Raw genomic sequence first — 57,671 nt, 5'->3', positions numbered from 1 at the left:
TATGCGCTGCTTCCTGTACTCCGCAATACGTACACGGGCATATCCGAAGTTGATCCTTCCATGGTCGAAGCGGCGAATGCAATGGGCATGAATAGTCGGCAACGTCTAATCAAAGTGGAACTGCCACTGGCGATGCCTGTCATTATGGCCGGAATTCGGACGGCTATGGTCCTGATTGTAGGAACGGCGACACTTGCAGCCCTGATCGGCGCAGGAGGCTTGGGTGCATTAATCTTGCTGGGTATTGATCGGAATGATACCGCACTGATCATCCTTGGAGCCATTCCGGCAGCATTGTTGGCTATTTTGTTTGATGTACTATTACGTCAGTTCCAGCGGTTATCCTTCAAGAAAACGCTGGTTACCCTTGGTTCACTGGCAATAATTGCGATACTTGTCATCACCATTCCCTTCTTGGCACGTGGAGGGCAGAAGGATCTCGTGATTGCTGGCAAACTGGGAGCTGAACCGGAGATTTTGATTAACATGTATAAATTGCTGATTGAAAAAGAGACGGACCTGACCGTTGAACTAAAACCCGGATTAGGCAAAACACCATTCCTTTTCAATGCACTCAACTCAGGTGATATTGACATCTATCCCGAATTCACCGGTACAGCGATCTCCGAATTCATGAAGGAAACGGCAGTCAGTACCGATCGGACAGAGGTGTACGAACAGGCCAGAGATGGAATGCTGAGCCAGTTCAACATGGTACTTCTGAAACCTATGGATTACAACAATACGTACACGTTGGCCGTTCCACAGAGCATTGCAGACCAATACAATCTTAAGACCATTTCGGATCTCAAACCGGTTGAACAGCAGATGAAGGCAGGTTTCACGCTGGAATTCTCGGATCGGGAAGACGGTTACCTTGGTATTCAGAAGAAATATGGAATTGAATTCCCGAACGTTGCAACCATGGAACCGAAGCTTCGCTATGGAGCTGTTCAACGAGGCGATATCAATCTCGTAGATGCTTACTCCACCGATAGTGAGTTGAGACAATATGAACTCGTCGTGCTGGAAGATGATCAGGAATTGTTCCCGCCGTATCAAGGTGCACCGATGCTTCGTCAAGAAACGGCAGATCAATATCCACAACTGGTTGAGGTGCTGAATCACCTTGCTGGAAAGATTACGGATGACGAGATGCGTCAGATGAACTATGACGTGAACGTGGATGGAGCGAATCCCGAGCAGGTGGCAACGGAGTACCTGAAACAGGCTGGATTGCTCTAACGTTGTGTATCCCAACAATAGACGTAACAAAAGGATGAGGAGGAACCATAATGACTCAAGAAACGTATGACTTGATTGCGATTGGCACAGGAAGTGCGGCAAGTTCTGTCATTACCCGTTGCGCTGAAGCTGGCTGGAAAATCGCTGTAATTGATGAACGTGAGTTCGGCGGAACCTGTGCACTGCGCGGCTGTGATCCCAAGAAAGTGCTGGCTGGAGCGGCTGAGCTGATCGACTGGAATGAGCGGATGCAAGGGAAAGGAATTCAGGGACGGGCGACTATCAACTGGTCTGAACTTATGGCCTTTAAACGTACCTTTATCGAGAGCATACCTAGAGCAAGTGAGGATAAATTCAAACAAGAAGGAATGGATACGTTCCATGGTAAAGCTTCATTTGTCGATGAAGACCATATTCAAGTTGGAGAAGAAGTGCTCCATGGCAAACACATCCTGATTGCTACTGGTGCAAGACCTGCGCCACTTGAGATTGAGGGCTCAGAGCATCTTATATATAGTGATGACTTTCTGGATCTGGAACAGCTGCCGGATCGTTTAGTTCTGGTAGGCGGTGGATACATTGCATTTGAGTTTGCGCATATTGCGGCCAGAGCCGGGACGGAAGTCCACATACTGCATCGGAGTGAACAGCCTCTGAAGTCGTTTGATGCGGAGCTGGTAGAATCTTTGTTGCAAAAATCAAAAGAGATCGGCATTCATGTTCACTTGAACGCGGAGGTGAAGTCCGTACGGCAAGAGGGGAACGCCTATATCGTTCATGGCACACGCAATGGTGCAGATCACAAGTGGCAGTGCGGACTTGTCGTTCATGGAGCCGGGCGTATTCCAAATGTGGATGGGCTGGAATTGGAGAAAGGCAACGTCAGCTACAGCAAAAAGGGTATTACGGTGAACGAGTATTTGCAAAGCGAAAGTAATCCGAGAGTGTATGCTGCTGGCGATGTAACCGATACGAAAGGGTTGCCTTTGACCCCGTTAGCAGGTCAGGAATCCCGGGCAGTATCGTTCAATTTGTTGGAGAGAAATCAACATAAACCTAATTATAAAGTGATGCCTTCCATTGTGTTTACTGTCCCTGCCCTTGGAGCTGTAGGTATGAGCACGGAGCAAGCCAAGAAAGAGGGCTATGAGGTGCAGGTAAATGATATGTCGAAATGGTATACTTACAAGCGAACTCATGAAAAATTTGCCATGGCCAAAGTAGTGATCGATAAATCAACTGGGCGTATTCTGGGCGCGCATGTGCTCGGGAGCAAAACAGAAGAATTGATCAACCTTTTTGCAATGGCTATTCAGTTCAATCTGACTATCGATCAGTTAAACACCATGAATTTTGCATATCCTACTGCTGCATCGGACCTGGGTTCTCTAATTTAGAAGTGATGATGAACTCCCCTTTGGGACGGAAGGAAGGATGAAAACAACGATGTCATCGGATTTTATTGGGCTTTATGAAGGCAAGTGGACTAAGGAACCCGTTGCTGCACGGATGGATGGGGATCGTTTCGTTGTGGAAGCTCGGGAAGGCAGTGACTTCTGGGAGAACACATTCTACGGGTTCTGTCATCGGGATGGACATGCCATGCTTGCTCCATGGGACGGAACGGAAGCGATTGAGGTATCGTTTGATCTAAGCTCATTCACCGAATTATATGATCAGGCGGGACTAATGTTATGGTATGGAGAAGACCAATGGATCAAGGCCGGAGTTGAGGTCAATGATGGTGTGGCACATGTTGGAGCCGTCGTGACGGATACGTATTCGGATTGGTCACTCTCTCCTGTGCCAGAGTGGGGTGGACGAATCGTAACAATCAGAGCCTCCTACAGTAACGAGGCCGTTGTCATTCGTGCTCGCACAGATGAGCATCCTTGGCGTACGATTCGGGTTGCACGGTTTGCCTATCCGACGAACAAACACGCAGGCCCATTTCTGTGTGCACCGAAGCGTGCAGGATTCGAGGTAGCCTTTACCAAGTGGAGATCCACGCCACCTGATGCTGACTTACACACAGATCCTCCGATTACGGATTAAAATAAGTTAAGATGCATGCTAAACAATGAAATTTGAGCAAGTATATCTCGCTTACCAAGAAAGACAACACAAATAAGCAAGTCTTCCGTTAACGGAGGGCTTGCTTATTTTCGTGCTTAAACTTTGCACCCTGAAGAGTATTCCAGGTGCTCATTTTACAATTCACCGGGGGGCGCTAGTTTTTTCGCATTTACAACGACAGTCCTTGCGAACTTTTAAGTTTAACGTTTATTTACTCGTGTCCGTATTCAGCGACTGGGTTTCAGTCTCTTTTTCACTCTCATCATCATTGGACTTATTGAACTCCAGCATACGCTCCTCGTAATCGTCCAGGAACCATAACGGGTCCATGCTGTCTTCCTCACCGTTGTAATTGATGACGATTTCTTCGCCAGCCTTGATGTCTGTATACGCGTAGAAGTCAAAGGTGTGGTTATCAAAATTGATATCATAGGTAGCGTTAGGTTCGTAAGAGTGGTTGATCAGACTGCCGTAGCCGAGCAGAATCGCAGTATGATTCGCCCCGTATTCGAACACGTAATCTTCCAAAATCGTTTTTTCGACATGCTCATGATCTTCATTCGGGTAAGGCACGACGGGTGCCTGATGGATAAGTGTTCCTTTCGCAATATCAACGGTAGCAAAGACCCCGCGGTTAAACTCACTACCATCACCCAACTTGGATTGTTTCACTTCAATCATATTTTTCACCTGATGCTCTTTGAAGAGCTCCGTTCTATATAGTAATAATTCGTTAAGGCAAAATTTTAACCCATCCTTTCATATAAGGCAAATTTCAGACAAAAAGGTGCAATATTTTTGAATATGGCGTTGAGTTGTGCAGGATATAACGCTTATAATATACAAAGAATTAAGTCTATATAGAAAAGGTGTCATGAATGAGCATATTAAATGTAGAAAAATTAAGTCACGGTTTTGGTGACCGTGCTATCTTTAACGACGTTTCATTCCGCCTGTTGAAGGGCGAACATATTGGTCTGATCGGGGCTAATGGTGAAGGTAAATCCACCTTCATGAACATTATTACAGGGAAACTTCAGCCGGATGAAGGCAAAGTGGAGTGGTCCAAACGGATGCGTGTTGGTTACCTGGACCAGCATGCTGTATTGAACAAAGGCCAATCCATCCGTGACGTGCTTCGCGGCGCGTTCCAGTATTTGTTCGACATGGAACAGGAAATGAATGATATGTATGGCAAAATGGGCGATGTAACTCCAGAGGAGCTTGAACAACTTCTTGAAGACGTGGGCACGATCCAGGATACACTGACTAACCAGGATTTCTACATGATCGATGCCAAGGTGGATGAAACCGCACGTGGTCTGGGTCTGACAGATATCGGTCTGGATAAAGACGTCAATGACCTGAGTGGTGGACAGCGTACCAAAGTACTGCTTGCCAAGCTGCTGCTGGAAAAACCGGATATTCTGCTCCTTGATGAGCCTACGAACTATCTGGATGAATTGCATATTGAATGGCTGAAACGTTATTTGCAGGAATATGAGAATGCTTTTATTCTGATCTCACACGATATTCCGTTCCTGAACAGTGTTATCAACTTGATCTACCACATGGAGAATCAGGATCTGACCCGTTATGTGGGCGACTATGATCATTTCCAGGAAGTGTATGAGATGAGAAAACAGCAATTGGAGTCGGCGTACAAACGCCAACAACAAGAGATTGCTGACCTCAAGGACTTTGTAGCCCGGAACAAAGCAAGTGTGGCAACTCGTAACATGGCAATGTCCAGACAGAAGAAACTCGACAAGATGGAAGTCATTGAGATTGCCAAGGAAAAACCGAAACCACAGTTCAATTTCCGTGATGCAAGAACGTCGGGCAAGCTCATTTTCGAAACCAAAGGTCTTGTGATTGGTTATAACGAACCGTTGTCCAGACCACTGGATCTGCGTATGGAACGGGGACAGAAGATTGCCCTCGTTGGTGCAAACGGAATCGGTAAAACAACCTTGATGCGCAGTATTCTGGGTGAAATTCAGGCGCTGGAAGGAACCGTTCAACGCGGTGAACATCTGGAGATTGGTTACTTCCAACAAGAGATGAAGGATGCCAACTACAATACGTGTATTGAAGAGATCTGGCAGGAGTTCCCTTCATATACCCAATTCGAAGTGCGTGCTGCACTTGCAAAATGTGGTTTGACAACAAAACACATTGAGAGCAAGGTAGCTGTACTCAGTGGTGGCGAGAAAGCCAAAGTGCGTCTCTGTAAGTTGATCAATAACGAAACCAACCTGCTTGTACTCGATGAGCCGACGAACCATCTGGATGTAGATGCCAAGGAAGAGTTGAAACGTGCGCTCAAGGCTTACAAAGGCAGTATTCTTCTGATTTCCCACGAACCGGAATTCTACCGTGATGTAGTTACAGAGACGTGGAACTGTGAGTCATGGACAACGAAAGTTTTCTAAATAAAGGTTGTTCAAAAGTCACGCACTAATAATACGAGAGAGCTTGCGAACAAGCTCGAACGGTGAGAAAAGGCGCGAATTTTGCTTGCAAAACAGGCAGAACTCGGGCCTTTTTTTGCTTAATTTAACGAAAAATGTTGGTGCCCAATTCACAGTTGACAGCTTGAATAAGGCAATAATATAATTCAAGAAAGCGATTACATTTATATATTAGAAACCTGTTTCACTGCATAGGGGCGAAGAAGACACGGTATTCCGTATGGGTACCATTTTGCACTTAGAAGGGAAGACGGGTCTTTTTTTACTCTTTAATGAAACCGGTTTCATTAAAATAAGGAGGTGGACCCCGCTTTTGTACTGACCGCCGGCTGCTGAGGATAGGCTGAGCAACAACATCGCGTCTTTAAGAACCATGCTTTCATCTTTCACGCCAAAGGAGAGAATGGACATTGGATAAACTCAGGAAACCCATGATATTCATGTTATCTGCAACACTTGCGCTGTCTTCCGGACCGTTGATGCTACCAAGTAAAGCTTATGCCGATCTGGGGAGTATACCCGCCACGTTGCTGCAGGACGATTTTTCGGATGGGGATTACACGGAATCACCTGCTTGGAACGTAAGTTCAGGCAACTGGGAAGTGATCACGGACCCGACAGATGCGTCGAACTTCACACTTTTCCAGAGCGATACCAATGAAGGCATCATCTCTACTGGAGAATCCATGTCGGACATGACCGTGTCCATGCGCTTTTACACGGGGAACGGTCAAGGATATCCGGGAATATTGCCGCGGTTTCAGGATAAGAGCAACTTTTACTATTTTCAAATGCAGGTTCCCAATAATAAGCTCGTTTTCTCAAAAAGGGTGAATGGATCAGATACCACGTTGAAAACGGTGGACTATGCATTTGCTAAAAATACATGGTATACCCTCAAAGTGGTGTTATCAGGCACAACCATTCGAGGGTATATCGCCGAAAACGGCTCCGATCGGTTGATATTCGATCTGGTCGATCCTACATACGGTTCAGGTACCGTGGGCATTCGGAATAAGTGGCAATCGGTACATGCAGATGACGTGATCATTGCCGATCGACCGCCGGAGAACGATATTCAGCTTGCTATTTCCGAGCAGACGGCGTCTTCGGTTTCCCTGCAATGGTCTGAACTCGTGGGTGCATCAGGCTATCGCCTGTACCGTTCCAACATGCCTGAAGGGGGCTATTCCCTAGTAACCAACACCGGAACTTTGGGACACACGGATGAAGGATTAAGCGGGGATACAGTCTACTATTACAAACTCGCCTATGAATACGGAGGTCTGACTGAGTCCTTGTGGTCCTCGCCGTTGGAAGTACGAACTTCAGCGACCGCCCCTCAGGCTCCGAGCGAATTGAAGGCCGAAGCACTCAACGCAACGAGCGTGAAGTTATCATGGTCGGCCGTGGACAAGTCAACGGGTTACCGCGTGGTTCGGGCCGAAGCTGGCAGTGAGCAATACGAGCAGATCTATGAAGGGAAGGGGCTCACTTATACAGATCAGGAACTTGAGCCGGGCACCAGCTACAGCTATCGTGTTACGGCCTTCAATGCAGCTGGAGAGTCAGCCTCCACTGTTGAAGAAGCCACGACGTACTCCATTGACTCTCCTACAGAGTTTGCTGCAACAGCTGTGACGGATACATCCATCTCTCTGGGGTGGAATGCTCTTACTGGATCAGATGTAACGTATACGCTCTCCAGGTCTACCAGTGCTGCGGGTACGTATCAGCAGGTCTATAGTGGGAATGAAAGTACGTTTAACGATAGTGGTCTGACGATGGGCACAGGATATTTTTACATCATCCAGGCGACCGTAGACGGCGTAACTTCTCCAGCATCCGCACCGTTGGGTGTTGCCACAGTTCGCACAAGCATTACACCAGGCCAATTGTGGCCAGGTCTGGACGGTCAACCGATTGATGCGCATGGGGCTGGCTTTTTCTACGATGAACAGACGGAGACCTATTACTGGTATGGTGAATATCATAAGGGCGGCTGGCCAGCTGTTGGGGTGCGTGTGTATTCTTCCAAGGATCTGATGAACTGGACAGATGAGGGCATGGCTCTATCGACACTTCAATCCATGGATGATTTTGACCATGACCCGTTGATCTCCAAATTGTATGCGGGGCGTGAGGACCGCGTGGATATCTGGGCAGATATTCGCAAAGGACGGATCATTGAACGACCGAAGGTCATCTACAACGACAAAACAAAGAAATACGTGATGTGGGCCCACATGGACGGTGATAAGGACCCTTATAACGATAATGCGAACTATGGTAAGGCGCGGGCCGGTTACGCGATCAGTGACTCTCCAACTGGACCTTTTGTGTATCAGAAGAGTTACCGGATGGACAGAGCCCCGGAAGGGGAGAAAGATTACTTTCCAAGTGATAAGGGTATGGCACGTGACATGACGTTGTTCAAGGATGATGATGGCACCGGTTATCTGATCTACTCCAGCGAAGAAAACCTGACGCTTTATATCTCCAAACTGAATGAAGACTACAGTGACGTAACAGGGTGGCATAAGGAAGGACGAACGGATGACAAAGGCAATCCGGTACGTGATTCCACCTATCAGGCTGAGTATGGCGTAGATTACGTGCGTGTGTTCCCTGGAGGGCAACGCGAAGCACCGGCGATGTTTAAGTATCAGGGAAAATATTATATTTTGACTTCCGGAGCTTCCGGCTGGGCCCCTAACGAAAACAAAGTGACGGTGGCGGATAACATTTTTGGCCCGTGGTCAACACAGACCAATCCGTTTGTGCGCACGTTGCCGAGTGATCCCGATCCAGGCAAGGCATTCGGCACACAGACGACATCCGTCATTCCGGTCGATCCGGAAAAAGGCAAGTTCATATACGTGGGGGATACGTGGAATGGTGGCAATTTCTCAAATGATGCTGCAAAATACGTGTTCTTGCCCATTGAGTTTGGAATAGGCTCGGATATCGGGATCAAGTGGTATAACAGTTGGACACCGGATCTGCTGAATTCGATGGGCAAGGTGGATATCGCTGATCCGTTGCCGGAAGCCGTGGCGCTTGGCAAAGTACCATCTCTTCCAACGACATTGAACGTTCGCGACGGTGGTGAACTGGTGTCAACGCCAGCAGTGTGGACGATTGATAACCGGGCTATGACGGCAGAAGATTTTGCTAAGCCAGGACCCCTCACGTTACAGGTAACGACACCGGAATATAACAACAAAAAGCAGGCGGTTCGTGTAAACGTCATTCCAGAGAATGCCCTATATTTTGTGAACAGCGGAGGGTATGAAACGGCTGATTACAATCTTATTGGTGCGTATATGAAAGGAACACTGGCCAACCCGGGAACGGCAGACCAGATGTACGCTCCGGCAGAGGGTCGCAATTGGGGATACACCAGCGCAGACGCACTGTCATCCGGCTCGAATGGCGGAGATATTTTCTCGACCGTACGTTATCTAAACGGGGGCAATGTCAGCAATTCTCCAAAAGGCACAGACTTAACCTACAGATTTGATGTACCGAATGGAACATATGATGTGTACGCGGGATTCAACGATCCGTGGACGAATGCATCGCGCAGAGCCAATTTCATCATCAATGGCACGAATACCGGGGCTGTTACGTTTACGCCTGCCAGTGTTAGAGCACACAAAGGCATCATTGTGTCGGACAACAAACTGGAGTTAACCGTGCGCAATACGGCATCACAGGACCCGATGATTAGTTGGATAATGATCGTTCAGCCAGATGCTATGCCACCTATTAATGACAGTGCTGGTCTCAATGCGGATGCGGTGGATTCAACGAGTGCAACGCTTCATTGGGATGCTCATCTTGGAGCAGCAAGCTACAAGCTCTACCGCTCAGATCGTGAGCAAGGTGAGTACAAGGTGGTCTATAGCGGCAATGGACGGGAGTACACGGACAGTGAACTGAACCCCGGCACGGAATATTATTACAAAGTGGAAGCTTTGGATGCGACAGGGCAATCGGTGAGAGGTGTATCTTCCGCATACCAGGTGCATACGGCTCAGCAGACTGCTGCCGATGTAGCTACAGGCATTACGGCACTGGAACAACCTTCAGTAGGTGCGAAAAAAATAAAGTTGCCATCCATGCCACAAGGTTTCACGGTGAAGATCGCTTCCAGTTCGGTACCGTCCGTCATTCAGACGGATGGAACGATTGTCCCACCTTCAAAGGAAACAACAGTACTACTTGCGTTTGAAATTACTCGAATTTCTGACGACACAAGAGCCTTGACTGTACCTTTGACGGTGAAGGTGCCTACGTCTGTTTCTTCTCCTGGAGGATCGGACCCTGGTTCGGGTAGCAACCCAGGCGGCAATTCCGGTGGAGATTCAGGGAATAGTTCTGGTTCAAGCAACAATGGCGGACAATCAGGAAGTGGGAGCCCAAGTGCAGAGAATGCTGTACCACAACCTAAACCGGAGAAAGACCGTTCAGTTCTGGAATTGCAAGGACAGTCTGACCAGAAGGGTGTAGTGCAGTCCAACGTGGATGCTTCAACGATTAAAGAGGCTTTTCAAGTTGCCCCCTCAACAGATACGGGTCAGCGCTTGGTCGAACTCCGGCTGAAGCCGGTTTCGGGAGCAACTGCATATGAAGTATCTCTGCCTGCCTCTGTGTTAATAGATCAGGGTGAGTCACATGTGTTCAACATGGTTACAGAGCTGGGGATGTTGGAGCTTCCTGCGACACTATTAACGAAGGATGTCGTTGGTGATGGGGTTGCATCCATCCGATTGGTCAGAACGGAGTTACCAAAAACAGTCGCAGATCAGCTTGGCACGCAATATGGAGTCCAGCTTGAACTTCAACTGGATGGTCAACCATGGCCATCGGAAAGCGAGTTAATACTTCGTCTGCCTTACCAATCATCACAAAATGCTCAGCAGGATCGGATTGTAGCATTTGCCATTGGTGCGAACGGTGTCGCAAGTCCATTGCCGCAAAGTTACTATGATCCAACTAGCGGGCAGCTTGTATTTTCCGTAACGTCACTCACAGGAAATTATGCTGTTGTGTCTGCGGAGCAGGCATTCGCAGATCTTGCAGAAGTGCAGTGGGCCAAGAAAGCGATGGAGGCATTGGCAGTCCGAGGTGTGATTGATGCCGAAGCAAGTGGGGATTCCACCCGGTTGCATCCAAAACAGGAGATGACTCGCGGTCAATACATGCAATGGTTGATGACTGCGCTGGGCTTGAATGCTTCTTCCGGGAATGCTTTTACGGATGTAAACGAAAAGGCTCCGTATTACGAAGCAATTACAGCTGCGCGTTCACTAGGTATAACAAGTGGTACTGGTGACGGGCGTTTCCTGCCAGAGTCCACGATCACTCGTCAAGAGATGATGACGTTGACAGTGAGGGCACTTGCGGCGGCAGGACGGATTGACTCCGAGAAGGCTGCAACAGATAACCTTACTCGTTTCCGTGATGCTTCCGAAATTCGCTCCTATGCCAGGGATAGTGTGGCATTGCTTGTCGATCTGGGTATCACACAAGGGTACAACGGTGAGGTGAAACCACTTGCCGAAGCGACCCGAGCCGAATCGGCTGCGTTGCTATATGCGATGATGAGCAAACTGGTATGGAAGAAATGATGATACATTCGAATCGTAAGGTGTGAAAAAGAAGGCTTACTTTGACCTGGAATCCAGGTTGGAGTAAGCCTTCTTGATTATGCGCCAGCCATGGGCGAAAAGTCGGTTACTCAACGAACGAGTAACTCCCTATCGTTTTACAGTTGTTATCTGTGATTTGGATGAATGTTATCTGTAATGTCTGCGAATTGTTAATTGTAGTGTTTACCGATTTGATAGGCTTGTTCCAGCAAACCTTCGATATGTTCTTTGGATTCTGAAATCGTTTCATAGAGAAATTCGACTCGGGATTCCTGCATTCTTGCATAACCCGCGATCCCGTTATTCAGATAATTGGAAATCATGTTGTAATAGTCGTATTTATGGAATGAAGCCTCCGTTCCCCCGGCTAGTGCAATCCACAGTGCTTTTTTGGAGTTTGCCTTGTTGAGCAGCCCCATATTCCATACCTTGTCCAGATAAGCTTTGAGCATGGAGGGAACGTTATACCACCAGATCGGGAAAACAAATACAATGGCATCAGCCGCAAGCACTCGATCCAGCTCTTTGCGAATTACAGGGGCATGCTGTTTATCGGGATTTTGCCAATCTCGCTCATCTTCTACACCATATAATGGATCGAATCCGTCTTGATAGAGATCGAGGATATCAATTTCATGGGAATTCTCCTGCATACCTTCTATAAAACGATTCATTACGGCAAATGTTAGGGAATCCTGTCTTGGGTGAGTAACGACCAGTTTAACTTTCATGTAGGAGTAACCATCCTTTTTCTTTTTTTTGGTTAAACATTCTGACCAATGTTATTATAAGTTGCATGACATCTTATTGAGAAGTACGCACCTTCGAGTGCTGTAGATACCTTGAGGTTCTTCGGTTACTTTTAATAATAGGTATACATATATGTGATTTAAGGGGGATAACGAGTGGAACAGGAAATGAAAAGGTATGAGAGTGGCGTGCAGGCGATGCTGGAACTGGTCGGTGGAAAATGGAGGATTCTTATCCTGCATCAACTGATATCAGGTAAAAAACGAACAAGTGAACTTCGCAGGGCTATTCCTGGCATTACCCAGAAGGTCTTAACCCAGCAACTTCGTGATTTGGAAAAGAATGAAATCATCCATCGAATTAGTCATCCTGAGATTCCGCCCAAGGTAGAGTATGAGCTGACCGAATATGGCCTGACACTACAGGACATCATTGACCGCATATGTATGTGGGGAGAAAATCATTTGGACAGAGTATACGGAGATAAAAGCAGTGTGCTGGGAGATCATTTTAGGGACTATATTCCACTTTCAACTTCAACTTGAGCTGGCCGTGGAAATAAAAAATAAATCAAAACCTTCCTTGATCTCAAAAGGAAAGTTTTTGTTGTTTTTTGTCCTTTATCAGTGAAACTGATAAATGCTATAAAATCATTGAAATTGACCCTCAACACCCGGTGTGTTAGGTTTTAGAGAGTAGAAATTAAATTAATATGATAATTTTAGTCGGAATTAAAATCGAAGCAATGCGCGAGGTGGCAAACAGTGGAACTTCAAGTGACAAACAGCCCTTTTAATCAAGAACAAGTTGAACTGCTTAATCGTCTTATTCCTACATTGACCGATGGACAACGTACTTGGTTGAGCGGATATATTGCAGCAATTCAGGCAAGCGCAACAATAGCGGCTCCAGCTAACTTGGTACAGGTTGCACCAACTACAGGTGCTGCACCTGTCAGTGCTCCGCCCGTATCCCGTGAAGTTACCGTGCTCTTCGGTTCACAAACCGGGAATTCAAGTGGCCTATCGAAGAAGCTGGCTAAGAAACTTGAAGAGCAGGGTCTTCAGGTAACGTTGTCATCGATGGGAGATTTCAAACCGAACGGACTCAAGAAAATTGAAAATCTCCTCATCATCGTCAGTACGCATGGCGAGGGCGAACCACCGGATAATGCGATTCCATTGCATGAATTCCTGAACAGCAAACGGGCTCCGAAGCTTGAGGGACTTCGTTACTCGGTGTTGGCTCTTGGAGATACCTCTTATGAGTTCTTTTGTCAGACAGGTAAGGACTTCGATACACGTTTGCAGGAGTTGGGTGGTACAGCACTTGTACCGCGTGTAGACTGTGATGTTGATTTTGATGAACCGGCTGCAGAGTGGATGAATGAAGTGCTGGCATCTTTAAGTAGCACATCTGCCGCTGCGAGCACGGTAACTACTGAGGCTGTTACAGCTGCGGTGAGCGGCGGGCAATCCGAATATGATCGCACGAATCCGTTCAAGGCTGAAGTATTGGAGAATCTCAATCTGAATGGCAGAGGATCGGACCGTGAAACACGCCATATTGAATTGTCCTTGGAAGGCTCTAGCCTGGATTACGAGCCGGGTGACAGCCTTGGGGTATTCCCTGAGAATCACCCGCGCCTTGTCGATGAATTGATTGCAGCCATGGGATGGAATGCAGATGAGCGCGTGACCGTGAATAAAAACGGGGATCAGGCATCTGTGCATGAAGCGTTGCTGCGTTATTTTGAAATTACAGCGGTGACGAAACCGGTCGTGGAACAACTTGCGAAACTGAATCCTGAGAGTGGCCTGACAGCGTTACTCGCAGATGATTCCGAATTCCGCACAGTCATGAATAGCTGTGATCTGCTGGATCTGGTTCAGGATTATAATCTGAAAGGTATTCCTGCTGCAAAATTCGTAGCTGTTCTTCGCAAAATTCCGGCACGTCTGTATTCGATAGCGAGTAGTTCGAAGTCTTTCCCGGATGAAGTTCATCTTACCGTTCGTACGGTACGTTATGAAGCGCGTGGCAGAGAACGTTACGGTGTATGCTCCGTACATCTGGCTGAACGAATCGAAGCTGGCGACACCCTGCCCGTATATATACAGCATAACCCGAATTTCAAGCTTCCTGAGAACCCGGATACGCCGATTATTATGGTTGGCCCAGGTACAGGTGTAGCGCCGTTCAGATCTTTCCTTGGTGAGCGTGAAGAAACAGGCGCAGAAGGCAAGACATGGCTGTTCTACGGAGATCAACATTTCTCCACCGACTTCTTGTACCAGACGGAATGGCAGCGTTGGCTCAAAGATGGTGTGCTCACGAAGATGGATGTAGCCTTCTCCCGTGATACGGAACAGAAGGTATATGTACAACATCGTATGTTGGAACACAGCAAAGAATTGTACCAGTGGCTTCAGGAAGGTGCGAGCGTATATATCTGTGGTGATGAGAAAAAAATGGCACATGATGTGCATGCTGCGCTCACCACGATTCTTGAACAAGAAGGTGGATTATCACCTGAGCAGGCATCGGAATATCTGACACGGTTGCAGCAGGAGAAACGTTATCAGCGGGACGTCTATTAATTATTACCGGCTTAGCCGGATTGCACCATCCCGCAGAGACGAGAGGAGAAAGCAGCATGGTTTATAATAACTTACTTAACCCACAGCGCACGAATAGCGATGTGGAAGATATAAAAATCAAAAGTGATTACTTGCGTGGAAGTCTGACCGAAACGTTGGCTGATCGCATCACGGGTGCAATTCCAGAGGACGACAATCGTCTGATGAAACACCACGGCAGTTATATGCAGGATGATCGTGACCTGCGTAACGAGCGTCACAAATCCAAGCTGGAGCCAGCATATCAATTCATGCTGCGTGTACGTGCTTCCGGTGGAATTGTAACCCCGGAGCAGTGGTTGATGATGGACAGAGTGGCACATAAATATGCGAATCAGACCATTCGTCTGACCACACGTCAGTCTTTCCAACTGCATGGTGTACTGAAGTGGGATCTTAAGAACACCATTCGCGAAGTAAACGATTCTTTGCTAAGCACACTGGCTGCATGTGGGGACGTAAACCGTAACGTGATGTGTAACCCGAATCCGAATCAATCCGATGTGCATGCTGAAGTGTATGAGTGGGCATGTCAAGTAAGTAATCATTTGGACCCTCGCACCCGGGCTTATCATGAGCTGTGGCTGGACGGCGAGAAAGTGATTGATTCCCAGGACTCCGACGAAGAAGTTGAACCAATCTATGGCAAAGTGTATTTGCCACGGAAGTTCAAGATCGGTATTGCTGTACCGCCTTCCAATGATGTGGATGTTTATTCACAGGATCTTGGCTTTATTGCTATTGTGGAGAACGGCAAGCTGCAAGGCTTTAACGTTTCCGTTGGCGGCGGGATGGGCATGTCTCATGGTGATGCCAAAACCTATCCTCAGGTGTCCAAAGTCATTGGTTTCTGTACTCCGGAGCAGATGATTGATGTTGCAGAGAAAACAGTTATGATTCAGCGTGATTATGGAGATCGTGCTGTTCGTAAACACGCTCGTTTCAAATATACGCTGGATGATCGTGGTGTGGAGTGGTTTGTCGAAGAGCTGACCAGCCGTCTGGGATGGAAACTCGATGCGGCACGTCCATATCATTTTGAGACAAACGGAGATCGATATGGTTGGGTAAAAGGCAATAATGGCAGATGGCACTACACGCTGTTCATTCAGAATGGTCGTGTCAAGGATGTGGATGGATATCCTCTCATGACGGGTTTACGTGAGATTGCCAAAGTGCATACGGGTGATTTCCGTCTGACTGCCAATCAAAATCTGATCATCGGTAACATTAGCAGCCAGAAGAAGAAAAAGATTGAAGCACTCATTCAGCAGTATAATCTGACGGATGGAGCACATTACTCTGCGCTGCGCAGAAGTTCGATGGCTTGTGTTGCGCTTCCAACCTGCGGCCTTGCGATGGCTGAGTCCGAACGTTACCTGCCGTCTCTGATCGACAAACTGGAGCCAGTACTGGACGAAGCCGGGCTGAGAGACGAAGAGATTGTCATTCGCATGACGGGCTGCCCGAACGGATGTGCAAGACCGATGCTGGCGGAGATTTCATTTATCGGTAAAGCACCTGGGAAATACAACATGTATCTCGGTGGCAGCTTCACCGGACATCGCTTGAATAAGCTGTACAAAGAAAACATTGGTGAAACCGAGATTCTGGAAACGTTGACACCAATGGTGAACCAATATGCCAGAGAGCGCAATGAAGGTGAACATTTCGGTGACTTTGTCATTCGTGCAGGCTATGTTCCTGAAGTGTTGGATGGTCGACAATTTCACGCTTAATGGACCGGGTAAGATGAACTGAAATTAGGACTGACTTAGGGCGGAAGCATTCCTTCATGGGGTGCTTCTTGTCTGTTATATATGGAGATAATAGAGGTAACGTTAGTTACTGCTGAGAGATTTATGAGAGAAAAAACTGTGGCCAAACTTCAAGTGGAGATGGATAATCACCGCAGTTATTCCCATTATTTCGTGTGTATTAACTTGTTGAAGTACGCTCAACAAGATATAATGGCATAGTAGAAAGCAGATTACATGTTGAAAGTGAGCGGAAACGATATGGGTCGTAAGTGGAATAATATTAAGGAAAAAAAAGCTTCAAAAGATGCAAATACGAGCCGGGTCTACGCTAAATTCGGCGTTGAGATCTATGTAGCTGCCAAGAAGGGCGAACCGGACCCGGAAGCGAACCGTGCACTGAAAGTCGTGCTGGAACGTGCCAAAACGTATAATGTACCCAAAGCCATTATTGATCGTGCAATGGAAAAAGCAAAAGGCAGCGGGGATGAGAACTATGAAGAGTTGCGTTATGAAGGCTTCGGACCGAATGGTGCGATGGTCATCGTGGATGCACTTACCAACAACGTAAATCGTACAGCGCCGGAAGTACGTTCTGCGTTTAACAAAAACGCCGGAAACATGGGTGTCAGCGGTTCTGTTGCTTACATGTTTGATCCTACAGCGGTTATCGGTATAGAAGGCAAAAACTCCGAGGAAGTACTTGAACTTCTGCTTGAAGCAGACGTAGATGTACGTGATATTGTGGATGAAGATGATGCTGTAATTGTATATGCAGAACCGGATCAGTTCCACGCTGTACAAGAAGCATTCAAAGCTGCGGGTATTACGGAGTTCACCGTAGCCGAGCTGACGATGCTTGCGCAAAACCATATTGAACTTCCAGAGGATGCACAAGCTCAGTTCGAGAAACTGATCGATGCGCTTGAAGACCTGGAAGACGTTCAGCAGGTGTACCACAACGTAGAGTTCGCAGAGTAAGCTGCACGATACGTGGTTTGATTGCATAAAAAGAGTGTCTGACCAATCTCCGGGATTGGACGGACACTCTTTTTAGTTATTTTAGGAATTGGATTGCAGGGAGCCGGGCGACTTGTCTGATGAATCTGTCGGATCTGATTTTTCCGATTTAGCCCCACCGAACTTGAACAACACAATTCCGCCAACAATGACAAGCACACCGAGCAGTTGATTCCACGAAAAAGGAATTTGCTCCAGACCGAGCCACCCCATGGAGTCAAACAAAAGGGCGAAGCTCAGTTGGGATGTCAGCACGATCGAGATGGCATACGTGGGGCCAAGCAGCTTCATACCTTGTACGAGACAGAAGACCACACCAACGCCGATGGCTCCACTGAGCCAATACCAGGGTTGCATATGCTGGAAGCTGAATGTATTCTTGCCTTCCACGAGCAGAGAGATGAGGAACGAAGCGATGAATCCGGTGAAAAGCACCAGCGTTGTTGTGGACCATGAACCGGTGCGTTCATTGACTTTGCTATTAAATATCGTTTGCAGACTGACAAGTGCTCCTGCCAAGAGCGCAAGCGAAATCCCTGTAATTAACATGGTTGTCGAACTCCTTACTCATAAATATTGTGACCTGCTATTTCGCGCAGACCCCCACGGTTTTTAATCATAATCAATCCCTGATGTCGTTCAATTAATCCGTCTGCACAGAGCTTTTGGATGACCCTGTTCAGGTGTCGGTAACTGGTGCCGATCAGATTCGCGATGTCAGTCAGGTTAAACGCGTCCAGCTCTTCGTGAACGACGCTGCCCGCTTCTTCTGTCGAGATGGAGAGCAGGTAGCTGGCTAGACGGACCTCAACGGGATACATCAGGTTGAAATTGGAAAAGTTTGAGTCAATGTAGAATTTGTGTGAGATGATTTTGAGCAAAAATTTAAGTAAAGGTGCATAATCGCCGGCAAGCTCAGCGAGCCATTGATAATGAATCCGAAGCATCACCACAGGTGACACGGCCTGAACTGTGTTGACAATATCACTTTCACGGACATATTCAATGTCACCGACGACTTCAAGCGGTGTCTTGAAGCAAAGCACGAGTGTTTTGTCCTGAGCGGAGGTGGTGAAGATCTTGATTTTACCCTCGACCAACACATATAAATATTCGGAGGCTTCCCCTTCACGACAGATCAGTTCACACTTTTCGAAGTGACATAATGTTAAATGGGGACGCAGGGGCTCTTGAAATACCTTTTCGAGTTGATATTGCTTCAGATAATGTATTAATTGTTGCTCATCATGAATCTCTTCCACGCTCTTGTTCACCCCCGACTATATTCTAGAAAAGCAAAAGCTACAATTTCATAATGATGACACCTGAGATCATCAAGGCAATGCCCAGAAATTGCGGCAGTTTCATCTTTTGTTTCACTACACCGAACCATCCGTTACTATCCACGAGAAAAGTCAGGAACAGCTGAGCAATGAGCAGTGCTGAGATCGTGAACGTCACCCCAATTTGCTGAATGGCCGTCACTTCGCTGAAAATGATGACAGCGCCAAACGCTCCCCCAGCCAGGTACATAGGTTTAACTTGTCTGAGTCCTTGAAGGTTAATGTCTCTAACGAACATTAGGATCAGCGCCGCTAAGATGAATCCTGTCAGTTGTGTAATCGTAGCGGCCTGCCATGTGCCCATGTCGGTACTAATCCGAGCATTGGCAACACCTTGGAGCGTGATACACGCGCCACCCAGTAATGCAAAAATAATTCCTTTCATATGTACGCTCCTTATTCAATTACTTCGACTTCTATTTAATGACAAACTCACCCCAAACGCCAAGGACAAATGTCCTGAGCTTTGAAGTCACAGCATCTAGAGTACAATAAAGAACCAGGGAAATCCAGTTTGGGCATGAAGAGATGCGCCGTATATGTGCGGGAGTACTCATTTTTAATGAGCATGATCTCTAACGAACCAGTGACACCTTATGGTATTGATTCGATTGAATTGAGAAATCTAAGGAACCTCAGCCACGTTAATCGGGCTAAGGCAAGTAGAAAAGGATGGATAATGAGTGGAAACGGAGGAATAACGTGTCTACAATTCGTTAGTTTTGAAAATCGGCAAATATTCACTAAATAGAGTGTGTCAGGTTGGTTAATAACTATCTAAGAATTTGTCCTAAGAGCTAGCCAAGATGAAAGAGAGTTTGCCGACTCGACCCCGGAGCGCAGAACAGATGTACAGCTCCAGGGTAGCGGGCAATGAGATTTGAACAATTCAGCTAAACACCTCTCCTAAACTACCCATACCAAACTAATCCAATCAATCGCATGATCAGATCACAGTGTACACAGACCGTTCACCTACATAATGAACGGACAGTTCTGTGAATTGTTCTGCCAACCTGTCTGCCAATAGATTCATACCCGGAGCCTCGCTCTCGGCATGCCCCAACATGATGAGTGCTTTGGACTTGCCTTGTTGCACAGCATCACGGATATATTCCGGTGTCTCCCATTCGAATCCTTCTCCAGCGATGATCAGATCCAATTGTTTGTTCTGAATCAAGGGAATCGTCACAGGGCCATTGCCACGAAAACCAACCAATATCGCTGCGTGCCTACAGACTATGTCGGGATTGCCTGCAACGCGGACATAATCGATCCCAAGGCAACGTTTCACATGGTGAGCAATAGCTTGGGCAGTGCTTGCTTCCGGAAAAGAAAGGATATCTGCTTCCGGTACTCGTTGCTCCACATAAGAGGACCATCCCAAGGCCTGAACCAGTCCTTCGGTAATGCCATCCGGTTGGAAGCGGTGGATGATATCATGACATCGATAGATGGAGATGCCTGCTTCGTCGATTAACTTTCTTTTGTCCGTATACACCGAATCAGTTGCAAGCCAATCCGTCTGACTGTGATGGTTATAGAACGGAGATTCATGCGCAATGATTAAGTTAGCGCCTTGCTGTATGGCTTGTTCAATCACATATTGTGTGGGCATAAAAGCGATGACAATACCTGTGACCTTACAGTCAAGTGAACCGGTAATGAGCTGATCCACCGTGTTTTCCGGCAGTTCAATGTTATCTAAAAGATGAAGGACAACGTCTTGAACAGTGAGATCCATAGATTGCATTCCTCCAATGACAGGATATAAAAATAGTGTAACATGTTTACATTTGAAATCTACTGCCTTCCAGATTGTGGGGGTCAATTTTATTATTTTCGGTTAATGCTAAATCATGCAGATTACAGTGGGTTAAGATAACAACGAAGAAGAGTGTTCACTGTGTACGGATGTTGGATTCGTGTAGTTTTCTCAAACAAGAATAAGTATACTTACATAGAGTCTTTATTGCATTAAATGAGCTGTTTGCAACAGCAGAGCAGATTGTGAGAGGGGATAACTACGATGACAGCAACAACTATTATGGAACGTCTGAAGAGCGAGACAGCTCATTACCACAGACAAGTAGAACAGAACCCTTATGCAAAAGCCATTATGAATCAAACTGTGACTATAGAAGAATATAGAACATATCTAGAAAAGTTTTATGGATTCCTCAAACCGCTGGAAGATCAAGCTGTACAGCAGCCTTTCTGGGGAAGTACAGGATTGGATATCGAGATTAGAGGCAAGGCTGGACTATTGGAGAAAGATCTGCACAATCTTGGTGCAAGTGAAGAGGAAATTAGCCAACTTCCGCTCTGCAAAGAACTTCCGGATATTTCGACGCCAGCCCGTTTGTTTGGATACATGTATGTCATTGAGGGGTCCACGAACGGTGGACAGATCATGACCAAACGTTTGTCGCAGTTCCTGCCCATTGAAGCTGATCGTGGATTAGAATATTTCAACGCCTATGGCTCAGAGACAAGAACAAGATGGAGCGAGTTTATGATTTTGCTGCAGCAGTCCATCAGCAGTCCAGAAGATCATGACAACATGGTGCACAGTGCATCAGAGACATTCCGACTGCTGGATCAGTGGATTAATACGTAGGGCAGACTTTTTTTCATATTTTAAAGGTATCTATATAAGTTGAATTAATCATTTACACCTAACGAAGAGGACAGAAAAAACCTGGAAAAGCGAAGCATTCGCCTTTATAACCGGATTTTTCCCTTAGAAAAGGGAATCGATAAAATCTGGGGATAACAGCGATTGGAAGGTTATTCTGTCATCGTAGTGCAATGTAAATAATCATTATTTCACCTTATATAACATCATGAGAGGGGATTTTCCTGGCCATGGCCGAACCGAAGTCCAAGAAAGAACAAAATTTGTTGAACCGCACATTGCTTCATCAGGGAACATACACAACTGATCCGATAGATCTGAATAACTGTGATAAAGAACCAATTCATATCCCCGGCTTTATTCAACCTCATGGTGTTCTTTTGGCCATCAATACCAGTCTTACGCCAACTATTGTTCAGTGTAGCCAAAATACGGAGGACCATCTGGGTATTGCCTATGAGGATGTTCTGGGCATGCCTTTGGAGAACCTGATTGGCGAGCAAGAAGTAAGCAAACTGTTGGGCAGCAGCTTCAATGCGAATGTTACCTCTGACCTGCATTACATGGATCTTACCATTAAGGTATCCGGTGAGGAACAGGTCTTCTCTTCTGTGCTTCATGAAAGTGAAGGTTTGCTCATTCTGGAGATCGAGCCTTATGACGAAAAAGAGGACGTGGAGACTACTGACTTCGAGTGGATATCCCGATTCTTCGGTCGGATGAAAAGCACAGATAGCCGCGTGGAGGCAAGTCAGATTGCGGCTGAACAGGTCAAGGAAATGCTCGGTTACGATCGGGTGATGATCTATGAATTTGACGAGCAATGGAATGGTAAGGTTATTGCTGAAGCGCGTGAACAAGAACTCGAACCATTCCTGGGACATCACTATCCAGCGTCGGATATACCAAAACAAGCTCGGGAGTTGTATCTTCGCAATTGGCTGCGGACTATCGTGAATGTAAATTATAAACCGGTCGAAATTGTACCTATGCTACAACCATTGACTGGCAAACCGCTGAATTTGAGTCTTTCGGTTCTGCGTAGCGTATCGCCACTTCACATCGAATATCTGCATAATATGGGTGTAGGTGCGACCGTAACGATTTCGCTCATTCATAACAATGAGTTATGGGGACTTATCACATGCCATCATTATTCGGCCAGATATGTCCCCCATCGTGTGCGGAATCTGTGCAATTTCCTGGGGGCGTTCTTCTCCAATGAATTGTTCCAGCGTCAGCAGTTAGATGATTACCAATCCGAGATTCAATCACGTGAAGCTGCTTCACGAATTGCCAACATTTTTATTGGAAACACAAGTCCTGCCCGAGTACTTGAAGAATTACAGGGAGAAGAAGAGACAGTATTGAACCTGATGGATGCTGCCGGAGCAGCGATCTGTTACCAGGACAAGTTATTGTTATATGGTGAAACGCCTAACAGCGGCCAGATTCGTGAACTGGCAGGTTGGCTTGCAGGAAAGTCTGAGGATTACAGTTACTACACTTCGAAACTGAGTTCAGAGTATGAAACAGCCAAAGCTTATCCGGATAAGGCTTCTGGGATTATTTATGTTGCCATTTCGCCTGGACAGCATAACTACATGATCTGGTTCCGACCTGAGGTTGAGCAGGTTGTCGAGTGGGCGGGTGACCCAGCCAAAGCGGTGCTCAAGACGGATGACGGTATGCGATTGTCACCTCGTAAATCATTCGAGAAATGGCGTGAGGTTGTAAAGTCAACTTCGTATCCGTGGACTACAAAAGAACTAAGTGTGTTACCTTTACTCAAATCCATTGTACGTCGGCAGACGGAGAATCAGTTGGTTCAGGCTGAGGAACAGGCACTTCAGAACGCTCGTATTTTGCGACAAAATGAACAGCGTTATTTGCAGTTAATGGATTATTCGCCCGTGGCATTTTTTACTCTGACGGACGGTCAGATTATCTATTGTAATACAAAGGCAGCTGAGCTGCTCGGGTTCGAGAGTTCCCAAAACCTGATGGGTAAGGACTTTAGAGAATTTGTACCTGACAATACGAGAGTCACCTTGCAACAGAATTTTGAGGAATTAAAGCACAATAACACAAGTTTAATTACAAGTCAGTCCTATTTCACTACAGCGGTTGGTACCTCACTGTTGCTTGAAGTTACACTCGCTGCTGTTACGCATGCAGGAAAACCTTCTGTGATGGTGCTTCTGCACAGCGGGGCGTCTCACCATGAACATGACCATTACACCGAAACGACAAGCCAGCTGCAAAATTATCTGAACACAGATCCGTTGACAGATATGCCAATTCAAACGGTGTTCAAGTCTCAGCTTCAGGATGACTGGGATGATTGTTTGGAGGAGAAATGTAGTCTGGGGTTGCTCATTATAGATATCGATGATTTCCGTTCATATAACGCGGCATACGGACTTCAGGGAGGCGATCTGTGTCTGCAATGGATCGGTGAGGTACTCACCGTGGTCAGTGAGCAGCACAACGCACTAATATCCCGTCTTCGCGGAGGTACCTTCATGTTGAAAATGAAGAGCACAACTTCTGAACATTCAGCACAGCTTGCGGAAGAGATTAGACAACATGTTCTGGCTCTGCAGATCCAGCGAGAATTGTCGGGTCCGAGTGGGATCGTTACGGTTAGTGTCGGGGGTGCAGTGCTGGTACCTGATGAGCAGTCAAGTGCATCCGATCTGATTGAAAAAGCTACTCAAGCGCTGGCCCAAGCGAAGAGTGAAGGGAAGAATCGAGCAATTGTAGTCTGATTTAGGGCATGTAACCTTACTTTTAACGAATACACCTGGATCAATATCATATCAATATGAACTAAATGAGAGAGCAGAAATGCTCTCTTTTTTTGGTTTTAATAATGTGTTAATTTCATCACCGCAGACACAGCACTAGTGTTATAATGATCCCTATGGATACACTTGTTCGTATTCTGTCTCGGAGGAGGGTGAGATAACGTTCTATGAAAGACAACTCTAGACAATTGGAATTTATGGAGATAGATCTGAGCGAAGAACCCGTAACAGCTGCGGTTCCGGTTCCTGATCGTTCAACCATTGTGCAGCAACCTGCACATCATGCGATGCAGCATCGTGGAGGCATATTGTCTTCGGAGAAACGTTTTGTAGAGGAAGCAAAGCAGTGGTCAGAATTGGAAGGAGATGTGTCCCCCTGGGCCCCCTTTATGAGTTACTGGCCCACATATGGCGTAATGAACGAAGCCCAACGCAAGTGGTATTTGTATTGGAGGAAGGAAGTTCGTCAGGGGAGATACCCGGATACCGATCTGTCCTATCTATTTGTTCATATATATGAGTTGATTAACGGCATTGGCTGGCAGAATGCTCAGGATGGTTATGATCAATTAAAGCAGCTATGGTTGAACTACCGTGAAAGGCTCCCTCAATTAAATATATATATGCAAGAGTGGGTGGTCGATTACGTACTGGTCCATCAGATGGAGACGTCTTTATCCGAAGTCATGGACCTTTCGGGCGGCTATCTGCCAGCAGAGATGCTGGACAAGGAACTGCAACGTGTTTTACAGGACAAGATGTCGGATATTTCGCTAAGTATGCTGCAAAGGTACTACGATTACGATATTACGCTCAGTAAGTTCTATAGGGATGGCGGCAAAGAAGTGATGGAGCAGTACATCCCACGGGTCATGGCATTGGTTCATTCATATCTGGAGCGTACGCGAGAAGTCGGACTGGTGCCAGTGTTTCAACCCAACGAAGAACGCACGGTGGAGCGCATACTGTTTCGCAAAGCGGTCTATGACGACTCGATCTATGGAAGATCGGTATCATTCAGATATATGCCCATTGGTGAACGGGCTGAATTTGTACAGATGGTTACGCGGATCTATCGATGTACTGAAAATAAACTTCGTGAACTGCTCGGATTCAGAGGCCGATTGCGTGGACAAACATTAGAGCCCGAACTTGCGAATCTGATTGAACGTTACCTGGACAAAGCATATGCGATTGATCAGGCCGAGACGGTGGAACAACCTGTGATTCGTATTGATACGGAAAAATTGACATCGTTACAGCAAGAAAGTGAATACGTGCGATTGGCACTTACAATTGAAGATGATCACTCTTCTGAAGTGAAGGATGAAGAGGTTGACAGCGCAAATGTTGCAAGTATTTCAGTAGATGCGCTAGAAGCAAGGGATGAGATGACTCCAACTGAAGATTCCATGGAGCCAGCTCCCTCTGTGGTAGAGATTACAACAGGAGCGTCAACAGCATCAATTGGGTTGCAATGGGATGTGAGTGCAGAGGTTGATTTGGATGAACAATGGCTGCTATTTGCCAAGGAACTATCCCCTCCGCAGGTGCAAGCGATTCACGCTCTTCTTGGTGCAAATCCTGATACGGAGCTGATGCGTCTGGCTGAGCAATATGGAACGATGCCTACGCTTCTGCTGGATGAAATTAATGATGTGGCTATGGATACGATCGGTGATCTTCTGATTGATGGTGAGCGGATTGTTCCGGATTATATAGATGTGTTCGAACATGTGAAGAGGTGATACGTAAGTGACAGAACTTAAAATACCAAAGCGGCTGACCACCGCACTTGTCAATTCGTTAACGGCGGGTGTTGTCCCGCGCATAGGACTGGAGCAGATTGCTGTTGGCCGCAAACCGGAAGTGGAAGCTATCTTGCGGGATATGGACAATATCGCCGAGGGTGGCGCTGCGTTCAAACTCATTACCGGCCGTTACGGTAGCGGTAAAAGCTTTCTTTTGCAAATGATTCGTAACTATGCGATGGACCGTGATTTCGTTGTGGCAGATGCCGATCTGTCACCAGAGCGACGATTGGTGGGTACCAAAGGTCAGGGACTTGCGACATATCGCGAACTGATGACTCGTCTGTCTACACGCACACGCCCGGATGGGGGAGCGTTGGAGCCGATTTTGCAAAAATGGATCGCCGGGTTGCAACAATCCACGATGCAAAGTCAGAACCTGCGCCCGGATGATCCCGCTCTGCCGCTGGAGGTTGAGAAGCAGATCTATGCGGTGACAGGTGAGATGCAGAATCTGGTTCACGGCTTTGATTTTGCCAAGGTACTGGCTTCCTACTGGAATGGGTACAAGCTCGCTGATGATGATCGCAAACAGGCGGCGCTTCGCTGGCTTCGAGGAGAATTTGCAACCAAAACGGAAGCAAAAAAAGAACTGGCTGTTGGTGTAATCATTGACGATGACAACTGGTATGACTACTTCAAATTGTGGTCTGAATTCACAGCGCGCATTGGTTACAAAGGATTGCTGTTGTTCATTGATGAAGCGGTGAATCTGTACAAAATTACAAACAGCGTCTCTCGTCAAAGCAATTATGAGAAATTGCTGACCATGTTCAATGATACAATGCAGGGCAAGGCGGAGCACCTGGGCATATTTGTAGGCGGTACGCCGCAATTTGTGGAGGATGAACGGCGCGGACTATATAGTTATGAAGCGCTTCGCTCCAGGCTTATTGATGGTCGTTATGCAGCCAAAGCGTATGCAAATTATACGGGTCCGATTCTGAAGCTTGCAATGTTATCACATGAAGAGATTCTGATTTTGCTCCAGAAGCTGCGGCAGATTCATGCGTTGCATTTTGGATACAGTGCAGGTCTGACGGATGAACAATTGGTTGATTTTATGCAAACGGCGGTGAATCGACTGGGGGCGGATGAATTGCTGACCACGCGTGAAGTGGTACGGGACTTTATGGATGTACTGCATACGCTCCATCAGAATCCCGAAGTGACTTATACGCAATTACTTGGTGAACGGGCTGCCAAACCCCAGGAACCGGGTAAAGGAGCGGATGCTTCCGCAAATTCGGATGATCTGGACGACTTTCTGGCGGAGTTTGAATTATGAGTGATAATCCATTCTATCGGCTGGCGCCATTCGTGCAGGAATTTATATATAAAAAAAGATGGGAATCGCTTCGGCCTGCTCAGATTGAGGCTTGCAATATCTGTTTTCATACTCCGCATCATATGCTGATTGCGGCAGGCACGGCCTCCGGCAAAACGGAGGCGGCTTTTTTTCCTGCATTGACCGAGCTGCATGAACGGCCTTCCAAATCAGTTGGCATTCTGTACATTGGACCTCTGAAAGCCCTGATTAACGACCAATTCGAACGTCTTAAGGATCTGTTAACCGAAGGAAATATTCCGGTTTGGCATTGGCATGGGGATGTGCCGCAGGCGGAGAAAACAAAACTGATGAAAAATCCATCCGGTGTGCTTCAGATTACGCCAGAATCGCTGGAAGGACTGCTCATGAATCGACCGAATGCGATCCCGGCGCTGTTTCATGATCTGCGCTATGTCATCATTGATGAGGTACATGCCTTCATGGGAGCGGATCGGGGGATTCAAGTGCTCAGCGAGCTTGCCAGAATTGAGCGTATGGCTGGCTGTGCACCGCGAAGAGTTGGATTGTCGGCTACACTTAGTGATTATGATGCGGCTACATCTTGGCTTGCTGCCGGAACACAGCAGGGAGTGGATGTGGTCTCTTCTCCAGGTGGTCGCAAGCTGCGCCTGCGGGTGGAACATTTCTCTTTTCCAGATGCACAGGACGAGGAGCAGGCGGAGCAGCTTCATAACGCACGCAAAGCGTACTACGACTTCATCTATGAGAGCACACATCTTAAAAAAGCATTGATCTTCACCAACAGTCGTACGGACGCTGAGGTGACTATTCTTGAGATGCGTCGGGTCGCGGCTCGCAGGCAAGAGCGTGATGTGTTCCATGTGCATCATGGAAGTATCTCCGCCATGCTCAGGGAGGAAACGGAAGCTGCCCTGCGCACTGGATCGGGGCCTGCGGTTGCTGCGGCAACGGTCACGCTCGAACTGGGTATCGATCTGGGGGAACTGGAACGTGTGGTTCAGCTTGGTGCACCGTATAGTGCGTCCAGCTTTGTACAGCGTCTGGGACGTTCGGGGAGACGAGAGGACATGGCATCAGAGATGCTTTTTGTATGTCCGGAGGAAGAGGATGAGGAAGCGCAATTGCCAGCACGTATGCCGTGGACGTTGATGCGTGCAATTGCTGTTATCGAACTTTATGTAAAAACAAAGTGGGTCGAGCCGCTTGAAGCCCGCAAAATGCCCATAGGTGTGCTCTACCATCAGACGATGAGCATGCTGAAAAGTATGGGGGAGGCGGAGCCGAGAGACCTTGCAGAAGCCATCCTTTCGCTGGCCCCCTTTGCGTTGATTAGACCAGATCAATATCAGGCTTTCCTGAATTACCTCATTGAGACGGATCATCTGCAATGGACAGAGGATCGAACATTGATTATCGGTCTGACAGGTGAGAAAATCGTAAATAATTATCGCTTCTATGCGGTGTTTAAGGACGATGAGGAACATAAAGTACTGAACGGCTCGGAAGAGATTGGTTCCATTACAACCGTGCCCCCGCCAGGCTATTGCTTCTCGCTCGCAGGCAAACTGTGGAAAGTGGAAGAAGTTGATCACAAGCACAAGGCTGTGTATGTGAAGTCTGCCAAAGGTAAAGTAGATACGTTATGGCTTGGAGCGGGCGGAGACATCCACACAACGGTGGTACAGAAAATGCGTGAAGTGTTGTCCGATTCAGTGATCTATCCCTACCTGTCACCGCAAGCCGTCAATCGACTTGAACGGGCACGCCGTCTAGCTCGTGAAAGCGGACTGTTGAAGCAGGTTGTTATTCCGGCTGGGGGAGATTCGATGTATGTACTTCCTTGGGTAGGGAGTAAATCGTTCCGTACATTGGAGCGCCTGATGAAGCATAATCTGTCGGGCAAACTGGCTTTGCGCTCGGTAGTGCCCATGGAGCCATATTATTTTGTAGTATCCGGCAAGGTCGATGAACGGACATTGTTAGCCGAGATTATGAGCGAATGTCGGATGGCTGAAGATGCATCTGCGCTACTGGCTGAAGATGAAGCACCCTATCTGGGCAAGTATGATGAATTTGTCGCGCCACCTTTGATCCGTGAGGCTTTTGCCGTGGATGGGCTGGATCTGGATGGGTTGAAGGCAGGTTTACAGCAAACATTGGAGTGGGATTCCTCAGCCTCTAATCGAACCTGACTTTTTTTATACGGAATAGGGTTGACACCACCTCACCTCCCATGTAATATATGAAAAGTCGTCACACACGAATTACATCAAATTGCATATATCATTTCGTATAACCTCGCAGGCCGAAAGTGTACACAGGGCGAGGGTCTCTACGGGAAGCCTATACTTCCTAACTACGATGCCAAGGAATCAATATATTCCTTGCTCGTAGTTAGGATTTTTTGCATTTGTATGTGTCTGTGACCTTGGCATGAACCAATCATGCAGGCGTATTTTCTTATCATCAGGAGGTTTATTCACAAATGAAATATTATCTGTCCGTTCTCGCGGGAGCGATGAGCTATGGCATATTATCCACGATTGTGGTTCTGGCGTATGGCGAAGGATATAAACTTGGTGAAGTTGTGGGAACACAGCTGATTACGGGTTTTCTTCTTTCCTGGATGCTGGCGCTATACACAAAATTTAGAACAAAACGCAAATCACAGGCAGATGGCCAATCATCAGGAGCTGTGGCACAGGTATTCAAGCGGTTGACGTGGAAACAACGTCTGCTATTGATGGCTGCCGGAACACCAACGGTAATTACGGGTCTTGTGTATTATCAGTCTTTGCGTTACATCCCGGCTTCACTTGCCATTATCCTGCTGTTCCAGTTCACCTGGATTAGTGTATTGATTCAGGCGATAAGCAAACGTCAACGTCCAGACAAAGTCACATTCCTGACGTTGATCGTGCTGTTTGGCGGAACTTTGCTGGCAGCGGGTTTCCTGGAACAGGGACTGGGTGAGTTCAACGGTCTGGGTATTGCTCTTGGACTAATGGCAGCTGTAAGTTACTCCCTGTTCGTATTGTTCAGCGGCAAAGCGGTTCCTTCAGCGCATCCGGCCTTTCGTAGTGCGTGGATGGTAACAGGCGGATTGATCCTGCTGTGCATTTTGTTCCCGCCGACATTCCTCTTCAATGGATTAATCTGGAGCCAGTTGCTTGTGTTTGGACTGCTGCTCGGATTCTTCGGAGCATTCATTCCACCGGTATTGTTCGCTATCGGCGTTCCGCATATTGGAGGCGACATGGCCGGAATTCTGGGTGCGGTGGAGCTTCCAATTGCAGTACTGTTATCCTCTATCGTGCTACATGAGCATGTCAGCGGATTGCAATGGTTCGGGGTTATCATTGTACTCATCGGTGTAGCCCTGCCAGAGCTGTATAAATTACGCATGAGAAGAAGTCGTAGTCGAAGTAAACCCATCTATTCCTGATCCAGACGAAAAGGGATATTGCGGAGCATGAACGGGAATAACCGTAGAAAAGCCTGAGAAATCAGGTTTTTTTTATTTAAATATTCTATATAAATTGAACTAAACATTTACACGAAACGGAGAGGACAGAAAAGACCTGAAGAAGCGGAGCGTTCGCCTAAAAGCTTTCTGAAAGAAAGCTGCATCGGAAGCATAAGCTATCCCCGGATTTCCCCTTTATAAAAGGAATCAAAAAATCTGGGGATAACAGCGATCGGAAGGTTGTTCTGTCATCGGAGTTTGCATTGTAAATATTCTTTAGTTCAATTTATATGGCTCAACCACAATAGCCCAGAGGGGTCATTTTCAATGTCATGCGAATCAGGTATGCTTATAAAATACATCCGTCTTTGGATTGATTATTGATGGAACCATCGAATGAGGAGTGTTTATATGAAAAGCTGGTTTGGAAAAACCTGGCCTTGGATCACGCTGGGTCTGACTGTTGTTGTACTGCTCGGATCATTTTTGGTTTATTTTATGGGCAAAGACGTATCCCCGGGATCAGGAAGTGCTGTAACTGCACAAGCCGAGACACCGGAGGATTTGAAGGGATATGAAGTCATTGATGTGGACGTGAGCAATGATGGTTTTGGACCAGACGTTATTGAGGTGAAAGCTGGTGTACCGACCAAAATCAACTTTATTCTGACCCGGTCGGTGACACATGTTAAATCAGTCGGATCACAACAGCTTGGCATGGATCTGTATATGCAAAAGGGACCCAATTATTATACGGTCGACAAAGATCTGCCAAAGGGCGAATACGAAATTCACTGTGGTATGTACATGATATACGCAACGATTAAGGTCGTCTAAGCAGAAGGAGCATGGTTTCGGGTCACCGAGCTTTGCTCCTTTTTTTGGTGCGTGATATCATTGGAAAGTGGGTAAAATTGTTCAGGAGGTGCGAAAATGAAAGCGCTATTTATTGGAGGGACAGGCACCATCAGCACGGCCATTACGGAGATGCTTGCACAGCAAGGCTGTGAACTGTATTTGATTAATCGAGGCAATCATAACCATGACTTACCTAAGGAAATCAACGTACTTCAAGCGGACATTAATGACGAGACACGTGTAGCAGAACTGATCGCTGATCTGGAATTTGATGTGGTGGCAGACTTTATTGCCTTTGTACCATCTCAATTGGAGAGAGATTACCGTTTATTTAAGGATAAAACAAAGCAGTTTATTTTTATAAGCTCAGCATCTGCGTATCAGACGCCTTTGGCTGATTACCGGATCACGGAAGGGACACCTTTATCGAATCCGTACTGGGAGTATTCTCGCAACAAGATTGCCTGTGAAGACTATCTGATGAAACAATACCGCGAGCATGGATTCCCTGTGACCATTGTGCGTCCAAGCCATACGTATGGCGACAAATCTGTACCTCTTGGTGTTCATGGTGCTCAAGGCAGCTGGCAGGTTCTCAAGCGCATACGTGAAGGCAAACCTGTTATCATCCATGGAGATGGTACCTCACTATGGACCATTACGCACAACACTGATTTTGCCAAAGGTTTTATCGGGCTTATGGGGAATATCCATGCAATTGGTGAATCGGTACATATCACCTCGGACGAATCCGTCACCTGGAATCAGATTCATGAGATTATTGCCGGCGTCTTGGGAGTTAAGCTTCATGCAGTACATGTACCATCCGAATTCTTGGCAGCATGCAGTGACCAGGATCTTCGCGGCGGTTTGCTGGGAGACAAAGCCAATACCGTTGTGTTTGACAACAGTAAGCTGAAACGGCTTGTTCCGGAATTTGTAGCAACGACAAGAGCGGACCAAGGCATACGAAGTACGATTGAATATATTCTGGCCCATCCTGAATTACAGACCGAAGATCCGGAATTTGATGGCTGGTGTGACAAGGTCGTTGGTGCGTTGGATGAGGCATTATTGAAGATCAGAGATGAGAAATGAGAAGTAAGGTGTTCATGATCAACTGTTTACATTCATGAGCGGAATCGTTATAATCAAGAAAAAATGACACTTGTTAGGGGAGGCACCCCAACTTAGGACATCGTTCCTTTGTTGGGGTGCCTCCTTTTTTTGTGTGCCAAAAAGGAGAGTAGACGTTGAAGAAATCAGGAAAACGTGTGAAGAAACAAGCGGAACAGCTAACCAAGGTGGTGCTGGCATTTGCGTTATTATCACCTCAAGCCCTGTTGCTTGAATGGGGAACAGCCACGGTAATGGCTGAAACGGTTGAAACGATCGGGATTGTATCCGACACGTCCAGCATGAAGGCGGTTCAGTCCTCCAAGGTGAAAGTGGAGATGAACAGTGACGGAAAATACAGAATTGTATTACTGCCAAACACAAATGTATTTTACGGTGGTGATACCGGGAATGTGTCCACCATTATCGACCACAACGGATCTCCCGTGAACTTCAAATCATTGCCGCTGAATTATTACCGCATTAACAATAATGTGATTGAAATGTCGCGGCAAAAGGACAATGTGGAATACATTTTGCGTGTATCTATTGTTAATGCCACCTCACAAGGTGGATACATGAAGGTTGAACTTGAAGCTATTAATCGAAGTGGAACGGCACTGAATTTGGGTGGAACATTTTATTGGGATACGATGGTGAATGGCAATGATGCTTCTCCATTTGAAGTTATTGAGAATGGATGGCGCAATTACAGCGGGGGTGTTCAGGTCACGGCTTTTTATGCCAATACGTACAATGTTGTGAATGCAGATCGCATATATATGGGCCAGTACAGCAGCCCAGATAGCGCACAGCTCACGGGAGGGTCTTCACCTTCAGCGTTCACTCCAGGCCAGACCGTAACGGCGAGTGATACAGCCGCACAATTTTGGTGGGACGCTAAGGCTACAGCGAATCAGGCTTCACGCAAATTTTCAACCATTGTGGGGATCGGCCCCAAAAATGCTCCACCTTCGTTTACCTTAACAGCACCTTCTTCAGGTCAAACCTATTACAAAGGCGAGCAACTTCAGATCTCCGGTACAACGAGAGATACGGATATAGGTGACCTGTTGACTGTGAAATGGTCCATTGATAGCGGGTCCGAGAATATTCTGACCCAGATGACCGCAACGGGTTCTAATCAGTCTTTTAACACCAATTACACATTGCCTGATACCCTGCCAGATGGCACACACACATTACAAGTATGGGTTATGGATGACAAGGGTGGGGTGTCCTCAGCAGGGACCGTTAACTTTACGGTAAGAAGTTTTGTAGTGCCAGGAACGCCGACATATACATTGGTTAATTCCAATAACTTGACGGTGAACTGGGATAAGAAGGCGAATGATGCATCCGTTACGTATGAACTGAAAAATATGACGACGAATCAGATTGTGGATACAGGTACAACAAACAGTCGGCAGGTGACTGGACTCACACCGAATACCAATTATTCTTTTGCCGTACGGGCCAAAAATTCAAGCGGTTCCTACACCGGTTACTCCAGTCCAGCTTCCAAGTATACACTGGCCAATCCACCCGTTGCTGCGGCTGTGACACAATCAGGTAACTCTGTTACAGCGAGCTGGAGTAATAATAGCAACCCTGACGGCACTCAGTACAAAACCGAAATACGCAGTCCAGGTGGGCAAGTTCTCGCAACGGGAACAACAACTTCCACTCGTACAGCGTTTGCCCTGACTGGACTCGCGGATGGAAAATATGAAGTATTTGTGGCGGCACTGAATGGTGAAGGGATACAGACCCCATTTATATCCGCTGGAGAGATGATGAAAGATACGACGGGCCCAACTGCTCCTTCTGTTACACTCACGCCATCCTTATGGACCAAGGAAGATGTTCTCGTCACAGTTGAAGAGGGAAAAGATGCCTTGAGCGGAACCCAAAAGACTGAAGTTAAAGTCGGTCTGGCAGGAGAATGGCGTGAATACAGTGCTCCCTTTGCCGTAAGCAGTGAAGGCAGCACAACGGTTATGGCGCGCAGTATGGATGCATTTGGTAATACAGGACAGGAAACGACTGTGACTGCCAGGGTAGATCGGACGGCACCAACGCCACCTGTCATCTCGTTGAATCCACCCGAATGGACAAAAGCGTCCGTAATTGTGACATTAACGGAGGGTACGGACGCAGCAAGCGGTATTGGTCTGACACAGTATAAGCTGGGAAGCGAGGGGGAATGGATCGACTACAGGACCCCTTTTACACTCAGTGAAGAAGGAATAACCGAGATTTTTGCACGAAGTGTCGATCGGGCTGCCAATGTCAGTGCTTCCACTTCGGCAACAGCCAGAATCGACAAGACCGGGCCTGAGCAACCGACGATAACGTTAAGTGAAGAGGATTGGACGAATCAGGATGTAACTTTTGCAATAACCAGTGGTGAAGATTCAGGCAGTGGGCTTGTCAAAAGCCAATATCGACTGAGCGAAGAAGGTCCCTGGATCGATTACACGGGCGAAGTGACGGTTACCGATGAGGAAGAAACGATCGTATATGCACGCTCACTTGATCATGTAGGCAATATAAGCACGTATGCTCAGGCAACGGTTCGAATCGACACGACAGCTCCAACCGAGCCGGTAATTCGTTTAAGTTCTGCTGGATGGAGTAAAGAACATGTGCAATTTACGATCGATGGTAGTGTGGATGAACGAGCGATATCCTATGAGTACAGCATGAATGATGGTCCGTATATGGCAGGAAATAAGGGTACAGTAAGTATGAACGGGGCTACCACGATTCGGGCCAGAGCAAGGGATGCCGTTGGCAATGTGAGCAAGGAAGTCAGTCGAATCGCCTATGTGGATCAGATGGCTCCAACGATTACTTTTGCACCGAACGGACATGTCTGGACGGACTTGGACATATCCACTACCATTCAGTATGCAGATGCCCACTCAGGCATTCAGGAACTGGAACGATTCTATCAAGTTACAAACAGTGCAGAATCACCGAATCATTGGCATGAAGCTCGCTCTGACGAGCAAAAAATATCCATCGAATCGGAAGGCATATGGTACATCCATGCGAAAACCATGGACAGAGCAGGTAATACATATGAGACAACATCATCACCTTACCATATTCAACGCAAGCCCGAGCAACCGAGTCATGTGAGAATGACACAGATTACTGAGACATCAGCTGAACTCACAGTGGATTTGCCAACAGGGGAAAGGTATACCAATGGATATCAGTATGAGATAACGAATAAAAGCAACGGACAGTCATGGACACTGGAATACCCCAACCACAGTATAATCGATCAGTCCCTAAGCGGTGGTCAGGTCTACGAATACGAAGTTAGAGTAAGAAACCATACCGGAGTAAGTGAGGCAGTAAACGCTCAAGTATTAACGATCCCGGCAGCTCCCGGAACGTTGCACGTTCGAAAAGTAGATTCCCAGCCCAATTTGGCCGAAATTCAATTTGATTCAGTAAGGGGAGCAGATGCTTACCGCATCATTGCTGCTACTCCGGATGGGTCCACCGTGTATGATCAGACGGTATCTGATCCTTCCAACCTTTCCTATATCAGCAACCTCGTCCCAGGGACCATGCATAACATTTCGGTCACGGCAATGAATGAGAGTGGAGCAGGCGGTAGCAGTAGGACCGGATTTCTCACACTGCCGGCAGTGCCCGGTGAATTCATGGCTGTTCAAATTCGGGAGCATGATATTTCATTAACATGGGAGACGGTGACCTCTGCAACGTATTATGGTCTTTCACGTGATGGAGCAGCCATATACGAAGGGGAGCAGACAGAGTATTTGGATTCAGGTCTGGATAGCGGAACCAATTACAGCTATGCGTTAATTGCTGGAAACGAGACAGGGCCCGGGCCTTTGGCGGAATTACCTTTGCTCAAGACGTTACCAGGGCAGGTGTCCGGTTTACAGGTATCAGATGCTTCCACAGCGAGCCTTCGTCTGAATTGGGAGGCAATACGAGGAGCCGATCACTATGAGTTATGGTTGAATGGAGAGAAGTCGGGAACGGTTGCTGCCGGAACCCAGGAATGGGTATTTGCGGGATTGAGTTCGGGAACATCTTATCAACTGGATGTACAAGCAGTGAACGAAAGTGGACAAGGTATGCGAAGTTCGGTGTCAGGAACAACGCTACCCGAGAGCCCATCGGGACTTCATGTTGTTCAAGTAACTGAACAGGGAGCGATCTTGAGCTGGGAGCCTGTAGTTGGGGCAACGAAATATCGGGTGGTCATCAATGGACAGAGCCATGAGATATCAGATACACAACTGTCAGTTCACCATCTGTCAAGCAGTCGTGAGTATACCTATGAAGTACAGGCGGGCAATGCTGCCGGGTACGGTGCATCCACCCGTAGTACGATTCTTACGCTACCTAGCAGGCCGGAAGGACTGAATGTCACATGGACTGGTGAAACAAGTATGGGACTTGCATGGCAAGCTGTAGATACGGCGAATCTCTATATTGTGAAAATCAATGGCATAGAAGTGGGCAGAACAACAGAACTGGCCTACACGGCTGATGAATTGTTGCCAGGTACAGAATACACGTTGGAAGTTCAGGCTGTGAATACTTCGGGTTCGGGTGAGACAACACAGCTCATCCGATTGTCCAAACCTGTGTCGCCTGACGAGATAATTGCAGACCCAGCAGTACATCGGGCAAAAGTTTCCTGGTCGGTCGTGGAAGGTGCCGCTGAATATGTGATTGAGCAGGATGGCAAAGAGATCTATAGGGGAATTGAGAATGAAGCCACGATTACAGGGCTCCAGGATGGAACGTGGCATCACTATCAACTATGGGCGGTCAACAGACAGGGGACTCGTTCTGAAGCGACAGATGTATCGCTGCTGACTTTGCCTGAGAAACCCGCTAAGGTTGCCGTATATGATGTGGCCAAAAATAGCCTTGGTCTGGATTTCAGCAACACAGGTGTCCAAGGGGCAGATCAATACATCATTGAACGGGATGGGAGAAAGATTGCCCAAATGGATTCAACTGAAACCCAATTCGTGGACAAGGATCTGTCGCCAGGAACGAAATACACTTACGTGATTCGGGCAGTCAATGCGAGTGGAATGAGTGCGCCGCTTACTTTCAGTATAATGACTCAAACTTTGCCATTGGTTGCAGAAGGGATCATAGTGAACGCTGGAACACATTCGGTGGATCTGGCTTGGGAAGTCGTTAAGGGAGCGGCTGCATATGAGATTCGCAATCGGGTAACGGGAGATGTGCAGAGCGTGTCTGAACCGTCTGTACACCTCAGTAGTATGCTGGATGGTACAGCGTATGAATTCGAACTCGTTGCAATTAATGAAGATGGTCATCAGTCAGAGTCTACTCAGATTCAGGTTTTAACGAAACCTATATCCCCTCAGACGGCAGGCATAACACACATCACAGATCAGACTGTGGTGCTGGATCTGACTGGAAGCTCTACACGGGGAGCAGATCAATTCATCATTATGCGGGATGGCGTTGAAGTCGCTAAGGTTCCAGCAGATCAAAGTTCATTTGAAGATCATGGTCTGACACCAGGAGAGCGTTACCTGTACACCATCAAAACATCGAATGCAACGGGTGAGAGTGATTCTGGTTTCGAAGTTCACGTACGAACGTTGCCTGCGACCATTACTGAACCCTTACATGCAAGTATGATTGGGGAAAAAGAGGGATTAATTTCTTGGCCAAAGGTACAAGGTGCAGAGGGATATACCATACGGATCGGAGATCAGATGTTCACCACGATTGACGATGGTGATATCACCGAGGTGAGATTAACTCATCTGGAGAGTGCAACCCGATATGATCAGGTACAGATTATTCCTTATAATACGGCTGGTTCAGGAAGCCCAGTGACCGTGACTCCTTTTTACACCTTGCCTCATGTGGATTCACTTGAAATGCAGATATACCCGGAGACAGACCATGCTAAATTGGAGTGGGACTTCCCTTATGGGAACGAAACATTCGTTGTATTACTGGATGGTACAGAACTATACCGTGGCGAGCAAAAAGAGTTTATCGTTGATCAACTGGATGCAGGTAAGCAGTACCTGATCGAAATCTACACAGAGAATGAGCAGGGAGATACATCGGGGATGAAGGCGTATTCTGTCCTGACCAAGCCGGCAGCGCCTGCCAAAGTGGAGTATCATTCGGCGAAGGACCACATTCGTCTTCTATTGGAACAGAGCCGGGTTGAAGGTGCCGAGCAGTTCATCATTGAGCGTGACGGTGTGGAGGTTGCTCGTGTTCCTGCTGACGAAATGTTCTATGACGACAAGGAACTTGAACCGGGCGTGAACTACAGCTATACAGTCAAGACCATGAATGCTTCGGGCAGTAGTGATGGTGGTTATTACCTTCATGCAATCACTCTGCCCGGTAGTGCTGCTTCACCTCCTGTAGTAGAGGGGCGTTCAATGCATGGTGCAGACATTGTGTGGGAACTGATTCCTGGTGCTGCGGGTTATCGAGTCTATCGAAATGAAGAGCTTGTGGGCACGACTGCGGAGACATCGATACATGTGCCTGAATTAAACAGTGCAGAACGTTATACTGACTTTGCCATCATTCCATATAATGAGGCAGGGGAGGGAGAGGCGCTCCAGGTTCCGGAATTCGAGACGTTGCCTTCCGAAGATCTGACAGTAGCAGCCGTAGCGCAAGGCACAAGTACGATTAAGCTAACTTGGGAACTGGATTCAATGAATGAAGTAATTGTGATCACCCATAAAGATCGTGAGATATATCGTGGAACACAGCGCAGTTATAAATGGACAGGACTAAACGCTGAGCAGCACTATGAGGTGGTCGCATGGACAGAGAATTCAGCAGGTGAACAAAGTGAGAGCAAACGGGCAGCAGCCATGACTTTTCCGTATCCACCATCCGCCTGGAGTGGTGGCGGTGCAACCCCAAGTTCAAATGGTACATCGGAACAAGCCGATGAGTTGAGTTCACAATCTGAACCCGCTAAACAACCTGATTTGCCTGCGAAAAAGAATATCAAATTTATTGATATTAGCCAAACCTTCAATAAGGATCAGATTACCTGGCTTGCGGAACAAAATATCATTCAAGGTGTGAGTGAAACTCGCTTCGAACCGCGCCGTCCGATCACGCGTGCAGAGTTTACCGCATTAATCGTGCGACTGATGGGTGTGGACACAACGGTAAATGAACAGCATGGATTTCAAGATGTGAATGATGAGGATTGGTTCGCTCCTGAGATTGGGGCAGCCGTTCACCATGAGATGGTTCAAGGTATGGGGAACGGCAAGTTCGCTCCGTATGCGCTGGTAACACGTGAACAGGCATCCAAGATCATAGCCAATGTGGTTCGTAAGATCAGACCGGAACCGCTGACTTCCCCAAGAGCATTTACCGATCAGATTGATGTATCCGATTGGGCCAAAGAAGAAGTGCAGGAGCTTGCAGGTTTGTACATGATTAACGGATATGAAGACGGCAGCTTCCGTCCCATGCAGCACTTAAGCAGATCCGAAGCTGCAGCACTGATCTTCCGCTTAAACAAGCTGATTCAAGTCATGAATGAGAAGCATACAGATCAGGTGGAGAAAGCGTCAGCGTTGGATCGTCATATCTAGGTGGAATTGAATTTTGGATGTGATACTGCAATCATCGCCAGTAATGACATTACCGCTTGATTGGTTTTTAATGCTATAATAGTTGCCAATATGATAAAAAAGGGTAATGAACAATGGTGATGAATAATGAATAATAAATTTATCCGAATATATGAGGATATTGCAGATCGTATTCGGACCGGAGAGATTGAGGCAGGCACATTGCTTCAATCGGAACTGGATCTATCGGAAAGTTATCGAACATCTCGAGAGACCATTCGCAAAGCGCTGAAAATGTTGTACGAAGAAGGTTATATTCAGAAGATTCAAGGCAAGGGCTCGATTGTACTGGACATACGCAAGATCGATTTTCCCATCTCTGGTCTGGTTAGCTTCAAGGAACTGGCCAAAAAAATGGGGCATCGCGCTCAAACGTATGTGAAGGTTTTTGAAGAGCAACAGGTCGATCAGGCGTTGCACAAGAAAATTAACTTTGGTCTGAATGAACAGGTCTGGGAGATCAGACGTGTGCGCAAAGTGGATGGAGAGCATGTCATACTGGACAAAGATTATATCAGCCAGCGGCTTGTTCCCGGACTCAGCAAAGAGATCTGTAATGATTCCATCTATGAGTACATTGAGCAAGAGCTGGGGCTTTCCATTTCGTTTGCCAAAAAAGAGATTTTGGTGGAAGAACCTACCGCAGAAGACAGGGAACTGCTTGACCTTGAAGGGTTCCATAATGTGGTTGTGGTGAGGAGCCAGGTGTACCTGGAGGATGCCAGTCAATTTCAGTATACGGAGTCGAGGCATCGACCGGACAAGTTCAGATTTGTGGATTTTGCACGCCGTAGATAAGTGAATCAAGATCAATCAGAGAGTACCTTTCACTGCTTAATTGGGTGGATAGGTACTCTCTTTGATTATAAGGGAATCCGAAGATCGTCCATCAAGAACCGCTTAATGTTAATGTTTTTCCTGCATGTCGGAGCGTATGATCATAATATATACGAGGCCGAGGAGTGAGGGAATTGAATCACGTGACAGCGACATCAACTGTTCGCATATGGGAAGAAACCAGAGATATCCTAACCTATGGTACAGGTAAACCGGACAAAAATCCGATGTTTCTCGAAAAGAGAATCTACCAAGGAAGTTCGGGTAAGGTGTACCCGCATCCTGTGATCGACAGCATTGAAGATGAGGCCAAAATGAAGTCGTATCGCTTAATTATTCTCGAAAATGAATATGTACGTATCGAGATGATGCCCGAACTGGGTGGACGGATCTATCGTGCGCTGGATCTTACTAACGACTATGATTTTGTATATTATAACCGCGTGATTAAACCTGCACTAGTAGGTCTGGCAGGGCCATGGATTTCCGGAGGAATCGAATTCAACTGGCCACAGCATCATCGGCCCAACACATTTGGTCCAGTCGATTATACATTTGGCAGTAATGAAGATGGAAGCGCTACCGTCTGGGTGGGTGAGATTGATCGCATGTATGGTACCAAAATGACCGCCGGCTTCACATTACATCCCGGCAAAGCCTATCTTGAAATCCATGCCGAGGTATACAATCGCACTTGCGCTCCTCAAACTTTTCTATGGTGGGCCAACCCGGCTGTAGCCGTCAACGATGATACGCAATCCGTGTTTCCACCGGATGTAACGGCTGTGCTGGACCATGGAAAACGGGACGTATCCCGCTTTCCCATCGCAACGGGCACCTATTACAAGATGGACTATTCCGGAGGTGTGGATATCTCGCGATACAAAAACATACCGGTTCCAACATCCTATATGGTGTATAAGTCGGATTATAATTTTGTAGGAGGTTATGACCACGGGGTTCAGGCAGGCCTGCTGCATGTAGCCAATCATCATATTTCTCCGGGCAAGAAGCAATGGACCTGGGGGAATGGGGAATTCGGGCAAGCCTGGGATCGCCAGTTAACGGACGAGGATGGACCTTATATTGAATTAATGACCGGGATCTATACTGATAATCAGCCTGATTTTACGTGGTTGCAGCCCTATGAAGCCAAATCATTTTCGCAGTATTTTATGCCTTATAAAGGAATTGGCATGGTCAAAAATGCAACGATTGATGCCGCAGTTAATCTGGAAATGGACGAAACGAACGGAGCGGTAACCGTGATGGTATATGCGACGTCAGTTTTTGAACAAGTGACCATTGAAGTGATTGGACCAACTACGGTATATCTCCATGAGAGATGCAATATCTCACCTACGCAACTATATCAGTCTTCATTCCCGTGGAGCGGGCAAGATGAATGGCATCAATTGAAGTTAAGTGTTCGAACTGCGGAAGGAAAAGTACTTGTGGCCTATCAGCCTGAACGTTCTGAGATTCAGGAAGTCCCAGACCCGGCCACACCACTCCCACTACCATCCGAGATTCGTACGAATGAACAACTATATCTGGCTGGTCTTCATTTGGAGCAATATCGGCATGCCACGTATGAACCAGAACCTTATTATTTGGAAGGCTTGAAGCGTGATGCAACGGATATTCGTCTAAACATTGCGTATGGCACATTGCTGCTGCGGAGAGGTCTGTTACAAGATGCAGAGAAGCATTTCAGACAGGCTGTACAATCGTTGACGTGGAAAAATACGAATCCATATGATAGTGAAGCTTTTTACCAACTCGGTCTGAGTTTGAAACTACAGGGGAAACAGGAAGAAGCCTACACGGAACTATATAAAGCCGTATGGTCCGCACAGTTCCAGGATACGGGTTATTACATGCTTGCTCAGATCGATACGGCGCAACATCGGGATGTCGAAGCACTGGATCACATCGAACGTTCACTGATCCGTAACACTAGAAACTACAAGGCTAGGCATCTGAAGATGGCTCTGCTGCGCAGATTGGGTCAGGATAAACGGGCCGTCCAATATGCGGTTGAAACGTTGGAGCTGGACCCGGTTGAGTTTGGAGCCGCACATGAATTAGCCCTGATTTACAGCGGAGCGACTGCACCTTCAGAGAGAGAACAAGCGGAGCAAGCACGTGAACATTTTCATCGTTTGATGCGGGGAGACGTTCATAATTATCTAAACCTAGCCGCAGATTACGCGGATTGTGGGTTGTGGGAAGAAGCACGGACGGTACTATCGTATGTTGAATCCGAAAATTTACAGCCGTATCCTATGGTTGGTTATGCTCAAGCCTACGTGCATCGCCAACTGGGGGATCTGGTGCAGGCCCAGGAATGTCAAAAGCAGGGGAAAGCTGCTCCAACGGATTATTGCTTTCCTAACACGTTATTTGAATTCATGGTGCTTCAGGATGTGGTGGCCATTGATCCGAATGATTCGCATGCTCACTATTACCTGGGAAATTGGTTATATGATCATAAACGCTATGAGGAAGCAATTACCCATTGGGAAGCTTCACGCGAGGAGAATGCTGCATTTTCGACTGTACATCGGAATCTGGGACTGGCTTATTATAACAAGCTGAATCGCCCCGATCTTGCACTGGCTTCATTAGAGGAAGCATTCCGATTGGATTCACGGGATGCCCGAATCTTCTACGAGTTGGATCAATTGCACAAGAAGATAGGGTATTCTTGCGGGCGTCGAATCAAATTGCTTGAACAGCATATGGAGTTGGTTCGCCACCGTGATGATCTGTATATTGAGTGGGTAACTTTATTGAACATGCAGGGTAGCCATCAGGAAGCCTGGGATGCTCTTCAGGCACGGCGGTTTCATCCATGGGAGGGCGGAGAAGGCAAGGTTACAGGACAGTATGTTATAGCACTGACGGAACTGGCGAAGCAATATTTGGTTAAACAACAACCTGAGCCAGCATTGGAGCTGTTGCAGAAGGCTTTGGTATACCCGGAAAACTTAGGTGAAGGTAAGCTAGCGGGAGCCGCAGATAATTCCGTTTACTTTTATCTTGGCTGTGCCTACCAGCTACTGAAGAATAATCAGGCTGCAGAAGAGAGTTTCAATAGAGCATCGATCGGTCTTAATGAACCTTCAAGCGCGATGTTTTATAATGATCAACCGCCGGAATCCATCTATTATCAGGGTCTGGCCTGGCAGAAGCTTGGCAATGTGAAGGAAGCCAACAGGCGGTTTAACAAATTAATTGACTATGCCGAAAGACATATGCATGATCACATCCGAATGGATTATTTTGCGGTATCTCTGCCCGATTTCCTGGTATTTGATGACGATCTCAATCAGCGTAATGAAGAACATTGCAAATACATGCGGGCATTAGGGCTTCTTGGCCTTGGTCGGACAAGTGAAGCCGAACTTGAATTGGATCGGGTTCTGGAGAAGAACCCCAATCATCAAGGAGCAGTCATCCATCGATAGTTGTTAATCGATTCAACCTTATCTCATCTATACCGAAGGAGTTATATAACCCATGAACGATAGTATAGCAGGAAGCCAGATTCGTTTCGTACTGGATGCAAAAGATAAAGAGATTCGTGCGGGTCGCATGACGGGTAGTGGCGGCAAGAATCCACGAGGGGAGACTTATGATTTTACCAACTATTATATGGTCCATAATGATAAACCTCATATTCCCGTGGTAGGTGAATTTCATTTCTCCCGATTCGCTTACTTGCAGTGGGAAGAAGAATTGCTGAAGATGAAGGCAGGCGGGGTGAACATCGTTGCTTCTTATGTGTTCTGGAATTTTCACGAGGAGCAGGAAGGCGAGTTTAATTGGTCAGGAAACCTGAACTTGCGGCACTTCGTGGATCTGTGTGGCAAACATCAGCTGCCACTGATCGTGCGGATTGGTCCATTCTGTCATGGGGAAGTTCGTAATGGAGGCATGCCAGATTGGTTATTCAGTTATCCATTTGAAGTGAGATCGAATGATGAAGGGTATCTGTATTATGCCAAGCGATTATATCGTGAGATTGCCCGTCAACTCAACGGCTGTTTTTATCAGGAGGGTGGCCCCGTAATAGCTGTACAGTTGGAAAATGAGTATATGCACGCTGGGGCACCCATGGATGCCTGGGGTTACACACGTGAAAAATACATTTCCTCTGGCCGGGACGGTCGTGAACATCTGAAGGTGCTTCGCGGTATTGCCGAAGAAGTTGGTATGCATCCCATGTTCTATACTGCCACGGCCTGGGGTAATGCTGCGGTGCCTGAAGAAGGAACGTTACCCATGCTCGCGGGATATGCGTACACACCATGGATTCCCAATCAGCCTCCAAGCCGAGAGTATTTATTCCGGGATCTGCATATGAATCCTGTTGAAGAAGTGGATTATGACAGTCCGGAGTATCCTGCGGCGTATTGTGAACTTGCTGGCGGCATGCAGGTCAGTTATCACGCTCGGCCGATTGTGGATGCGGACAGTGTTGAGGCAATGACCATTGTGAAGCTGGCAAATGGCAGTAATCTGGTTGGATATTATATGTATCACGGTGGAACCAATCCGGTGGGGCAAAAAACGTATATGAACGAACAGGCATTGCCGAAAATGACTTATGATTACCAAGCCCCGCTCGGGGAATTCGGACGTATCGGTGAGTCGTATGACCGCATTCGAACCTTGTCCATGTTCCTGGAAGCTTACGGTGAGCTGCTTGCACCCATGGGTAGTGTTATACCGGAAGATCAACATGCGATAACACCGGAGAACACGATGGATCTGCGCTGGTCTGTTCGTCAACAAGAAGGTTCAGGATTTCTGTTCATGAACAATTATCAGGATCATATGGTTTTGCCTGATCGAGATATACAATTGCAGCTGCATACTGGCAAAGGGGCTGCGTTTTATCCAAGAGAAGGCACGATGCAGCTGAAATCGGGCATGGCAGCCATTCTGCCTTTCCATATGAATCTGGATGGAATGAAGATCATTAGTGCTACCGTTCAGCCACTGACCCGATTTATGGTAAATCAGGAGCTTACCGCTGTCTTTTATGCCCATGATGGCATGACGGCTGAGTATGTTATTGATGCAACATCTGTTACGAATGTGGATATGCCCGAAGGTGCAGTATCTAAGCAGAGAAATGAAGTTGTGATTCACCCGATTGCAGGCAAGGACCATCATCTGCAAATCACAACATCGGACGGTATGGTCATACGTATCATTACATTGACCCGTGAAGAGGCATTGCATACCTACCGTTTCCATCTGGGCGGAGAAGAGAGACTTGTGATTAGCAGCAGTCATCTGTATGTGCAGAATGAGATGCTCATATGCAACTCCCTGGAGCAACCAGAGTTTGAGGTATCCTTCTATCCGGCTCCAGAGCATGTTTTACCTTCTAAATATGCTGTGTCATCCCAGTCAAAGCGGGGAATATTCGGTACGTACACATTCCAGGTTTCGTCTTACGAGCCTGCTGTAGAGGTTGATTACCCGAAAGAGTATGCTGCAACATTGAGATTGGATACAGCGTGGCCGGAACAAGTAGATGACGTATGGGTTGAGATTGATTATGAAGGAGACGTTGCAGCAGCACATATTCATCATCAGATGTTAACAGACCATATTCACTATGGGCATAACTGGATGCTTGGTTTGAAGCAATCCCGTCATTTGCTGGCCGATCATGCGCTTCGTCTGTCCATAACTCCAATTCGAAGAGGAACGACTGAGAGTTATGTGAATCAGGCTTATGTAGAGCGGTTTGAGGGTGTGGAGATCGGGAAGTTTAATGAGATTCGGGTAATACCACATTACCGGGTTGGGTTGATTATAGCAGGTAGGGAAGACACTTCTTCAAAATCAAAGAGTACAATAGTTAACTGACATTTATAATACAGAGGGTTCTTTCTCCGAACGGGTGTGAGGGGGAAGAGCCTTTTTGATGTGGTGTTTAAAAAGAAAAGATTGCTATTCAATGGTAAAAAACACTTGCTTAGTAAGCGTTTTCATTTTATTATGAATTCATAACCTTATCGATAAGGTTTATTTTTTGGAAAATAACTTAACCTTAGTAAGGTTAGTCTTTATTTGTTTGTTACCCGTTAAAACGTCTATTACCAGCGATTTTAGTTAACTTATTGCCTAGAGCAGGGTTAATTGAAATAAAAAAATCCAATTCAGGAGGTTGCAAACGAATGGTTAATCTGAAAAAGTGTACAATCTTCACGATTATTGCTGCGCTCATGTTCATGGCATTGGGGAGTGCAGCCCCCAAAGCATCTGCTGCCACAGGATTTTATGTAAGTGGTAATAAGTTGTATGATTCCACAGGTAAACCTTTTGTCATGAGAGGTGTTAATCACGGACATTCCTGGTTCAAGAATGATCTAAACACCGCGATCCCTGCAATCGCCAAAACAGGTGCCAATACAGTACGTATTGTTCTATCGAATGGCAGCCTGTACACCAAAGATGATCTGAACGCTGTTAAAAATATTATTAATGTGGTTAATCAAAATAAAATGATTGCTGTACTTGAAGTACATGATGCCACAGGGAAAGATGACTATAATTCACTGGATGCGGCAGTGAACTACTGGATTAGCATTAAGGAAGCTTTGATTGGCAAAGAAGATCGGGTAATCGTTAACATCGCCAATGAATGGTATGGTACGTGGAATGGAAGCGCGTGGGCTGATGGTTACAAACAAGCCATTCCGAAACTAAGAAATGCCGGAATCAAAAATACGCTAATTGTGGATGCAGCCGGATGGGGACAATACCCTCAATCCATCGTCGATTATGGACAAAGTGTATTTGCAGCCGACTCTCAGAAAAATACCGTCTTCTCCATTCATATGTATGAGTATGCTGGCAAAGATGCTGCAACGGTCAAAGCCAATATGGAGAATGTGCTGAACAAGGGATTGGCTCTGATCATTGGTGAATTCGGGGGATACCACACGAATGGTGATGTGGACGAGTATGCGATCATGAGATATGGTCAGGAAAAAGGAGTAGGCTGGCTTGCCTGGTCATGGTACGGAAATAATTCCGATCTGAACTATCTGGACATGGCCACAGGTCCAAACGGAAGCTTAACGAGCTTTGGCAACACCGTAGTTAATGATACCTATGGTATTAAAAACACTTCCCAAAAAGCGGGTATTTTCTAATCCGCCGGTGAAAGAGAGCACTCTGACGTTCATGTCAGGGTGTTTTTTTAAATAAAACGACTCTATCGTTGTTACTTTTGAATGTTTCCGTTTTGTTTTAAAACATTTTGTTTTCAAAATAAAACAAAGATGTTAAACTCGTATTAGGAATAAAACAAACATTATCGGAGGGAAACAAATGGTACAGAGTTTATGGAATGCATCACAGGCATCTGAGAAAACGACAGGACTTGAACAGCTGGTTTATAGATCCAATCTCATTGGTTCTGATCGCAGTGTATGTAACATATACGGTGGTAATACGTCTACCAAAACGACGGTAAAGGATTTTCGGGGTCGTGATGTAGAAGTAATGTATGTGAAAGGCAGCGGTTCAGATCTGGGTTCCATGGAAGCCAAACATTTTACCGGACTTGGGCTCGAAGATATAAAACCATTAATTGAACGTGAATCCATGTCGGATGAAGAGATGGTTGAATATCTGGGACATTGCATGATTGACGCCAAGCACCCGCGTGCCTCCATCGAGACTCTTCTGCATGCGTTCCTTCCATATAAACATGTGGATCATACTCATCCGGATGCGATCATTAGCCTGTGTTGTGCCGATAACGGCAAGGAGTTGGCGAAAGAGATCTACGGTGATCGTTTTGTGTGGGTGCCTTACGTACGTCCAGGGTTTACGTTATCTAAAATGATTGCTGAAAGCGTATTCTCGAATCCCCATGCCGAACTCGTACTGATGGAAAAACACGGACTTGTGACTTGGGGAGAAACATCCGAGGGATGTTACGCTCAAACGATCAAGATTATCAATGAAGTAGAAGCTTTCATCGAAGCACGGGTGAACGAAGAAAGTCTGTTTGGTGGTGTGAAGCACCCGGCACTTGCCGCTGATGTTCGTCGTCAGATCGTATCACGTGTGATGCCAACCATTCGTGGGGCGGTATCGGATAGCAAAAAAATGATTCTGTCCTTTGATGATCAAGAGGACGTACTTGCTTTTGTAGGCGGAGCAGATTCCTCGGAATTGTCTCAAGTGGGTGCAGCTTGTCCGGATCATCTGGTACATACCAAAGTGGTACCTCTGTTCATCGATTGGACACCGGATGCGGAAGATATCGAAGGTTTAAAAGCCAAGCTGGTAGAAGGTGTAGCTGCCTACAAAGAGCAATATCAGCAGTATTTTGAGAGCAACAAAAACGAAGGTGATGTCATGTTCGAGGCGGCACCACGCGTTATCCTCATTCCTGGTGTGGGCATGATCAACACAGGCAAGAGTTGGGCGCTTTCCCAAGTAAGCGGAGCATTGTATCACAGAGCGATTGCCGTTATGCGTGGAGCGACTAGCTTGGGTCAATTCGTATCGCTCAGTGCAAACGAGTCTTACAATGTGGAGTACTGGCCGCTGGAACTGTACAAATTGTCTCTGGCTCCGGCAGAAACGGAGTTCTCCCGTAAAGTGGCGTTTATCACAGGTGGAGCAGGCGGTATCGGAAGTGAAACAGCGCGTAGATTGGTATCAGAAGGCGCACATGTGGTGCTTGCTGATCTCAACCTGGAGGGCGCACAGAAGGTAGCACAGGAAATTAATGATCAGTACGGTGCGAATCGTGCTTATGCGCTGAAAATGGACGTGACCGATGAGGAAGCCGTTCAATCTGCTTATGCTGATGTTGCGGTGCAATACGGCGGAGTGGATATCATCGTGAACAATGCAGGATTGGCGACGTCCAGTCCATTTGACGAAACGTCTCTGAAAGAATGGAACCTGAACATGAATGTACTGGGCACAGGGTATTTCCTCGTGGCTCGTGAAGCGTTCAAGCTGATGAAACAACAAGGTATTGGGGGAAGCATGGTCTTCATCGGCTCCAAGAACTCGGTGTATGCAGGTAAAAGTGCTTCTGCTTACAGTTCAGCGAAAGCGCTGGAAGCCCATCTGGCACGCTGTATTGCAGCAGAAGGTGGAGAGTATGGCATTCGTGTCAACACGATTCTTCCGGATGCCATTCTACAGGGGTCAGCCATCTGGAACGGTTCCTGGAGAAATGAACGGGCAGCGGCATACGGAATTGAACCGGATCAATTGGAAGAGTATTACCGCAAACGCACGACATTACTCGTGAACATCTATCCAAGAGATATTGCGGAAGGAATTGCCTTCTTTGCTTCTTCCAAATCCGAAAAAACAACCGGTTGCATGATGACCATTGATGGCGGTGTACCGGCAGCATTTACACGTTAAAATAGGAGGGTTCCTGCGGATGGATAACCAAGTCAAGCAAGCGTATGAAGCAGCCAAGGCATTGTATGCCCAGCACGGAATTGATACGGACGAGGTGCTGAACAAACTCGCGGAGATCAAAGTATCCGTACACTGCTGGCAGGGCGATGATGTCAAAGGTTTTCTGAACAAAGATGGGGAGTTGACAGGTGGTATTTCCGTTACAGGTCAGTATCCGGGGGCTGCGACCACACCAGCAGAACTTCGTGACGATCTGGAGCAAGCTTTTGCTCTGATTCCCGGCAAACATAAGGTCAATCTGCATGCGATTTACACCGATACGGATGAGCAGGTTGAACTGGATCAGATTGAGCCGAAGCATTATGAGAACTGGGTGAAATGGGCCAAAGAACAAGGACTCGGCCTGGACTTCAACCCAACATGTTTTTCCCATGAAAAATCAAGTGACGGGTTCACGCTCAGTCATCCGGACCCTGAGATTCGCAAGTTCTGGATTGATCACTGCAAGGCATCCCGCCGGATTGGTGCTTACTTCGGGGAACAACTCGGTCAGACTTGTGTAACCAATGTATGGGTACCGGACGGATTCAAGGATAATCCGGTTGACCGCTTGACACCACGCAAACGCCTCAAGGCATCGCTGGACGAAGTATTCGCCGAATCACTTAACCCGGAGCATAACCTGGATGCGGTAGAGAGCAAACTGTTTGGTCTGGGTTCGGAAGCGTATGTGGTGGGTTCTCATGAATTCTATATGGGTTACGGTTTGCAAAATGATACGTTAATCTGCCTGGATGCGGGACATTTTCATCCAACAGAGGTTATTTCCAATAAACTGTCGTCCTTATCTTTGTTTACAAGCGGTATTCTGCTTCACGTAAGTCGCCCGATGCGCTGGGACAGTGACCATGTAGTAATCATGGACGATGAGTTGCTGGAAATTGCGCGTGAACTGGTTCGACATGATCTGCTTGCGACCACGCATATTGGACTGGATTTCTTTGATGCAAGCATTAACCGTGTTGCTGCCTGGGTTGTGGGTACACGCAACACGATCAAAGCCCTTCTACGTGCGATGCTGGAACCGGTGGATGCTCTGAAACAAGCCGAGTTGAACGGAGATTACACCCTGCGTCTCGCGTTAACGGAAGAGTTCAAATCCTATCCGTTTGGTGCAATCTGGGACTACTATTGTGCTCAGCAAGGCGTTCCCGTTCGTGAAAAGTGGATCACCGATATCAAAACCTATGAACAAGACGTATTGTTACAACGGGATAAATCTCTGGTGTAACGTTACACTGTTTAAACCACTGCGGAATGAAAATTCCGTGGTGGTTTTTCTCTTTCTTGGCATTAATCACGTGAAATGAATAAGTGAGGCGATTGCTTCCATACTAGGAATATAGATCCGTATCGCATATGTTTACCACGCAGAGGAGGAGTAATAGCGTTGAATCTAGCCCACAACAAACTGTATATCGCTGCACTTGGCGGCGTGAATGAAATAGGAAAGAATATGTATTTGATCCAGTACAATCAGGACATCATCGTGATTGATTGTGGTTCGAAGTTTCCCGATGAGACATTGCCTGGGATTGATCTGATCATTCCGGATGTTGCGTATCTGCTGGAGAATCTGGATAAAGTACGGGGGCTTGTGGTTACCCACGGACATGAAGATCACATTGGTGGCATTCCCTATTTGTTAAAACAAATGAACATCCCTGTGTATGCATCCAGACTCACTCGCGGGCTGATCGAGCTTAAACTGAAAGAGCATGGGCTGCTGCGCAAGGCGGACCTGCATACGATCGATGCTCACTCCAGTATTACGCTGGGAGGGATTGAGGTATCCTTTTTCGCAACCAGTCATAGTATACCGGATTGTCTGGGTATCTTCTTTAAGACCCCTGTGGGCAATGTCGTGCAAACCGGAGATTTCAAATTTGATATGTCGCCTGTACATGGACCTTTCCCAGATCTGCACCGCATGGCCGAGATTGGCAAACAGGGTGTCCATATTTTGCTCTCCGAGAGTACCAATGCAGAAAGACCGGGATTTACACCTTCCGAGCGTGTAGTGGGAGACCACATTCTGGATGCCTTTATCCGTGCAAAACAAAAAGTATTTATCTCTACTTTTGCGTCAAATGTCAGCAGAGTACAGCAGATTGTGAATGCAGCATTCGAGACGGGACGCAAACTGGCATTGTTGGGAAGAAGTATGGTGAATGTGGTATCGGTGGCCAGTGAATTGGGGTATCTGCAAGTTCCTGACGGATTGTTGATTGAAGCCATCGACTCGGATCAGTTTCCACCTGAACAGGTTGTTGTCTTATGTACAGGTAGCCAGGGAGAAGCGATGGCAGCATTATCACGTCTGGCATCCGGTAAGCATCCACATGTAAGAATTAACGCTGGGGACACAGTCATTATTGCGGCCGGAGCCATCCCGGGCAATGAACGGAATCTTGCACATGTCATTGATAACCTGTATGTTCTCGGAGCACGTGTGATATATAGTTCAAGTGGTGCAGCAGGAATGCATGTATCGGGACACGGCAGTCAGGAAGAGCTCAAATTGATGTTGACCCTGATGAAACCGGATTATCTGATTCCGATCCACGGTGAGTTCCGTATGTTGTATCAGCACAGGCTGCTTGCCGAGTCTGTAGGTATAGAGCGTGATCATGTGTTTATCGTGAATAATGGGGATATGGTCCAGTACAAAGACGGCACTGCTTCTCTGGGTCCCAAAATTGCATCAGGAAACAGTCTCGTAGACGGTCTGATCATGGGTGATGTCGGTAATATTGTCCTGCGTGATCGCAGGCAACTGTCATCCGATGGTATGTTGGTGATTGTAACTACCTTAAGCAAGACGGAAAAACAGATGGTCACGTCACCCGAAATTATCTCGAGAGGGTTCATATTCGTTAAGGACTCGGAAGAATTCATGCATGAAATTCATGAGCTGGTTCTAAACCGGATGGGTGAGCTGACCGCGTCTGGCGTGAATCAGTGGAATGTGATCAAAAGAAAGCTAAAAGACGAGATCGGTCACTATATTTACGCTCAAACAAAAAGAAGACCTATGATCTTGCCTATTATTATTGAAGTCTGAGATGTAGGAAATAGCGAGTATTCTTGTGTTAATGATCTGAGCAAACGTGTAGATGAAAGTTTAACAGCCTGATGAATGTCGGATCATACTTTCTGTATGAACGTCACATTGATATCGGGCTTTTGCTATTACATAGGAAAGTATATCGGACACGATAAATGTAGGTGAATCTAATTCGCCATGGCTTTGCGATTCGAAGTATAATATAAGCTAAACCAGTTAAAGAAATAAGAGGAGTCTCTATGAATAAAACGATTTCTGATATCGCTCAGATGGCAGGTGTGGCAAAAAGCACGATCTCTCGCTACCTGAATGGCGGATCGGTTAGTGAGGATACACGCCAGAAGATTGAGCGTATTATCAAACAATACAATTATGTTCCTAACACATTTGCACAGAGTCTGAAGGCGAAGAAGACCAGTATCATTGGTACGGTTGTGCCACGTCTCGATTCTTTTGCGACATCCCAGACACTGATCGGAATTGATGAAGAGCTGCGAAGTAATCAATATCAGATGTTGATCGCTAATACGAGTCAGGACATGCAGCGCGAGATTGATGCCATCTATGATTTTGCACGCCAGAAGGTATCGGGTATTATTCTGCTGGCTGCTGAAGTGACCGAAGCACATCTGAAGGCTGTTGAGGATATACGGATTCCGGTGTTATTGGTGGGGCAGCAGCATGAGCAACTGCACAGTCTGGTTCATAATGATGACCAGGCAGGTTATGAGATGGGCAGATATGTCGTCGAACAGGGTCACCGCAAGATCGTCTATATGGGGGTTAGCGAGAAGGATCGGGCGGTAGGAATCTATCGTAAACAAGGGTTCCAGCGAGCAATCGCCGAGTGTGGTGGATGTGAAGTGAAGTATTATGAGACGAGCTTCAAGATGTCTGAAGCCATCGTGACCGCTGAAGCCATCCTGAAAGAGATCACACCAACAATCATTGTAGGGGCCACGGATAATATCGCACTGGGTGTGATGAAGATCGCGTTCTCCAATAAAATTCGCATACCGCAAGATTTGTCTGTTACCGGATTTGGCGGATATGATATTACGGAGATGATTCATCCCACGCTGACGACTGTGAAATATCATTATTTGCAGGCAGGAAAAGTAGCGGCGAATCACATTATTCGTCTGGTCAAAGGCGAGTCGGTGGAGGCACGAACAACACTGGACGTAGAACTGATTCCTCGAGAAAGCGTTGACAAATTATAAAAACATCCTTTATGATAATTCCATCGAACCGGTTCCACTGTAAATATCCAATGTGGATATGCGAACACGGGCAGGCAGTAATGCCATATGGAATTATTTTTTTTGCATTGAACGGAACCGGTTCCTATGTTTTACGGAGAGGGCAGAAAAAATCTGAAGAAACGGAGTGCTCGCCTTTATCAGCGGATTTCACTCTTTAGAAAAGGGATCAGGAAATCTGGGGATAACAGCGATCGGAGGATTGTTCTGCCATCGTAGTGCCAGTGTGAAATTTCTTGGTTTAACTTATATAAGCAAGAATGGAGAACAGCTATGAAAATGACTAGAGAGCAGCGCTACAGACGAATTGAGCAAGCTGAGCCTGGAGAGATTGCAAAGCTTGAAGCACGGATATCCGAGTGTCCATGGAGACAGCGTTACCACATTCAGCCCATAACGGGTCTGCTTAATGACCCTAACGGCTTTGCATATTATCAGGGCTATTATCATCTCTTCTATCAGTGGTTTCCACTTGGAACAGAACACGGCATGAAATACTGGTATCATACCCGCTCGAAGAATCTGGTGAACTGGGAAAATGTCGGGATTGGAATCGAACCGGATAGCTGGTATGACTCACACGGAGCTTATTCCGGAAGTGCGATTGAAAAAGATCGCAAGCTGCACTTGCTGTACACGGGCAATACGAGGGATGAGGCTTGGGTCAGACATCCGTATCAATGCTTGGCAGTCATGGATGAAAGCGGTTCAGTAAGCAAACGGAATGATCCCGTAATCTCGTCTGTTCCAGCCGGATACACGGAACATTTCAGAGATCCCAAGGTGTGGCAACAAGGAGACACATATTATTGTGTCATTGGTGCGCAGAGAACAAACGAGACGGGATGTACGGTGCTGTATCGCTCAATTGATCTGAACAACTGGGAGCTTCTTGGTGAAATTCGCACGCGATTCACTTCCTTTGGTTACATGTGGGAGTGCCCGGACTATATGGAGATCGACGGGAAAGGCGTGCTTGTCTTTTCACCACAAGGCTTAGATGCTGCAGGAGATCACTATCAGAATATTTTTCAGTCCGGTTATCTGATCGGTGAGCCGCTCAATCTTCAGACGAGAGAGTTCAATCATGGTGAGTTTCAGGAGTTGGATCGTGGATTCGACTTCTATGCCCCACAAACCATGCAGGGCCCGGATGGAAGACGTATTATGGTTGGTTGGATGGGGCTTCCTGATCTGACATATCCGACAGATGATAACGGTTGGGCTCATTGCCTGACCATTCCTCGGCAGTTGACACTGCGAGGCGGGAAGTTAATTCAACAACCGGTTGCAGAGATGGAGCAATTGCGCAAGCAAGAGGAAGGCACACATATTCGCGCAACAATGGATAATGAAAGTCGTTCATTCGCTGGTTTCAAGGGAATTGCCTATGAGCTGATTTGCGAGATAAGTAATGTAAGTGCAGAGATTGTAGGCATTGAGTTCCGAGCAAGTGAAACGGAAAAAACGGTTCTTCTGTATGATCGGATTCAGCAGAAAGTTATTCTGGATCGGACGATGTCTGGTGCCGAGCTGTCAGAACAAAATGGCGCGATACGGCGGTGCACACTTACTGCGGATGTGATTAAGTTCCGTCTGTTCGTGGATTCATCTTCAGTCGAGATCTTTGTGAACGATGGGGTAGAGGTCTTTACCAGCCGGATTTTCCCAAGACGGGACAGCGTGGATATTCGTTTGTTTGCACGCGGAGGCAAAGCTGATTTTGAAGCAACACAATGGCTTTATTAAGGATTACGTGAGAGGAATGAGATAACATGTCGGAGAATCAACGCATTGCCCAGGAAGTCATTCATGCCATCGGGGGCAAAGAGAATATCGCATCATTTGCACATTGTGCAACACGTCTTCGCATCATGGTGAAGGATAAAGAGAAGATTGATCAGAAAACGGTTGAGAATATCGAGAAGGTGAAAGGGGCTTTTTTCAACTCGGGTCAATATCAGATTATCTTTGGTACGGGAACGGTGAACCGAATCTTCGAAGAGGTCGAGAAGCTGGGAATCGAAGGTTCGTCCAAGGATGATGTGAAGAGTCAGGGGAAAAAGGAAGGAAACGCTTTTCAGCGGGCTATCCGCACATTTGGTGACGTATTTGTACCCATCATTCCTGTATTGGTAGCTACAGGTTTGTTCATGGGATTACGCGGATTACTTACCCAGAATGAGATTTTGGCGTTGTTCGGTGCAACACCTGATGATATCTCGGCCAATTTCCTGTTGTTCACTCAGATTCTGACGGATACGGCCTTTGCATTCCTTCCTGCACTTGTAGCGTGGTCCGCATTCCGTGTATTCGGCGGAAGTCCGGTACTTGGTATCGTACTGGGGCTAATGCTGGTCAA

34 protein-coding genes and 1 riboswitch (2 of these 35 running past the window's edge) are annotated in these 57,671 nt (G+C 46.9%); of the genes, 28 read left to right on the top strand and 6 right to left on the bottom strand.

Annotation, left to right across the window (positions count from 1 at the left end; translation table 11 throughout):
* The 3 genes in view from opuFB to MKY73_RS16680 are tightly spaced (at most 50 nt apart) and all read left to right on the top strand, a layout consistent with a single transcriptional unit that may run on beyond the window.
* A protein-coding gene (gene opuFB / locus MKY73_RS16690; protein WP_339302694.1) for an osmoprotectant update ABC transporter permease/substrate-binding subunit OpuFB crosses the window boundary here: on the top strand, positions 1-1,245 show its 3' portion. It extends 270 nt beyond the left edge of the window; the window shows 1,245 of its 1,515 coding nt (coding positions 271-1,515); the start codon falls outside the window, past its left edge; it ends in the stop codon at positions 1,243-1,245.
* A gap of 50 nt (positions 1,246-1,295) precedes the next feature.
* Complete coding sequence (locus MKY73_RS16685) at positions 1,296-2,642, top strand: NAD(P)/FAD-dependent oxidoreductase (protein WP_339302692.1); 1,347 nt, start codon at positions 1,296-1,298, stop codon at positions 2,640-2,642.
* Positions 2,643-2,691: 49 nt separating this feature from the next.
* Positions 2,692-3,300 (top strand): DUF1349 domain-containing protein, encoded by a 609-nt coding sequence (locus MKY73_RS16680; protein WP_339302691.1) that lies wholly within the window; start codon positions 2,692-2,694, stop codon positions 3,298-3,300.
* 228 nt (positions 3,301-3,528) lie between these two features.
* Here MKY73_RS16680 and MKY73_RS16675 read toward each other — a convergent pair whose 3' ends face one another.
* On the bottom strand, positions 3,529-4,002 hold the full coding sequence (locus tag MKY73_RS16675; protein WP_339302690.1) for an SET domain-containing protein: 474 nt from the start codon (positions 4,000-4,002) through the stop codon (positions 3,529-3,531).
* 197 nt (positions 4,003-4,199) lie between these two features.
* Here MKY73_RS16675 and MKY73_RS16670 point away from each other — a divergent pair, with 197 nt between their 5' ends.
* Positions 4,200-5,756 (top strand): ABC-F family ATP-binding cassette domain-containing protein, encoded by a 1,557-nt coding sequence (locus tag MKY73_RS16670; RefSeq protein ID WP_339302689.1) that lies wholly within the window; start codon positions 4,200-4,202, stop codon positions 5,754-5,756.
* Positions 5,757-6,205: 449 nt separating this feature from the next.
* Complete coding sequence (locus MKY73_RS16665; protein WP_339302688.1) at positions 6,206-11,431, top strand: S-layer homology domain-containing protein; 5,226 nt, start codon at positions 6,206-6,208, stop codon at positions 11,429-11,431.
* A gap of 191 nt (positions 11,432-11,622) precedes the next feature.
* Here the strand turns inward: MKY73_RS16665 and MKY73_RS16660 are convergent, their stop codons facing one another.
* Positions 11,623-12,183, bottom strand: coding sequence for an NAD(P)H oxidoreductase (locus MKY73_RS16660; protein WP_339302687.1), 561 nt, complete (start codon positions 12,181-12,183; stop codon positions 11,623-11,625).
* A 174-nt stretch (positions 12,184-12,357) separates the two neighbouring features.
* On the opposite strand from MKY73_RS16660, the gene MKY73_RS16655 reads away from it, so the two are divergent.
* From MKY73_RS16655 to MKY73_RS16640, 4 genes are all read left to right on the top strand, one after another.
* Positions 12,358-12,747, top strand: coding sequence for a winged helix-turn-helix transcriptional regulator (locus MKY73_RS16655; RefSeq protein ID WP_339302685.1), 390 nt, complete (start codon positions 12,358-12,360; stop codon positions 12,745-12,747).
* Positions 12,748-12,966: 219 nt separating this feature from the next.
* A complete protein-coding gene (locus tag MKY73_RS16650; protein ID WP_339302684.1) occupies positions 12,967-14,802 on the top strand; it encodes an assimilatory sulfite reductase (NADPH) flavoprotein subunit in 1,836 nt (611 codons plus the stop codon).
* Between the two features lie 56 nt (positions 14,803-14,858).
* On the top strand, positions 14,859-16,580 hold the full coding sequence (cysI, locus tag MKY73_RS16645) for an assimilatory sulfite reductase (NADPH) hemoprotein subunit (RefSeq protein WP_339302683.1): 1,722 nt from the start codon (positions 14,859-14,861) through the stop codon (positions 16,578-16,580).
* 279 nt (positions 16,581-16,859) lie between these two features.
* Positions 16,860-17,579, top strand: a complete 720-nt coding sequence (locus MKY73_RS16640; protein ID WP_249911804.1) for a YebC/PmpR family DNA-binding transcriptional regulator — start codon at positions 16,860-16,862, stop codon at positions 17,577-17,579.
* An 81-nt stretch (positions 17,580-17,660) separates the two neighbouring features.
* On the opposite strand, the gene MKY73_RS16635 is transcribed toward MKY73_RS16640, so the two are convergent.
* From MKY73_RS16635 to MKY73_RS16620, 4 genes are all read right to left on the bottom strand, one after another.
* Entirely contained in the window at positions 17,661-18,167 is a 507-nt protein-coding gene (locus MKY73_RS16635) for a DMT family transporter (protein WP_339302682.1), read from the bottom strand.
* A 14-nt stretch (positions 18,168-18,181) separates the two neighbouring features.
* Positions 18,182-18,880 carry a cyclic nucleotide-binding domain-containing protein gene (locus MKY73_RS16630; RefSeq protein WP_339302681.1) on the bottom strand — a complete coding sequence of 233 codons (699 nt, stop codon included), beginning with the start codon at positions 18,878-18,880 and terminating at the stop codon, positions 18,182-18,184.
* A gap of 40 nt (positions 18,881-18,920) precedes the next feature.
* On the bottom strand, positions 18,921-19,346 hold the full coding sequence (locus tag MKY73_RS16625) for a DMT family transporter (RefSeq protein WP_339302680.1): 426 nt from the start codon (positions 19,344-19,346) through the stop codon (positions 18,921-18,923).
* Between the two features lie 561 nt (positions 19,347-19,907).
* Positions 19,908-20,705 carry a Nif3-like dinuclear metal center hexameric protein gene (locus MKY73_RS16620; protein WP_339302679.1) on the bottom strand — a complete coding sequence of 266 codons (798 nt, stop codon included), beginning with the start codon at positions 20,703-20,705 and terminating at the stop codon, positions 19,908-19,910.
* A 285-nt stretch (positions 20,706-20,990) separates the two neighbouring features.
* Between MKY73_RS16620 and MKY73_RS16615 the strand changes: the two genes are divergently transcribed.
* From MKY73_RS16615 to MKY73_RS16525, 19 genes are all read left to right on the top strand, one after another.
* On the top strand, positions 20,991-21,581 hold the full coding sequence (locus MKY73_RS16615; protein ID WP_339302678.1) for a biliverdin-producing heme oxygenase: 591 nt from the start codon (positions 20,991-20,993) through the stop codon (positions 21,579-21,581).
* Between the two features lie 248 nt (positions 21,582-21,829).
* Positions 21,830-24,370 (top strand): diguanylate cyclase, encoded by a 2,541-nt coding sequence (locus MKY73_RS16610; RefSeq protein ID WP_339302677.1) that lies wholly within the window; start codon positions 21,830-21,832, stop codon positions 24,368-24,370.
* A gap of 206 nt (positions 24,371-24,576) precedes the next feature.
* Positions 24,577-26,157 (top strand): TerB N-terminal domain-containing protein, encoded by a 1,581-nt coding sequence (locus MKY73_RS16605; protein WP_339302676.1) that lies wholly within the window; start codon positions 24,577-24,579, stop codon positions 26,155-26,157.
* 7 nt (positions 26,158-26,164) lie between these two features.
* Complete coding sequence (locus tag MKY73_RS16600; protein ID WP_339302675.1) at positions 26,165-27,508, top strand: ATP-binding protein; 1,344 nt, start codon at positions 26,165-26,167, stop codon at positions 27,506-27,508.
* Positions 27,505-29,724: a DEAD/DEAH box helicase gene (locus tag MKY73_RS16595; RefSeq protein ID WP_339302674.1), complete on the top strand. Its 2,220-nt coding sequence runs from the start codon at positions 27,505-27,507 to the stop codon at positions 29,722-29,724. The genes MKY73_RS16600 and MKY73_RS16595 overlap by 4 nt, the downstream gene beginning before the upstream one ends.
* A gap of 76 nt (positions 29,725-29,800) precedes the next feature.
* Positions 29,801-29,911, top strand: a riboswitch (purine riboswitch).
* A 106-nt stretch (positions 29,912-30,017) separates the two neighbouring features.
* Positions 30,018-30,977: a DMT family transporter gene (locus MKY73_RS16590; protein ID WP_339260838.1), complete on the top strand. Its 960-nt coding sequence runs from the start codon at positions 30,018-30,020 to the stop codon at positions 30,975-30,977.
* 432 nt (positions 30,978-31,409) lie between these two features.
* Positions 31,410-31,835: a cupredoxin domain-containing protein gene (locus tag MKY73_RS16585; protein ID WP_339260839.1), complete on the top strand. Its 426-nt coding sequence runs from the start codon at positions 31,410-31,412 to the stop codon at positions 31,833-31,835.
* Between the two features lie 96 nt (positions 31,836-31,931).
* Complete coding sequence (locus tag MKY73_RS16580; protein WP_339302673.1) at positions 31,932-32,954, top strand: SDR family oxidoreductase; 1,023 nt, start codon at positions 31,932-31,934, stop codon at positions 32,952-32,954.
* Between the two features lie 155 nt (positions 32,955-33,109).
* Positions 33,110-40,612, top strand: coding sequence for a fibronectin type III domain-containing protein (locus MKY73_RS16575; RefSeq protein ID WP_339302672.1), 7,503 nt, complete (start codon positions 33,110-33,112; stop codon positions 40,610-40,612).
* Positions 40,613-40,738: 126 nt separating this feature from the next.
* Positions 40,739-41,449, top strand: a complete 711-nt coding sequence (gene treR / locus MKY73_RS16570; protein WP_339260842.1) for a trehalose operon repressor — start codon at positions 40,739-40,741, stop codon at positions 41,447-41,449.
* A 173-nt stretch (positions 41,450-41,622) separates the two neighbouring features.
* On the top strand, positions 41,623-44,961 hold the full coding sequence (locus MKY73_RS16565) for a DUF5107 domain-containing protein (RefSeq protein ID WP_339302671.1): 3,339 nt from the start codon (positions 41,623-41,625) through the stop codon (positions 44,959-44,961).
* Positions 44,962-45,013: 52 nt separating this feature from the next.
* Positions 45,014-47,380 (top strand): beta-galactosidase, encoded by a 2,367-nt coding sequence (locus MKY73_RS16560; protein WP_339302670.1) that lies wholly within the window; start codon positions 45,014-45,016, stop codon positions 47,378-47,380.
* Positions 47,381-47,739: 359 nt separating this feature from the next.
* Positions 47,740-48,672, top strand: a complete 933-nt coding sequence (locus MKY73_RS16555) for a glycoside hydrolase family 5 protein (RefSeq protein WP_339308640.1) — start codon at positions 47,740-47,742, stop codon at positions 48,670-48,672.
* Positions 48,673-48,850: 178 nt separating this feature from the next.
* Positions 48,851-50,920: a bifunctional aldolase/short-chain dehydrogenase gene (locus MKY73_RS16550; RefSeq protein WP_339302669.1), complete on the top strand. Its 2,070-nt coding sequence runs from the start codon at positions 48,851-48,853 to the stop codon at positions 50,918-50,920.
* Between the two features lie 19 nt (positions 50,921-50,939).
* Positions 50,940-52,211 carry an L-rhamnose isomerase gene (gene rhaA, locus MKY73_RS16545; RefSeq protein WP_339302668.1) on the top strand — a complete coding sequence of 424 codons (1,272 nt, stop codon included), beginning with the start codon at positions 50,940-50,942 and terminating at the stop codon, positions 52,209-52,211.
* Between the two features lie 159 nt (positions 52,212-52,370).
* Positions 52,371-54,044, top strand: a complete 1,674-nt coding sequence (locus MKY73_RS16540; RefSeq protein ID WP_339302667.1) for a ribonuclease J — start codon at positions 52,371-52,373, stop codon at positions 54,042-54,044.
* Between the two features lie 227 nt (positions 54,045-54,271).
* Entirely contained in the window at positions 54,272-55,270 is a 999-nt protein-coding gene (locus MKY73_RS16535) for a LacI family DNA-binding transcriptional regulator (RefSeq protein ID WP_339308638.1), read from the top strand.
* A gap of 312 nt (positions 55,271-55,582) precedes the next feature.
* The gene (locus MKY73_RS16530) at positions 55,583-57,058 is read left to right on the top strand and encodes a sucrose-6-phosphate hydrolase (RefSeq protein ID WP_339302666.1); all 1,476 of its coding nucleotides are present in this window, start codon (positions 55,583-55,585) and stop codon (positions 57,056-57,058) included.
* 26 nt (positions 57,059-57,084) lie between these two features.
* Positions 57,085-57,671: the 5' portion of a sucrose-specific PTS transporter subunit IIBC gene (locus tag MKY73_RS16525; protein WP_339302665.1), read on the top strand. Its footprint extends 1,396 nt past the window's final position; the window shows 587 of its 1,983 coding nt (coding positions 1-587); it begins with the start codon at positions 57,085-57,087; its stop codon lies beyond the right edge, outside the window.

This window comes from Paenibacillus sp. FSL R5-0519 (genome assembly GCF_037974275.1).
Taxonomy (GTDB): Bacteria; Bacillota; Bacilli; order Paenibacillales; family Paenibacillaceae; genus Paenibacillus.
Note: the sequence above shows the minus strand (reverse complement) of the source record. Positions and strands in the feature narration are given on the sequence as shown.

Excerpts from the sequence above, each read along its gene's own strand:
- MKY73_RS16605 (WP_339302676.1), top strand. The coding sequence starts at position 24,577 with ATGAAAGACAACTCTAGACAATTGGAATTTATGGAGATAGATCTGAGC.
- cysI (WP_339302683.1), top strand. The coding sequence starts at position 14,859 with ATGGTTTATAATAACTTACTTAACCCACAGCGCACGAATAGCGATGTG.
- MKY73_RS16680 (WP_339302691.1), top strand. The coding sequence starts at position 2,692 with ATGTCATCGGATTTTATTGGGCTTTATGAAGGCAAGTGGACTAAGGAA.
- MKY73_RS16595 (WP_339302674.1), top strand. The coding sequence starts at position 27,505 with ATGAGTGATAATCCATTCTATCGGCTGGCGCCATTCGTGCAGGAATTT.
- MKY73_RS16670 (WP_339302689.1), top strand. The coding sequence starts at position 4,200 with ATGAGCATATTAAATGTAGAAAAATTAAGTCACGGTTTTGGTGACCGT.
- MKY73_RS16555 (WP_339308640.1), top strand. The coding sequence starts at position 47,740 with ATGTTCATGGCATTGGGGAGTGCAGCCCCCAAAGCATCTGCTGCCACA.
- MKY73_RS16530 (WP_339302666.1), top strand. The coding sequence starts at position 55,583 with ATGAAAATGACTAGAGAGCAGCGCTACAGACGAATTGAGCAAGCTGAG.
- MKY73_RS16685 (WP_339302692.1), top strand. The coding sequence starts at position 1,296 with ATGACTCAAGAAACGTATGACTTGATTGCGATTGGCACAGGAAGTGCG.
- treR (WP_339260842.1), top strand. The coding sequence starts at position 40,739 with ATGAATAATAAATTTATCCGAATATATGAGGATATTGCAGATCGTATT.
- MKY73_RS16560 (WP_339302670.1), top strand. The coding sequence starts at position 45,014 with ATGAACGATAGTATAGCAGGAAGCCAGATTCGTTTCGTACTGGATGCA.
- rhaA (WP_339302668.1), top strand. The coding sequence starts at position 50,940 with ATGGATAACCAAGTCAAGCAAGCGTATGAAGCAGCCAAGGCATTGTAT.
- MKY73_RS16590 (WP_339260838.1), top strand. The coding sequence starts at position 30,018 with ATGAAATATTATCTGTCCGTTCTCGCGGGAGCGATGAGCTATGGCATA.
- MKY73_RS16635 (WP_339302682.1), bottom strand. The coding sequence starts at position 18,167 with ATGTTAATTACAGGGATTTCGCTTGCGCTCTTGGCAGGAGCACTTGTC.
- MKY73_RS16660 (WP_339302687.1), bottom strand. The coding sequence starts at position 12,183 with ATGAAAGTTAAACTGGTCGTTACTCACCCAAGACAGGATTCCCTAACA.
- MKY73_RS16610 (WP_339302677.1), top strand. The coding sequence starts at position 21,830 with ATGGCCGAACCGAAGTCCAAGAAAGAACAAAATTTGTTGAACCGCACA.
- MKY73_RS16550 (WP_339302669.1), top strand. The coding sequence starts at position 48,851 with ATGGTACAGAGTTTATGGAATGCATCACAGGCATCTGAGAAAACGACA.
- MKY73_RS16580 (WP_339302673.1), top strand. The coding sequence starts at position 31,932 with ATGAAAGCGCTATTTATTGGAGGGACAGGCACCATCAGCACGGCCATT.
- MKY73_RS16625 (WP_339302680.1), bottom strand. The coding sequence starts at position 19,346 with ATGAAAGGAATTATTTTTGCATTACTGGGTGGCGCGTGTATCACGCTC.
- MKY73_RS16675 (WP_339302690.1), bottom strand. The coding sequence starts at position 4,002 with ATGATTGAAGTGAAACAATCCAAGTTGGGTGATGGTAGTGAGTTTAAC.
- MKY73_RS16615 (WP_339302678.1), top strand. The coding sequence starts at position 20,991 with ATGACAGCAACAACTATTATGGAACGTCTGAAGAGCGAGACAGCTCAT.
- MKY73_RS16585 (WP_339260839.1), top strand. The coding sequence starts at position 31,410 with ATGAAAAGCTGGTTTGGAAAAACCTGGCCTTGGATCACGCTGGGTCTG.
- MKY73_RS16640 (WP_249911804.1), top strand. The coding sequence starts at position 16,860 with ATGGGTCGTAAGTGGAATAATATTAAGGAAAAAAAAGCTTCAAAAGAT.
- MKY73_RS16620 (WP_339302679.1), bottom strand. The coding sequence starts at position 20,705 with ATGGATCTCACTGTTCAAGACGTTGTCCTTCATCTTTTAGATAACATT.